Source organism: Serratia sp. CY31944, from assembly GCF_052169175.1.
Lineage (GTDB): Bacteria > Pseudomonadota > Gammaproteobacteria > Enterobacterales > Enterobacteriaceae > Serratia > Serratia sarumanii.
Map to the genome: position 1 here is coordinate 56991 of NZ_JBJNLG010000018.1, position 54467 is coordinate 111457.

Consider the following 54467-nt stretch of genomic DNA (forward strand, 5'->3'; position numbering starts at 1 on the left):
ACGCCGATTTCACGCTGTTTGAACTGCGCCGCGAACCGCAGGTGTTCGCCGACGCCGAAGGGCAAACCGCCGAGGGCGAACAGCTGTTGGTGCCGCTGGCCGCGGTGGTGGCCGGGGAAATCCTATTAACCGAACAAGGGGAGGCAAGCGATGTCTTCGATTTATGAAAAATACGGTTTGAAGCAGGTGATCAACACCTCCGGCCGCATGACCATTCTCGGCGTTTCCACGCCGCGCCAGGATGTGATCGACGCCGTTGACTACGGCCTGAATCACTATTTCGAAATCAAGGATCTGGTCAACAAGACCGGCGCCTACATCGCCGATCTGCTCAACGTGGAGGACGCGGTGATCGTTTCCTGCGCCTCGGCGGGCATCGCCCAGTCGGTGGCGGCGGTGATCGTCAAAGATAACGCCAATCTGCTGGTGAACCTGCACTCGGCGCCGATCGCCGTGCCGCGTGAGATCGTGTTGCCGCGCGGCCACAATGTCAACTTCGGCGCGCCGGTGGACACCATGGTGGCGCTGGGCGGCGGCAAGGTGGTGGAAGCGGGCTACGCCAACGAATGTTCGCCGGAGCAGATTGAAGCCTGCATCACGCCGCAGACGGCGGCGATCCTGTACGTCAAATCGCACCACTGCGTGCAGAAAAGCATTCTGTCCGTCGAACAGGCGGCGGTGGTGGCGCGCAAGCATAACCTGCCGCTGATCGTCGACGCCGCGGCGGAAGAAGATCTGATGTGTTACTACCAGATGGGAGCCGATCTGGTGATCTACAGCGGCGCCAAAGCCATCGAGGGGCCGACCAGCGGCCTGGTTATCGGCAAGAAACAGTACGTCGAGTGGGTGAAGCTGCAGTCCGGCGGCATCGGCCGGGCGATGAAGGTCGGCAAAGAGGGCATCCTCGGCCTGACGCAGGCGATCGAAAGCTATCTGACGCTTGAGAAAACCACCGGGCAACAGATGGTGGCGCGGATGACGCCGTTCCTCGACAGCCTCAACACCCTGACCGGCGTCAGCGCCAGAACCGTCTGGGACAGCGCCGGCCGCGATATCGCCCGCGCCGAGATCGCCTTCGACGAAGCGGTGCTGGGGCGGTCGACCTATGACATCGTCCAGGCGCTGAAAACCGGCGACATCGCCATCTACTTCCGCGGCTACAAGGCCAACGAGGGCAAGATTGAGGTCGACGTGCGCAGCGTCGATGAGCAACAGCTGATGACCGTCTTTACCTGTATCAAAAACCTGTTTACGGAGAAACAAGCATGAAGCTGCAGCCTAACTACTATCGTGACCGCGTCTGCCTGAACGTGCTGGCCGGCTCCAAAGCCAATGCGCAGGACATCTACGCCGCGGCGGAAGGCCATGTGCTGGTGGGCGTGCTCTCCAAGAACTACCCGGACGTCGACAGCGCGGTGACCGACATGCTGCGCTATGCGCGCCTGATCGACAACGCGCTCTCGGTCGGCCTGGGCGCCGGCGATCCGAAGCAGTCGGCGATGGTCAGCCTGATCGCTCAGCAGGTGCAGCCGCAGCACGTCAACCAGGTGTTTACCGGCGTTGGTGCCAGCCGTGCGCTGCTGGGCCAGAACGACAGCGTGGTCAACGGCCTGGTGTCGCCAACCGGCCGCGTCGGTTGGGTGAAGATCTCTACCGGCCCATTGAGCGCCGCGGCGCCGGACGGCATCGTGCCGGTGGAAACCGCCATCGCCCTGCTGAAAGACATGGGCGGCAGCTCCATCAAGTATTTCCCGATGGGCGGCCTGAAGTGCAAGGACGAATATCAGTACGTAGCCAAGGCCTGCGCCGAGCATGACTTTATGCTGGAGCCGACCGGCGGCATCGATCTGGAGAACTACGAGCCGATCGTCGAGATCGCGCTGGCGGCCGGCGTGAAACGCGTGATCCCGCATATCTACAGTTCGATCATCGACGCCGCCAGCGGCGATACGCGCCCGCAGGACGTGAAAACCCTGCTGGCGATGACCAAAAAGCTGGTGGGCTGAACGCGCAATGGGATGAGGTATGCCCTAAATAATTGGAGTTGCTTCCCGGCGGCAAGAGCATGAGTCCCCAGGAGCTTACTTAAGTAAGTGACTGGGGGGAGTGCTTGCAGCCAACACAGAAGCAACTTCAAGTATGACGGGGATAACGCTGGGAGGCGAAGGTTTTCCCGTGGCGCGGCATGCCGCGCCGCCGTTAGCTATAGCCTATAGCTTTCAAGTTGTAGCTAGGCGGCAAGCGCAGGAGCCCCAGGAGCTTACTTAAGTAAGTGACTGGGGTGAAAAATCTGCCGGGAGCAGATTTAAACGCTGCTTGCAGCGGCCCCGAAGGGGTGAGGCCCATGGATGGGCCGAGTAACTGCGTAGCCAACAACGCTGCGGCTTGAAAGATGACGGATATATACTGAGGATAACTATGCGAAACTGGCAGGCTCCAACCCGACGCACCGCGTTGTTCCTGGCGCTGCTGGCCGTGACCGGCTCGGCGCTGCATGCTGAGGATGCAATGAATTCCACGTCATCTCATTTCGCCTATATCGGCACCTACAATCCCAACGGCGAAGGCGTTTACCGGGTGCAGGTCGATCCGGTCAGCGGCGCGCTGAGCCAGGTTACGCTGGTCAGCAAAGTGCCGAATCCGGCGCAGCTGACGCTGGGCGCTGATGGCAAGACGCTGTATGTCGCCAGCGAAGTGGCCGATTTCAACGGCGGCAAGCACGGCGGCATCACCGCTTACCGGGTCAATCCGGCCGACGGCGGCCTGACGCAGCTCAACCAGGTGGATTCGCAGGGAGCGGGGCCGGTGTATCTCTCATCGACGCCGGACGGGCGCCATCTGCTGGTGGCGAACTATGTCAGCGGCAGCGTGGCGGCTTTCCCGATCGAAGCGGACGGCAGCCTGGGCGCCGCCAGCTCGGTGCAGCAACAGCAGGGCCCGGCGGGCGCGGCCAAACCGGCGGCGGCGGTGAACGGCAGCTTCGCCATCAGCGATCACAACGGCCCGCATGCCCATATGATCGCCAGCGATCCGAGCGGCAAGTTCGTGTTCTCCACCGATCTGGGGTTGGATCGCATCTACCAATGGCGCTTTGACGCCGCGAGCGGCCGGCTGACGCCGAACGATCCGCCGTGGATCGCCGCCTCTTCCGCCGGCGCGGGTCCGCGTCACTTTGTGTTCCATCCGGACGGCGAAACCGTGCTGCTGGTGAACGAAGAGGCCTCGACGTTGACCAGCTACCGTTTTGATCGCCAAAAAGGTACTCTGAAACAACTGCATGCGGTTTCCGCGCTGCCCGCCGACTATCAGGGCACCAGCTTCGCTTCGGGGCTGGCGCTCAGCAAGAACGGAGACACGCTGTACGTCGCCAACCGGCTGCATAACAGCATTGCCCAGTTCAGCGTGGGCGCCGGCGGTGAGTTGAAATCGGTGGCGGAAACCTGGACGCGCGGCGATTACCCGCGTTCGCTGGCGCTGAGCCCGGATGGCCGCTATCTGTATGCGTTGAACCAGCGCAGCGATAACGTCACCCGCTTCAGCGTAAACCCGACGGACGGCAAACTCAGCGTTGTGGGCGGTTATCTGCCGATCGGCAGCCCCTCGCAAATGGCGTTTCTGCCGCCGCCGAAGTAACCCGTGGCCCGCCCGGTTCGCCGGGCGGGTCGCCTGATTGACGGACACAGAATGGTGCGATTTCCTTACCCGCGTTTGGCTTACTTGTTCGATGCCTTGCAAACCGAGACTTTGCCGCAGGATGAGCTGGCGAAGCGTTTCGCCGTGTCCACCCGCACGGTGCGGGCGGACATCACCGCGCTGAACGAGATTCTGGACAAATACGGCGCGCGTTTCGTGCATAACCGCGGTGCCGGCTATCGCCTGCAGGTCGATAACGCCGCGCTGTTCAGCGCCCTGCAGCATCAGGAGCGCCGCAAGCATGCCACCCCGCGCAGCGCGCAGGAGCGTGTGCATTATCTGCTGGTGCGTTTTTTGACCTCAGCCTTCTCCCTTAAACTGGAAGATCTGGCCGACGAGTGGTTCGTCAGCCGCGGTACGTTGCAAAACGACATGGCTGAGGTGAGAGAGCGTCTGGCGCACTATCAATTGACGATTGAAACCAAGCCGCGTTACGGCATGAAGCTGTTCGGCACGGAGATGGCGATCCGCGCCTGCCTGACCGATCTGCTGTTCCAACTGCAGCTGGCCGACGCCGAGAACCCGCTGCTCAACAACGAGATCCTGCTGCAGCCGCAGGTAGCGGCGTTCGCCGGATTGCTGCACCCGCTGCTGTCGCAATACGCCATTCGCCTGACCGACGAGGGCGAGCAGTACCTGATCTTCTACTGCGCGGTGGCGCTGCGGCGCATCAACGACGGCTATCCGCTGCCGGACTTCGAGGTGGAAGACGGCGACGATGCGGTGCGCCAGGTATCGACCCGCCTGGCGGCGGAACTGCGTTCGGCCTCCGGCAAAGAGATCTCGATGGCCGAAGAGGCCTATCTGCGGGTCAATATCGCCGCGCGGCGCGTGCAGGACGTGCAGCCGACCGAGATCAACGCCGACGATGAAGAAGCGCTGGTGGACTACATCCTGTCCTACATCAACGCACACTATAACTACAACCTGCAGGGCGACGAGCAGCTGCGGGCCGATCTGCTCACCCATATCAAGACCATGATTACGCGGGTGAAATACCAGATCAATATCCCCAATCCGCTGTTGGCCAACATCAAGCAGCACTATCCGATGGCTTACGACGTGACGCTGGCGGCGGTCTCCAGCTGGGGCAAATACACCCCCTATACCCTGAGCGAGAATGAGATAGGCTACCTGGTGCTGCACATCGGCGTGGGGCTGGAGCGGCATTACAACATCGGTTATGAACGCCACCCGCAGGTGATGCTGGTGTGCGATACCGGCAACTCGACGGTGCGCATGATCCAGGCGCAGATTGCGCGTAAGTATCCGCAGCTGGTGATGACGCGCATCGTCTCGCTGCGCGATTACGAGATGCTTGCGCATATCGACGAAGACTTCGTGATTTCCAACGCCCGCATCGGCGAAAAGAACAAGCCGGTGGTGGTGATGTCGCCGTTCCCAACCGATTACCAGCTGGAGCAGCTGGGCAAGCTGGTGCTGGTGGATCGCACCCGACCGTACATGCTGGAGAAGTTTTTCGACGCCGAGCATTTCATGGTGCTCAACGAGCCGCTGACGCAGGCGGAACTGTTCAGCCGAGTGTGCGGCCAGCTGGAGCGGGAAGGGTACGTCGGCGCGGACTTTTATCCGTCGGTGGTCGAACGCGAGGCGATCGTCTCCACCTTGCTGGGCGAGGGCATCGCGCTGCCGCACTCGCTGGGGCTGCTGGCCAAAAAGACCGTGGTGGTGACGCTGCTGGCGCCGCAGGGCGTCGCCTGGGGAGAAGGCGAGGTCGCGCACGTGATTTTCCTGCTGGCGATCAGCAAGAGCGACTATGAAGAGGCGATGGCGATCTACGAGCTGTTCGTCACCTTCGTGCGTGAACGCTCAATGAGCCGCCTGCTGAGCAGCGACAGCTTCGACAGCTTTAAAGCGGTGGCGCTGGACTGCCTGAGCCGGAGCTGAGGGGCTAATCCGCTTCCGGCAGGAAGAGGGCCGGGGGCAGATTGAAGCGTTTGGCCAGCGCCATAATGTGCGGAATGGTCAGCGATCTTTTGCCACTCAGGATTTGGCTGACCAACGACTTTTTACCGATCTCATGTTCAAAATCACTTTGGCTAAGTTGGTGTTGTTCCATCAATACGCGAAGCGCGGCCACTCCTTGCGGGAGTTGGGCGATACGCTGATTGAATGCGGTAAATTCGGCGCTGTTATCTTCATATTCGGCGATTTTTTTTGCCAGCATGTCAATCAGCGGATGGTGTTCATCGTTTTCCAGCAAATATTCCACCAATTCGAGCGCTTCCCGGTAGTCTTGCTGAGAGCTGCTGCCCTGCAATAAGGGCACGGCGCGCAGCAGCGCATCGGCGGCCTTAATGGCATCTGTAATCATGATGAACTCCTTCGATAGTGCTGCATCAGCTTGTCGTACTCGGCGTGGCTAACGATATGCTTTATGAAGACTTTCTGTGTCTCGAAGCTGGCGAAGAACAAAATCCGCAGGTGGTTGCCGCCGACGTCAATGACCCACCATTTCTCTTTGTATTTCATACGATCGAGCGAAGGAAAAAGCGCTTTTAACTCGTCCGGCGTGCGGAACTCGCCGCGTCGCAACGCTTTATAAATGGCCTCGAGAGCAGCGGCTTCATTAGGGTATTGTTTGGTTGCGTTATTGAACGGCTCCCTGGAAATGATATGCATCGCTCCCTCGATTCCTGCCTGGTGAACATTATAGCGACTGTCTTAGGTGTTCACAAATTGTAAACTTATCATCCCCGCTCACAGTGAGAGGGAAATACCCGGCCGCAGCCCGTTTTTGTCGTTGCATACTATTGCGGTTAGCGCCGTGCGGGTAAATCAATACTTCGCATTTACAGGCAGTTACGGCTGACTTTGGAAGCGGATACGCAAAGTGAAAAGCGGGAGATCGTGTCAGGGAGAGAAGGCAAAGAGAACGAACGCGTCGGTGCGACGCATTCGCGGGAGGGCTTCAGCGGCTAATCTTCATCAAACCCGGAGTTGAACAGCTCGACGACCGCCTCCAGTGCGTTGACTTCGTCGGGGCCGGTCGCTTCGACTTCGATATGCCGGCCCTGGGCGGAGTCCAGCATCAGCAGCGCGATGACGCTGCTGGCCTCGGCTTCGGTGCCGCTTTCGTTGCGCAGCATCACTTCGGCGTCGAAGCTTTGCACCAGCTCGAACAGTTTCATCGCCGGGCGCGCGTGCATGCCCAGCTTGTTTTTGATTTCAACCGTCTGTTTGACCGTCATTGTTTGCGCTTTTCCAGCGTGCGGTGGCGCGACTGCACGTTCTTGCCGCGCGAGCGGAAGTAATCGGCCAGCTGTTCCGCCACGTACACCGAGCGGTGCTTGCCGCCGGTACAGCCGATGGCGACCGTCAGGTAGCTGCGGTTGTTGGTTTCCAGCATCGGCAGCCATTGCTCCAGGTAGCTGCGGGTCTGGTAGATGAAGTTGTGCACTTCGGTATGGCGATCGAGGAACGACGCGACCGGCTTATCCAGACCGGTCATCGGCCGCAGCTTCGGATCCCAGTGCGGGTTCGGCAGGAAGCGCACGTCGAACACGTAGTCGGCGTCGATCGGGATGCCGTGCTTGAAGCCGAAGGATTCGAACACCATGGTCAGCTCGCGCTCACGCTTGCCCAGCAGGCGGGTACGCAGCATTTCGGCCAGCTCGTGCACCGACATTTCCGAGGTGTCGATAATCAGGTCAGCCCGCGAGCGCAGCGGTTCGAGCAGATCGCTCTCTTCGTCGATGGCGCTTTCCAGCGACAGGTTTTTGCTGGAGAGCGGGTGCAGGCGGCGGGTGTCGCTGTAACGGCGGATCAGCGTGTTGCGATCGGCGTCGAGGAACAGCAGCTGCGGCGAGAAGCTGTCCGGCAGCTGAGTCATCGCGTATTCGAACACTTCCGGCGATTCCGGCATGTTGCGCACGTCGATGCTGACCGCCGCGGAGATATTGCGTTCCGCCAGCGTATTGGCGAGCTGCGGCAGCAGCACCACCGGCAAGTTGTCAACGCAGTAAAAACCCATGTCTTCCAGCGCCCGCAAGGCGACGGATTTTCCGGAACCGGAACGGCCGCTGACAATCATCAGCACCATGTGGCAACTCCCCTGGCATCGCGGCGGCGTTCATCGCCACCGGTGGAAACTTTGTTATTCCGGCCGAGGCCGGATCCATCATCGTGAAACAGTAACGTTATCCGGGTTGGAAGTCACGCCGGCCGGGCATCACTCGGTGATGATTTGGTAAAGTTCTTCGTCGCTTTGCGCGGCGCGCAGGCGACGGCATACGGTTTTGTCGGCCAGGCGTTTGGCGACCAGCGACAGGGTATGCAAATGGGTTTTGCACTGATCGGCAGGCACCAGCAGCGCGAACAGCAGGTCGACCGGCTGGTTGTCGATAGCGTCGAAAGCGATGGGTTGGTCGAGACGGATAAACACGCCAACGGCCCGCAGTGTGTCCTCTTCCAGTTTGCCGTGGGGAATGGCGATACCGTTGCCGATACCGGTGCTGCCCATGCGCTCCCGGGTGAGAACCGCGTCAAACACCACCTGCGAAGGCAGATTGAGCTGTTTGGCGGCCAGTTCGCTGATAATTTCCAAAGCCCGCTTCTTGCTGGTGCAGTGTACCGAGCTTTTGGTGCACTCGATGTTTAACACCGAGCTTAATTGCATATATTCGTTGTTCATCTCATCTTCACTTAAAACCGCGCCGCCGGGCGCACCCGGCAAGGCGGTTTTTCGTCGGTTTTAACCCTGATTACCGTTCGGCGCGTCACCCATGCGGGTCACGCGCCGAAGGGCGAGGCGGCGACGGATGCCGCCTCATGGAGTGGGTTAGGGTGTCAGTGTTGCTTCAATTTGTCTTTATGTTTGTTCAATTGACGTGCCAATTTGTCGATCAGCGTATCAATTGCGGCATACATATTCTCGTCTTCCGAGGTGGCGTGCAACTCGCCTCCATTCACGTGCACCGTTGCTTCCGCAATTTGCTGCACTTTTTCCACACTTAATACAACATACACCTGATTGATGCGATCAAAATACTGTTCGAGTTTGGCGAACTTGTTGTTCACGAACTCGCGCAACGGATCGGTGATTTCGATGTGGTGTCCGGTAATGTTGAGCTGCATAGTGTCTTCCTTCTCAATAGAGGTCAAACCAACTGTTTACGCTGGTTCGACGGCGGGATGGACAAAGACTCTCGGTACTTGGCGACGGTGCGCCGCGCCACGATGATCCCCTGATCGGCGAGCAGGGTGGCCAACTTGCTGTCGCTGAGTGGCTTGGCGGGGTTTTCCGCCGCAATCAATTTCTTCACCAACGCGCGGATCGCCGTCGAGGAGGCTTCGCCGCCGCTGTCGGTATTCACGTGGCTGGAGAAGAAATACTTCAATTCAAAAATGCCGCGCGGGCTGTGCAGAAACTTCTGCGTGGTGACGCGCGAGATCGTCGATTCATGCATCTCCACGGCCTGGGCGATATCCGCCAGCACCATGGGTTTCATAAACTCTTCGCCCTGCTCGAAGAACGCCTGCTGTTGGCTGACGATGCAGCGGGTGACCTTCAGCAGCGTCTCGTTGCGGCTCTCCAGGCTTTTAATCAGCCACTTGGCTTCCTGCAGGTTGCTGCGGATAAACTGGCCGTCGGCTTCGCTGCGGGCGCTGTTGCCCAGCGCGGCGTACTGCTGATTGATCTTCAAACGCGGCACGCTGTCGCCGTTGAGCTCGACCGTCCATTTGTTCTGCGTCTTGCGCACCAGCACGTCCGGGATCACGTATTCCGACTCGCCGGTATTGATCGACTGCCCCGGGCGCGGATCGAGCGACTGAATCAGCAGCATCGCTTCTTTCAGTGTATCTTCTTTTAGCCGGGTTGATCGCATCAGGCTGCGAAAGTCGTGGTTGGCCAACAGATCCAGATGCTCGCTGATGATCAGCCGCGCTTCGGCCAGGTAAGGGGTGTCTTTGGCGTATTGGGAGAGCTGCACCAGCAGGCAATCGCGCAGATCGCGCGCGGCGACGCCGATCGGATCGAAACGCTGCACGCGCTTCAATACCGCCTCGACTTCCTCGAGGGTCACGTTCTCGTCGCCCAGGCTTTCCAGAATGTCTTCCAGCGGCACGGTGAGATAGCCGGTGTCGTCCACCGCGTCGACGATGGAGGTGGCGATGGCGGCGTCGGTATCGGAGAACGGCGTCAGATCCACCTGCCACATCAGGTAATCCTGCAGCGTTTGGGTGGTCTCGCCCTGATAGACCGGCAGTTCGTCGTCGCTGTAGTCGGTGCCGGTGCCGGACGGCGTGCCGGCGGTGTAGATCTCATCCCAGGTGGCGTCCAGCGGCAGCTCTTCCGGCATGTCTTTCTGCTCCAGCGCCTCGCGGGTATCGAGCCCCTCGGTCTCCTGGGTTTCTTTGGCGTCGATTTCGTCGTGCAGATCGGTCTGTTCAAGCAGCGGATTGCTCTCCAGCGCCAGCTGGATCTCTTGCTGAAGCTCAAGCGTGGACAACTGCAGCAGGCGGATCGCCTGCTGGAGCTGAGGAGTCATGGCCAGCTGTTGGCTGAGCCTGAGTTGCAAACCTTGCTTCATAGTTTTCTGTCTACTTCCGTTAACGGTGTCGCCCCACAGGGCGCGCCGGCGCTTAGAGGCGGAACTCTTCGCCCAGATAAACGCGTTTAACCTGCTCGTCGGCCAGAATAGCATCCGGCGTGCCGTGGGCAATCAGTTTGCCCTGGCTGACGATGTAGGCGCGTTCACACACGTCCAGCGTCTCGCGCACGTTGTGGTCGGTGATCAGCACGCCCAGGCCGCTGTCACGCAGGTGCTCGATGATTTTCTTGATATCGATAACGGAGATCGGATCCACCCCGGCGAAGGGTTCGTCCAGCAGTATGAATTTCGGGTTGGCCGCCAGCGCGCGGGCGATTTCGACGCGGCGACGCTCACCGCCGGACAGCGCCTGGCCGAGGCTGTCGCGCAGATGGGAGATATGGAACTCTTCCATCAGCTCCTTGGCGCGGTCTTCGCGCTGTTCGCTGGTGAGATCGGGGCGAATCTCCAGCACCGCCATCAGGTTGTCGTACACGCTCAGGCGGCGGAAGATCGACGCTTCCTGCGGCAGGTAACCGATGCCGCGGCGCGCGCGGGCGTGCAGCGGCAGCAGACTGATGTCTTCTTCGTCGATCACGATGCGCCCGGCGTCGCGTGGCACGATGCCGACCACCATGTAGAAGGTGGTGGTTTTACCGGCGCCGTTCGGCCCGAGCAGGCCGACGATCTCGCCGGATTTCACTTTCAGGCTGACGTCTTCGACAACTTTACGGCCCTTGTAGGCTTTCGCCAGGTTTTCTGCGATGAGTGTTGCCATAAGTGATTAGTTACTCTTTTTCTGCTCGTTTTTGTCTTGCAACTGCGACGGTACCAGAACCGTTGTCACGCGTTTGCCTTTGTCGCTAAACGCCTGCATTTGCTGCTGTTGCACCAGATAGGTGATGCGATCGCCTTTCACGTTGCTGTCGAGCTGCTCCAGATAGGCGTTGCCCGTCAGGGTCACCAGCTGGGTCGCCACGTCGTAACGCACTTTCTGCGCGTGGCCTTTGACCGGCTTGCCGCTGTCCTGCATCTGGTAGAAGGTTACCGGGTTGCCGAACGCTTCAATATAGGTCTTATTCTGATCTCCGCCCGGGCGGGTGACCACCACCTTATCGGCGCGAATATCGATGGTGCCTTGCTTGATCACCACGTTGTCGGTGAAGGTGCTGACGTTGCTCTGCATGTCCAACGACTGCTTGAGCGAGTCGATGCTGACCGGCTGGCTGGAGTCGGATTTCAGCGCCAGAGCGGGGGCGCTGGCGGCCAAAACTAAGCTGCCGAGCAACAGGTTACGGAGTTGGTTTTTGGTTCTGAATTTCATAGTTGGTCTTAACCTTATCAATCAGCTCAGCGGTTTTGGTCCGCAGGTTCCCACGCATTTTCATGCCGTTAGAGGTAAAATTGGTCCCGTAAATCGTGACTTCGTCATCGGAGGTGACGTCCTGGGTGACCAGGTTTACCTGAGCGTTGTCCGTCTTAATTTTTTCCAGCTGCGAGGTGGTGGTCAGGCTGTTTACCTCGACGTGACCATACAGATACAGCATCCGGTCTTTCGTCAGTTTGGCGCGATCGGCGCGAACTGACCAGGTGGCCACCGCATTCTCATCGAACAGCGTCATTACCGGCTGGGTGAACCAGCTCAGCTCGCCGGCGGTGTAATACTTCGCGTCTTCCGCCACCAGTTTGTAATTCAGCTTGCCGGCCGGGTTGTACACCACGGTGACCGTGTGCTGGCTCTGGTAGGTCGGATCCTGATCGTTGACCGGGCCAGGGGCCGTGTCGTCGCTGAAATCCGTCATGTTCCAGCCGATCAGCGCCAGAACGATCACCGTCAACAGGATGGTGATCCACAGTTTGGTTTTACTCATATCGACAGCCCTTTGGCGTCCTCCAGCTTATTTTGAGCCAAAAGAATGATGTCGCACAGTTCGCGCACCGCGCCGCGGCCGCCGGCAATGCGGGTGACGTAGTGGGCGCGCGGCGTCAGCAGCGGGTGGGCGTCCGCCACCGCGACCGCCAGGCCGACCTGCGCCATTACCGGCCAGTCGATCAGGTCATCGCCGATATAGGCGACCTGATCCGCCGTTAACGACAGTTTATCCAACAGTTCGCGGAAGGCCAAAAGCTTATCGGACTGCCCCTGATACAGATGGGTGATACCGAGCGTCTGCGCGCGGTCTTCCAGCAGCTTGGCGGAGCGACCGGTGATGATCGCCACCTCGATGTCCGAGGTTTTCAAGCAGCGGATGCCGTAGCCGTCGCGCACGTTGAACGCTTTCAATTCTTCACCGTTGTTGCCCATGAAGATCAGGCCGTCCGACAGCACGCCGTCAACGTCGCAAATCAGCAGGCGGATGTTCCCGGCACGCGCCATAACCTCTTGTTCTACCGGCCCGTAGCAGGTTTCTACCATACCCATTCCGTTCTATTCCTTAATTAAACGACGCCGGCGCGCAGCATGTCATGCATATGTACCACACCCAGCAACTGGTCGCCATCGGCAACCAGCAGCGCGGTGATGTGGCGTTGTTGCATCAGGTTCAATGCATCGACCGCCAGGATGTTGGGGCGCACCCGTACGCCGCCCGGCGTCATGACATCGGCGATCTTCGCCTCGTGCAGGTTGATGCCCATGTCGAATACCCGGCGCAGGTCGCCGTCGGTGAAGATGCCGGCGATTTTCATCAAATCGTCGCAGACAACCGTCAGGCCCAGATTTTTGCGGGTAATTTCCAGCAGCGCGTCGCGCAACGAGGCGTCGGCACTGACGTGGGGCATTTCGTCGCCGCTGTGCATGATATCGCTAACCCGCAGCAGCAGTTTGCGGCCGAGTGCGCCGCCCGGATGCGACAGCGCGAAATCTTCCTGCGTGAAACCGCGCGCCTTCAGCAGCGCGACGGCCAGCGCATCGCCCATCACCAGCGTGGCGGTGGTGCTGGTGGTCGGCGCCAGCCCCAGCGGGCAGGCTTCCTGCGGCACCTTGATGCACAGGTGGATATCCGCCGCCTTGCCCATCGAGCTTTCCGGATTGTTGGTCATACAGATGAGGGTGATCTGCTGGCGTTTCAATACCGGGATCAGCGCCAGGATCTCGCTGGACTCGCCGGAGTTGGAGATGGCGAGCACGATGTCCTGTGGGGTGACCATGCCCAAATCGCCATGGCTGGCCTCCGCCGGGTGAACGAAGAATGAGGGCGTGCCGGTGCTGGCGAAGGTCGCGGCGATCTTGCAGCCGATATGGCCGGATTTGCCCATGCCCATCACCACCACTTTGCCGCCGCAGGCGGCGATCGTTTCGCAGGCGCGGGTGAAGTCTGCGTTGATGTAGCTGTCGAGCTGAGCCAGCCCTTCACGCTCTATCTGAAGCACTTCTTTGCCGGCCTGCTGAAAATCGAAGCCCGGTTGCAACTCAATGTTCGACATACTCATTCCCGTCGGTTTAGCCGAAAGTACTGAAAGGGTTAAAGAACAGCACCGCAAGATACGCAATAAAGCCACATAATAACAGAGCGCCCGCCAGGTGACCGATGCGATGCTTGCGGCCGATGCACAGTACGCTCAGCAGCACGCTGGCCGCCAGCATCACCCAGTAATCGCGCTGGAAGGCGGCGGCGTCTACGCTGCCCGGCGACAGCAGGGCGGGGACGCCCAGCACGATCACCGTGTTGAAAATATTGGAGCCGATGATATTACCAATCGCCATATCATCCTCGCCCTTCAGCGCCCCGGCGATGGAGGTAGCCAATTCGGGCAGGCTGGTGCCGATGGCGATAATGGTCAAGCCGACCACCAGTTCGCTCAGGCCGAAATAGTGCGCAATCACCGTTGCGTTATCGACCACCATTCTGGAAGAGAGCGGCAGAATGATAAACGCCAGCACCAGCCACAGCACCGCCACGGTGTTGCTGCTGTCCTGCGGCAGCTCGGCGATCTGCTCCATGGTCAGGCTGTCGCTGCCTTCGCGCTGCGCCAGCCGGGCGATTTTCAGCATCAGCAGGATGAAGCCGGCGGCGGCGGCCAGCAGCAGCACGCCGTCCAACCTGCTCAGGGTGCCGTTCATCAACACGAAACCGCACAATACTGTGACCGCTAACATCAACGGCAGTTCGCGCCGCAGTATCTCGGAACGCGCGGCCAGCGGGTGAATCAGCGCCGCCACACCCAGGATCAATAAGATGTTGGTGATGTTGGAACCTAATACGTTGCCAACGGCCATATCTATCTGCCCGTTCAGCGCGGCGGTGGTGGACACGATCAGCTCCGGCAGCGAAGTGCCGATGCCGACGATGGTCATGCCGATGATCAACGGCGGGACGCCGAGCGAGCGGGAAATCACGGCAGCACCATAAACTAAGCGGTCTGCACCATACACCAGTAGAAATAAACCAACGATTAATAATGCTATCGCGAGAAACATGCAGGGTCCTTTGTCGGGTATTATCCCGGTTCGTTGGTTAAAGCCGTCAATGCGGCGGTATTGCTTGCCCTCCGTTGCGCGCGTGTGAGCCGCAGCAACGGTTTTTCCCGGCTAATAGTTGAACAGTTTCGTTTTTTTTCGTTATGGCGCCAATTTTGACCGGGTGGCGCGGAAAAGTAAAACCAATGGCACCATTGGTTGCGAAATGGCAGTAAGTTTTTGTAAAGATGAGACGGATTGCGCCCATTGCTTTAACATCACGGGTAGATTCAGCAAAAGATGAGTCGTAAAGGGTCCATTAACATGCTCCAAAAGGCAGATAATTTGGTCGAAGTGCGCGACATGAGCTTCTCGCGCGGCGACCGACGGATATTTGAAGACATCAACCTGACGGTGCCTCGCGGTAAGGTCACGGCGATCATGGGGCCATCGGGCATAGGCAAAACCACGCTGCTGCGCCTGATAGGCGGCCAGCTGGCGCCGGACAGCGGGGAGATTTGGTTCGACGGCGACAACATTCCCGCGTTGTCCCGCCGTCAGTTATACGACGCGCGCAAAAAGATGAGCATGCTGTTCCAGTCGGGCGCGCTGTTCACCGATTTGACCGTGTTCGAAAACGTGGCCTACCCGCTGCGCGAGCACAGCAACCTGCCTGAACCCCTGCTGCGCAGCACGGTGCTGATGAAGCTGGAAGCGGTGGGGCTGCGCGGCGCGGCCCAGCTGATGCCCAATGAGCTTTCCGGCGGCATGGCGCGCCGGGCGGCGTTGGCGCGCGCGATCGCGCTGGACCCTGAGATGATCATGTTCGACGAACCTTTCGTCGGCCAGGATCCGATCACCATGGGGGTGCTGGTCAAGCTGATCGATGAGCTGAACCATGCGCTGGGCATTACCTGCATCGTGGTGTCGCACGACGTGCCGGAGGTGCTGAGCATCGCCGACTACGCCTATATTGTGGCCGATCACCGGGTGATCGCCGAAGGCACCACGCAGCAATTGCAGAACAATCCTGATGCGCGCGTGCGCCAGTTTCTGGATGGTATAGCGGATGGGCCGGTGCCGTTCCGCTATCCGGCCGGGGATTATCAGACCGAACTGCTAGGCTTAGGGAGTAAATAAGCTCATGTTATTAAGAGCGTTAGCGTCGTTGGGGCGCAGTGGCATCAACACCAGCGCCAGCTTCGGCCGCGCCGGGTTGATGCTGTTCAACGCGTTGATTGGCCGGCCGGAACCCGGCAAGCAGTGGCCGCTGTTGTTGAAACAGCTCTACAGCGTCGGCGTGCAGTCGCTGTTGATCATCATGGTCTCCGGGCTGTTCATCGGCATGGTGCTGGGCCTGCAGGGCTATATCGTGCTCACCACCTACAGCGCCGAGGCCAGCCTCGGCATGATGGTGGCGCTGTCGCTGCTGCGCGAGCTGGGGCCGGTGGTGACGGCGCTGCTGTTCGCCGGCCGCGCCGGTTCCGCGCTGACGGCGGAAATCGGCCTGATGAAGGCGACGGAGCAGATCTCCAGCCTGGAGATGATGGCGGTCGATCCGCTGCGGCGCATCGTGGCGCCGCGCTTCTGGGCGGGGCTGATCAGCATGCCGCTGTTGACCATCATTTTCGTGGCGATCGGCATCTGGGGCGGCTCGGTGGTCGGCGTGGACTGGAAGGGCATCGACAGCGGCTTCTTCTGGTCGGCGATGCAGGGCGCCGTAGAGTGGAAAAAAGATCTGCTCAACTGCCTGATCAAAAGCGTGGTATTCGCCATTACCGTAACCTGGATTGCCATTTTCAACGGGTACGACGCCGTGCCTACCTCTGAAGGGATTAGCCGGGCGACGACGCGTACCGTGGTGCATTCGTCACTGGCGGTGTTGGGATTGGATTTCGTGCTGACAGCACTGATGTTTGGGAATTGATTCGATGCAAACGAAGAAGAGTGAAATCTGGGTTGGGGCATTTATGCTGATCGCGCTGTGCGCCATCGTGTTTATCTGCCTGCAGGTGGCGAACCTTAAATCGATCGGCAGCGAGCCGACCTACCGCATTTACGCGACGTTCGACAACATCGGCGGCCTGAAACCGCGTTCGCCGGTGAAGATTGGCGGCGTGGTGATCGGCCGCGTGGCGGACATCGAACTCGATTCGAAAACCTACACGCCGCGCGTGGCGCTGGATATCCAGAAAAAGTACGACCAAATCCCGGATACCAGCTCGCTGGCGATCCGCACCTCCGGCCTGCTGGGCGAGCAATATCTGGCGCTTAACGTGGGCTTCGAAGATCCTGATATGGGCACCGCCATCCTGAAAGACGGCGGCACCATTCAGGACACCAAATCAGCCATGGTTTTGGAAGACCTGATCGGCCAGTTCCTGTATAAAAGCGGCGGTCAGGACAGCGCCAAACCGGGAGACGCGGCCGCTGAGCCGGCTGCCGGTGCCGCACCGCAACCCGCTGTTCCAAATCATTAAGAGAGGATACCTGCATGTTTAAACGTTTACTGATGGTGGCTCTGCTGGTGGTTGCACCGCTGGCGAGCGCAGCCGACCAAACCAATCCTTACAGCATGATGCAAGAAGCGGCGCAGAAGACCTTCAGCCGTTTGAAGAATGAACAGCCGAAGATCAAGCAGGACCCGAACTACCTGCGCTCCATCGTGCATCAGGAACTGATGCCGTTCGTGCAGGTGAAATACGCCGGCGCGCTGGTGCTGGGCCGTTACTATAAAGAGGCGACGCCTGCACAGCGCGACGCTTACTTCACCGCCTTCCAGGCTTACCTGGAGCAGGCTTACGGCCAGGCGCTGGCGATGTACCACGGCCAGACTTATCAGATCGCGCCTGAACAGCCGCTGGGCAATGCCGACATCGTGGCCATTCGCGTCACCATCATCGACAACGGCGGTCGCCCGCCGGTGCGTCTGGATTTCCAATGGCGCAAGAACAGCAAAACCGGCTACTGGCAGGCCTATGACATGATCGCCGAAGGCGTCAGCATGATCACCACCAAGCAGAACGAGTGGGCGTCTACGCTGCGTACTCAGGGCATCGACGGCCTGACCAAACAGCTGCAGGCCGCCGCCGCGCAGCCTATCACGCTGGACAAGAAAAACTGATGTCGGCAGCGCTCAGCTTCGAATCAGAGCAGCAGACGCTGATCCTGCGCGGTGAACTGGACCGGGAAACGCTGCAGCCGCTGTGGCGGCAGCGCGACGCGCTGATGGCGGATAAAACCGCGATCGACGTGGCGCAACTGCAGCGCGTAGACTCCGCCGGGCTGGCGCTGTTGCTGCATCTGCAGGAAGAGCAGCGCGAGCGCGGCGTTGCGCTGAAAATTTTCGGCGCCACCGAGCGCCTGAAAACGCTGATTGCGCTCTACAACCTGCAGGCGATAATGCCTGTCGATACCGCCGGTTAGCGGCGTTTTACGCCGCCCTTGCGTGGTAAAACGATACAAAGCCCCTGTTATGCAGGGGCTTTTTCTTTAGTTTAAGAAAACATCGTATTCCACTAAGATACTAGGCTGTTTATGATCCTTTAGCGGCAGAACTGGATACTATGGAAACCAACGAGATTAAAGACGTGCTGATGCAGGCATTGGCACTGGATGAAGTACATGTGACGGGCGACGGCAGCCATTTTCAGGCGATCGTGGTCGGCGAATTGTTCGCCGGTATGAGCCGCGTCAAAAAACAGCAGACGGTTTACGCACCGCTGATGGAATACATTGCGGACAACCGCATTCATGCCTTGTCTATCAAGGCGTACACCCCTGAAGAGTGGCAGCGAGACCGCAAACTCAACGGATTTTAAGGCTGTTTGCCCTGCCGGGCGGGCAGCTTCAGATTAGATAACAGAGAGTAGTCAGATGGATAAATTTCGTGTGCAGGGTCGGACCCGCCTGAGCGGTGAAGTGTCTATTTCCGGGGCCAAAAACGCCGCCCTGCCGATCCTGTTCGCCGCCCTGTTGGCGGAAGAGCCGGTCGAGCTGCAGAATGTCCCCAAGCTGAAGGACATCGACACCACCATTAAACTACTCAACCAGTTGGGTACCAAGATTGAGCGCAACGGTTCGGTCTTCGTGGACGCCAGCGGCGTGAACGAGTTCTGCGCCCCTTACGATCTGGTGAAAACCATGCGCGCTTCCATCTGGGCGCTGGGGCCGCTGGTGGCGCGTTTCGGCCGCGGTCAGGTTTCCCTGCCGGGCGGCTGTGCGATCGGCGCGCGTCCGGTCGATCTGCACATCACCGGCCTCGAGCAGCTGGGTGCCGAGATCAAGCTGGAAGAAGGTTACGTCAAGGCGTCCGTCGAGGGCCGCCTGAAGGGCGCGCACATCGTCATGGACAAGGTGAGCGTGGGCGCGACCGTGACCATCATGAGCGCCGCGACCCTGGCGACCGGCACCACCGTTATCGAGAACGCCGCGCGTGAGCCGGAAATTGTCGATACCGCCAACTTCCTCAACACGCTGGGCGCGAAGATCAGCGGCGCCGGCAGCGACAAAATCACCATCGAGGGCGTCGAGCGTCTGGGCGGCGGCGTGTACCGCGTGCTGCCTGACCGCATCGAGACCGGCACCTTCCTGATCGCCGCCGCGGTTTCCGGTGGCAAAGTGATGTGCCGCAACACCCGTCCGGACACGCTGGATGCGGTGCTGGCCAAGCTGCGCGAAGCCGGTGCCGATATCGAAGTGGGCGAGGACTGGATCAGCCTGGACATGCACGGCAAACGCCCGAAAGCAGTCACCGTGCGCACCGCGCCGCACCCGGGCTTCCCGACCGACATGCAGGCCCAGTTCAGCCTGCTGAACCTGGTGGCGGAAGGCACCGGCGTCATCACCGAGACCATCTTCGAAAACCGCTTCATGCACGTGCCGGAACTGATCCGCATGGGCGCGCACGCGGAAATCGAGAGCAACACCGTGATCTGCCACGGCGTTGAGCAGCTGTCCGGCGCTCAGGTGATGGCGACCGATCTGCGCGCTTCCGCCAGCCTGGTGATCGCCGGCTGCATCGCCGACGGCGTGACCGTCGTCGATCGCATCTATCACATCGATCGCGGCTATGAGCGTATTGAAGACAAGCTGCGCGCGCTGGGTGCTAACATCGAGCGCGTGAAAGGCGAGTAAGTCATTAGCGCCGGCGCGGCTGCGTCGGCAGGATGAAAATCAAAGGGCCGGCTATCAATGCCGGCCCTTTTTTAATTGTTGTCTTCCGGGAATTCGCCCACCGTCATTTTCAACGTAATGCGCTTGCCGTCGCGCAGCACGATAACCGGTATCTCGGTGCCCGGCCGGATCTCCGCCACCTGATCCATGGTCTCCAGCACGGACACCGCCGGTTTGTTATCCACGTTGATGATGATGTCGTTGATCTGGAAACCGGCGCTGCTCGCCGGGCCGTTCGGCGTGATTTCGGTCACGATGATGCCCTGCAGGCGATCGATGCCGGAATTGGAGGAACGCAGCGGAATGATCTCCTTACCCTGAATGCCGAAATAGCCGCGGATCACGCGGCCGTCGCGGATCAACTTGTCCATGATTTTGGTGGCCAGTTCGATCGGAATGGCGAAGCCGAGGCCCTCCGGCGTTTCGCCGTCGGTGATTTTGTCATAGGTCAGGGTATTGATGCCGATCAGCTCGCCCAGCGAGTTGACCAGCGCGCCGCCGGAGTTGCCGCGGTTGATTGAGGCATCGGTCTGCAGGAATGTCTGCCGGCCGGTGGTGCTCATACTGATGCGCCCGGTGGCGCTGAGGATGCCCTGAGTCACGGTCTGCCCCAGGTTGTACGGGTTGCCGATTGCCAGCACCACGTCGCCGACGTGGGCAACGCGATTTTTGTTGGTCGGGATCACCGGCAGGTTGCCGGGATCGATCTTCAGCACCGCCAAATCGGTCAGGCCGTCGGAGCCGACCAGCAGCGCTTCGTAGCGGCGGCCATCCTGCAACACCACGGTGATCTGCTGAGCGTCTTTGATCACGTGGCGGTTGGTGATGATATAGCCGCGTTCGTTCATGATCACGCCGGAACCGAGCGACAGCACGTTGGCGGCGCCGTTCAGGTTGCGGTTGTAGATGTTCACCACGGCGGGCGCGGCGCGGCGCACCGCTTTGTTGTAGCTCACCGGCGTTTCGTCGCTGGTATTCTCGGTTTTCTCTGCAAACAGGCCGTTGGAAGAGCGCAGCACGGGCAGAGCGGCCAACAGCAGGCCGGCAACGATGAGACCGATAACGACAGAACGCAAGAGCTTAGCAAACATGGAGTTTTCGTGGTGTGGTGAACGATGTTCGGAGGATAGCATGAGTTAACCGGGCGCAGTATGTCACCGAGCCCGGTTTTTGCACAAATTAACGCAGCAGCAGATAAATGGTTTCGTTACCGCGCACGATATTGAGCGCCATCACCGGCGGTTTGGCTTCCAGCACCTTGCGCAGCGCGGTGATGCTGTCCACGCGCTGGCGGTTGACGCCGATGATCACGTCGCCTTTTTGCAGGCCGATTTGCGCCGCCGTCGAGCCTTTATCCACGTTCTCCACCTTCACGCCCTTGTCGCCGCTCGGGAGCGCGCCGTTGCTGAGGGAAACCCCCTGCAGCGCCGGAGACAGCGTTTCGGCATTGGTCGAGGCGCTCTCGCTGTTGTCCAGCGTGACCGAGACTTCCTGCGGTTTGCCGTCGCGCAGCAGGCCCACCTTGAGGGTTTTGCCCGGCGCGGTGGTGCCGACCTTGGCGCGCAGTTCGGCGAAGCTGTTCACCGGCTTGCCGTCGACGGAAACCAGAATATCCCCGGCTTTGATGCCGGCCTTGGCGGCGGCGGATTTCGGCAGCACTTCGCTGACGAAGGCGCCGCGCTGCGCGTCGGTGTTGAAGGCTTTGGCCATGTCCGGGGTCATTTCACTGCCCTTGATGCCGAGCAGGCCGCGTTTCACTTCGCCGAATTCGATCAGCTGCTGGCTCAGGTTCTGCGCCATATTGCTCGGAATGGCGAAGCCGATGCCGACGTTGCCGCCGCTCGGCGCCAGAATGGCGGTATTGATGCCGATCAGCTCGCCGTTCAGGTTGACCAATGCGCCGCCGGAGTTGCCGCGGTTGATCGAGGCGTCGGTCTGAATGAAGTTTTCCAGCCCTTCCAGATTCAGGCCGGTGCGGCCCAATGCCGAGATGATGCCGGAGGTGGCGGTTTGGCCCAGGCCAAACGGGTTGCCGACCGCCACGGCGAAGTCGCCGACGCGCAGCTGATCGGAATCGGCCATCTTGATGGCGGTTAGGTTTTTGGTGTCGCTGAGCTGCAGCAGGGCGATGTCGGATTGCTCATCGCGGCCGACCAGTTTGGCGTCCAGTTCGCGGCCGTCGTTCAACTGCACGTGGATTTTATCGGCGTTGTTGATGACGTGGTTGTTGGTCAGCACGTAGCCTTTGGCAGCGTCGATGATGACGCCGGAGCCCAGCCCTTCAAACGGGCGAGAGCTCTGCTGCTGACCGGGGAAATTGGGGCCGAAGAAGCGTCTGAACTCTTCCGGCAGCTGTTGACGCTGCACCTGGGTGCCGGCGACATGCACGCTCACGACGGCGGGCAAGACTTTTTCCAGCATCGGTGCCAGGCTCGGCAGCGGCTGCCCCTGAACGGCGACGGGCAGGGCCGCGTTGGCCACCGGTGCGGCGCTGAGCGCCAGGCCGAGGCTCATTGCCAATGCACTAAGAATTAACGACTTTTTCTTCATTGATGATAACTCTCTCAATACCTGCCGATGAAAATTTGATGATAAGGCAATCACCTTGTCATAGTGAAGGGTAAGACCGTGAATTTGCGTGCAAAGTTCAGTAAAGGTAATGCGAAGGAAGGTCAATAAGGCACAAACGGGGTTAAACCCGCGGGTGGCCCCGCGGGTGAAGAAGGGGTATCAGTCGCGGCGCGCGCTTTGGCCGCGCAGCAGGCCGGAGGCCCCTTCAGAATAGTCGCGCGGCATTTCCACCGGCGCCTGATCGTTGTCCGCTTCCGCTTCGGTCAGGCGATAGCGGAACGGGTTCTCCTGCATCGGCAGATCCGGCAGCAGGTTGTTGGAGCTTTTCGCCATATGCTGATACAGCTGACGATAATCGCGCGCCATGTTGTCCAGCAGCTCGGCGCTGCGGGCAAAGTGACCGACCAGCTCCTGACGGTACTCTTCCAGCTCGGTTTTGCTCTTGTCCAGCTCGTTCTGCAGGACTTGTTGTTGACGTAATTTACGGTTGCCAAAACGCATCGCCACCGCACCAATCACGATACCGACGACCAAACCAATCAGCGCATACTCCCAGGTCATGATGACTCCTATTTTGACTTCGTTGTTCCGCAGGGATTTTTCACTTAATAATATCCACTATAACCGTTAACCTTGTCAGAGTGGAATCCTGATGCGCTTCCACCCAGTGTTTACAGGGTTTTCAGCGGCGCCCGCAGCGGGCATTTGTGGCGATAACGGTGCGAATCGGCATCAACTTGCCGCCAACGTTGGCTAAATAATTTCTAAGCGTTCTTAGGGAACATCGAACAGATGCAGGCACTATCACCGTTATCTCGCTACCAGCAGGCGCTGGAGGCGGGGGAATATCAGGCCGATGAGGTTCAACGCCGGGCCGTCACTCAACTGGATCGCATTTATCAGGCCTTGCTGCAAAAACCGGCGGCGAGCGCGCCGGCCGGCGGGCTGCGCGGCAAGCTCAGCCGTTTGCTGGGCAAAGGCGGCGAAACGGCGCCGCAGCGCCCGGTGCAGGGGCTGTATATGTGGGGCGGCGTCGGGCGCGGCAAAACCTGGTTGATGGACATGTTCTTCCACAGCCTGCCGGGCGATCGCAAAATGCGTCTGCACTTCCACCGCTTCATGCTGCGGGTGCATGAAGAGCTGACCGAGCTGCAAGGGCGGGAAAACCCACTGGACATTGTCGCCGACGGCTTCAAGGCCGAAACCGACGTATTGTGCTTCGACGAATTCTTCGTGTCTGACATCACCGACGCCATGCTGCTGGCCACGCTGCTGCAGGCGCTGTTCGCCCGAGGCATCACGCTGGTGGCCACGTCGAACATCCCGCCGGACGATCTGTATCGCAACGGCCTGCAGCGGGCGCGTTTCCTACCGGCTATCGATTTGATCAACGAGTTCTGCGACGTGATGAACGTTGACGCCGGCATCGACTATCGTCTGCGCACCCTGACCCAGGCTCACCTCTATCTGACACCGCTGAACGACCAGACGCGCGCGACCCTGGATCGGATGTTCGTCAAACTGGTGGGCAAGGCGGGGGAGGAGGCGCCGGTGCTGCAGATCAACCATCGGCCACTGCAGGCCATTCGTTCGGTGGACGGCGTGCTGGCGGTGGATTTCCACACGCTGTGCGAAGAGGCGCGCAGCCAGCTGGATTACATTGCGCTGTCGCGGCTGTATCACAGCGTGATCTTGTATAATGTGCAGGTGATGGGGCCGCTGAAAGAGAATACCGCGCGCCGTTTCCTGGCGCTGGTGGACGAATTCTACGAGCGGCACGTCAAGCTGGTGATCGGCGCCGAGGCGTCGATGTTCGAGATCTACCAGGGGGAGAGGCTGAAGTTCGAGTACCAGCGCTGCCTGTCGCGCCTGCAGGAAATGCAGAGCGAAGAGTACCTCAAGCTGCCGCATTTGCCTTGAATCCGGCGGGCTTGCCCACTCCCTATCGCCGGTTGCCTGCCGCCGGCGATAAATTTATTTTCCATTCAAAAACCGTTCGATCTTTGTGAGCGACTTCTCTATAATCTTGCGACCCCACGTTACAACAAAGTTTTTTTCCCAAAAACTTTATAGTGCCGGCAATGGCTATTCGAAGGGGTAGGTTTGCTGGACTTGTATGGTCGTGTGAGCCTCAACTGTTTTCGAGCGTTTGGGTGTTCACCAACGTGTAACTAATTATTGGGTAAGCTTTCTAATGAAAACTTTTACAGCTAAACCAGAAACCGTAAAACGCGACTGGTACGTTGTTGATGCAGATGGTAAAACTTTAGGCCGTCTCGCTACTGAACTGGCTCGTCGCCTGCGCGGCAAGCATAAAGCGGAATACACCCCGCACGTGGATACCGGTGATTACATCATCGTTCTGAACGCTGACAAAGTTGCTGTAACCGGCAACAAGCGTACAGACAAAGTGTACTACCACCACACCGGCCACATCGGTGGTATCAAGCAAGCGACCTTTGAAGAGATGATTGCCCGCCGTCCTGAGCGCGTGATTGAAATCGCGGTTAAAGGCATGCTGCCAAAGGGCCCGCTGGGTCGTGCTATGTTCCGTAAACTGAAAGTTTACGCGGGCACCGAGCACAATCACGCGGCACAGCAACCGCAAGTTCTGGACATTTAATCGGGATTAATGGCAATGGCTGAAAATCAATACTACGGCACTGGTCGCCGCAAAAGCTCCGCCGCTCGCGTCTTCATCAAGCCGGGCAACGGTAACATCGTTATCAACCAGCGCAGCCTGGAACAGTACTTCGGTCGCGAAACTGCCCGCATGGTAGTTCGTCAGCCGCTGGAACTGGTCGACATGGTTGGCAAACTGGATCTGTACATCACCGTTAAAGGTGGTGGTATCTCCGGTCAAGCTGGCGCTATCCGTCACGGTATCACCCGTGCACTGATGGAATACGATGAGACTCTGCGTTCTGAACTGCGTAAAGCTGGCTTCGTCACCCGTGACGCTCGTCAGGTTGAACGTAAGAAAGTCGGTCTGCGTAAAGCACGTCGTCGTCCGCAGTTCTCCAAGCGTTAATTTTCGCTGCTTCAGCAGTGCGATTTACGCAAAAAACCCGGTGCTTCACCGGGTTTTTTTATGCCTGAAATCCGCCATCCCCGACTAAAATCTGTGGCATATCAGACAATTCAACATGAATTCGCCGCACCGCCCCCACAAAACAAGCAAAATCTGGTAAACTATCACCCACTTTTGCGCCTGTTCGCCGTGCAGTTGACCCCCTGGGCCGGTTTTTCATGGGCTCGGGTCGCGCTGCGTGCTGCCGGCCTGCGGCAAGATTATTCAGGATAGCAGCCTGTCAGTTGGCTATTCGCAGTATTTTCTAGATAACTTGGAGGTTTTCATGGCTGTCGCTGCCAACAAACGTTCGGTAATGACGCTGTTCTCTGGCCCGACCGACATTTTTAGCCATCAAGTACGCATCGTACTGGCGGAGAAAGGTGTCAGCGTCGAGATCGAGCAGGTCGAAATGGATAACCTGCCGCAAGATCTGATTGACCTCAACCCTTACCAGACGGTGCCTACGCTGGTCGATCGCGAACTGACCCTGTATGAATCCCGCATCATCATGGAATACCTGGATGAGCGTTTCCCGCACCCGCCGCTGATGCCGGTTTACCCGGTTGCCCGTGGCGAGAGCCGTCTGATGATGCTGCGCATCGAGAAGAACTGGTACTCGCTGATGGACAAGATCGAGAAGAGCAGCGGCCAGGAAGCGGAATCCGCCCGTCGCCAACTGCGTGAAGAGCTGCTGGCGATCGCGCCGATCTTCGGTCAGACGCCGTATTTCATGAGCGAAGAGTTCAGCCTGGTGGATTGCTACCTGGCGCCGCTGTTGTGGCGTCTGCCGCAGCTGGGCATCGAATTGAGCGGTGCCGGCTCCAAAGAGCTGAAAGGCTACATGACCCGCGTCTTCGAACGCGACGCCTTCCTGGCTTCCCTGACCGAAGCCGAGCGTGAAATGCGCCTGCAGACCCGGGGCTAAGCGCGATGGACATGTCTCAGATGACGCCGCGTCGCCCGTATCTGCTACGGGCGTTCTACGACTGGCTGCTGGATAACCAGCTGACGCCGCACCTGGTGGTCGACGTGACTCGCCCGGACGTGCAGGTGCCGATGGAGTTCGCGCGTGACGGCCAGATCGTGCTGAATATCGCGCCGCGGGCGGTAGGCAACCTGGCGTTGGGCAACGAAGACGTGCAGTTCAACGCGCGCTTCGGCGGCGTGCCGCGTCAGGTTTCGGTGCCGATGGCCGCCGTGTTGGCGATCTATGCGCGTGAAAACGGCGCCGGCACGATGTTCGAACCGGAAGCCGCCTACGACGAGAGCGAAGGCGTGTTCGAAGGCCTGGACAATGAGACGATCCCTTCGGAAACGCTGATGTCGGTGATCGACGGCGATCGCCCGGACACCGCGGAAGACAACGGCCCGGACGACGAACCGCCGCAGCCGCCGCGCGGTGGCCGCCCGGCGCTGCGCGTGGTGAAATAAGCCCGCGCGAACAAACGAAAAAGCACCTCATGGGGTGCTTTTTTTTTTGCCCGGCAGAAATGAATCAGCCTTTCAAGGCGGCAATGCAGGCATCGCGCGGCGCGCTGAGATCGCCTACGCGCACGGTGGACAAGGCGCGGGTTGCGCGCTGGCGGAAACTGGTGACGGCGGTGTCGCCTTGCACTTCCGGCGGCGCGGTGCAAATATCATTGAGCGGCAGATTGTTGCCTTTGTTGAGCGCCTGCAACACCGCCGCCGGATTGTAGATCAGGGCGGCGGAGAGGGCCGATTTGATGCCAGCGGTAAAGCCGGCATTGCCGCCGCCGGCCAGCTTGGGCGCCAGGGCAATCCAATTGTCGTCCCCCAGCCGGATGCTGTTTTCCACGGCGTTGAACTGCCCGGCCTTGCCTAACTGAGCCACGACCGGCCGCGCGCCGCGCGCTTCGATATTGTAACCAACCTCCTGCGAATCCAGCGCCATGGCTGAAGCGCTGAAACTGACGGCCAGCAGCGCGCCGGCCAACAGGGAAATGGAGCATTTCATGTTCGCTATCCTTATCTCGGTGTCAGGCGCAGCCGCGCCCCGCAATGGTGCCAACTCAATACTATAGCGCGTTGAGACGGTGAGGAGAGGGGGAGGGGTGACAAAGCGTGGCAGGCTAAAAACGGAGGCCCGGCAATATGCCGGGCCTCCGATGGTACGGAAGGTTTACACTTCCAGGTAGTTCATGATGCCATCTGCCGCTTTGCGGCCTTCGGCAATCGCTGTCACCACCAGGTCGGAGCCGCGCACCGCGTCGCCGCCGGCGAAAATTTTCGGGTTGCTGGTCTGGAACGCGTTGTCGCTGCCCTCCGGCGCCAGGATGCGGCCCTGTTTATCGAGCTGCACGTCGTGCGCCGCCAGCCAGTCCATGCGGTGCGGGCGGAAGCCGAACGCCATCACCACCGCGTCCGCGTCGATCACGTGTTCGGAACCCGGTACCTGCTCCGCCGCCTGACGGCCGTTGGCATCCGGCGCACCCAGCTGGGTGCGCACCATTTTCACCCCGGCCACGCGGCCGGCGCTGTTCAGTTCGATGCTCAGCGGCTGCAGGTTGAACTGGAAGTCCACCCCTTCTTCCCGGGCGTTCTTCACTTCGCGCTTGGAGCCAGGCATGTTGGCTTCGTCGCGGCGGTAGGCGCAGATGACCTGCGTCGCGCCCTGGCGCACCGAGGTGCGCACGCAGTCCATGGCGGTATCGCCGCCGCCCAGCACCACCACCCGCTTGCCTTCCATGCTGACGTAAGGCTCGTGCTGATCGGCTTCATACCCCATCAGCTGCTTGGTGTTGGCGATCAGGAACGGCAGCGCGTCGTACACGCCCTGCGCTTCCTCGTTCTCCAGGCCGCCGCGCATCGACTGATAGGTGCCGACGCCGAGGAATACCGCATCGTACTCGCTCAGCAAGGTCTCCATGCTGACGTCTTTGCCCACTTCAGTGTTCAGCTGGAACTCGATGCCCATCTCGCTGAAAATGCCGCGGCGTTTGACCATCACTTCCTTTTCCAGCTTGAAGGCCGGGATGCCGAAGGTCAGCAGGCCGCCGATCTCAGGATGACGGTCATACACCACCGCTTTGACGCCGTTGCGGGTCAACACGTCGGCGCAGGCCAGCCCGGCGGGGCCGGCGCCGACGATCGCCACGCGCTTGCCGGTCGGCTGCACGTGTGACATGTCCGGCTTCCAGCCCATTTCGATGGCCTTATCGCTGATGTAGCGCTCGATATTGCCGATGGTGACCGCGCCGAATTCGTCGTTCAGGGTGCAGGAGCCTTCGCACAGGCGATCCTGCGGGCACACGCGGCCGCACACCTCCGGCAGGCTGTTGGTCTGATGCGCCAGGTCCGCCGCTTCCATGATGCGGCCTTCGTTGGCCAGCTTCAGCCAGTTCGGGATGTAGTTGTGCACCGGGCACTTCCACTCGCAATACGGGTTGCCGCAGGACAGACAGCGGTCCGCCTGGGCCTTGGCCTGGGTTTCCGAAAACGGTTCGTAGATCTCGACGAACTCGATTTTGCGGATCTTCAGCGGTTTCTTTGGCGGATCAACACGCTGCAGGTCGATAAATTGGTAAACGTTCTGGCTCATTAATGACCTACCTCTTACTGCGCCTGCACCCGCAGCTCGGCTGCGGAACGGCTACGGTGACCCAACAGCGCTTTGACATCGCTGGACTTCGGTTTGACCAGGGCGAACTTCGGCGCCCACTCCGGCCAGTTGGCCAGGATCTCTTCCGCGCGGGAAGATCCGGTCGCCTGCACGTGTTCGGTGATCAGGCCGCGCAGGTGCTCCTCATGGATCGCCAGCTGATCGACATCCAGCACTTCCACCAGCTCCGGGTTCACGCGCTTGCGGAACTCGCCGTCTTCGTCCAGCACGTAGGCGAAGCCGCCGGTCATGCCCGCACCGAAGTTGATGCCGGTTTTACCCAGCACGCAGACGATGCCGCCGGTCATGTATTCGCAGCCGTTGTCGCCGATGCCTTCCACCACGGTGATGGCGCCGGAGTTGCGCACCGCGAAGCGTTCGCCCGCGCGGCCGGCGGCGAACAGCTTGCCGCCGGTGGCGCCGTACAGGCAGGTGTTGCCGACGATGCTGGCTTCATGGCTGCGGAAGGCGGAGCCGATCGGCGGACGCACCGCGATGCTGCCGCCGGCCATGCCTTTGCCGACATAGTCGTTGGCGTCGCCGGTCAGGGTCAGCTCGACGCCGCCGGCGTTCCAGACGCCGAAGCTCTGCCCGGCGGTGCCGGAGAAGTGCGCCTTGATCGGATCGGCCGCCATGCCCTGATCGCCGTGCACGTCGGCGATTGCGCCGGACAGCATGGCGCCCACGGAGCGGTCGGTGTTGCGAATGTCGAAGTAGAAGGTTTTACCCTGCTTCGCTTCGATATGCGGCTGCGCCTGCGCCAGCAGCTCTTTGTTCAGCAAGCCCTTGTCGAACGCCGGGTTGCTGCTTTCGGTGCAGTACACCGCTTTGCCCGGATGCGGCGTGGCGGTTTTCAGCAGCGGCGCCAGATCCAGCTTGTTCTGCTTGGCGGAAATGCCGTCCAGCTCGGTCAGGAACTCGGTGCGGCCGATCAGATCCACCAGCTGGCTCACGCCCAGCTGCGCCATGATCTCGCGGGTTTCACGCGCGATAAACTGGAAGTAATTCGTCACGCGTTCCGGCAGGCCGTGGTAGTGATCGCGGCGCAGCTTGTCGTCCTGAGTCGCAACGCCGGTCGCGCAGTTGTTGAGGTGGCAGATGCGCAGGTATTTACAGCCCAGCGCCACCATCGGCCCGGTGCCGAAGCCGAAGCTTTCCGCGCCCAGGATCGCCGCCTTGACGATGTCGACGCCGGTTTTCAGGCCGCCGTCCACCTGCAGGCGGATCTTGTGGCGCAGGCCGTTGGCCACCAGCGCCTGCTGGGTTTCCACCAGGCCCAGTTCCCACGGACAGCCGGCGTATTTCACCGAGGACAGCGGGCTGGCGCCGGTGCCGCCGTCGTAACCGGCGATGGTGATCAGATCGGCATAGGCTTTCGCCACGCCGGTGGCGATGGTGCCGACGCCCGGCTCGGAAACCAGTTTCACCGAGATCACCGCTTTCGGGTTGACCTGCTTCAGGTCGAAGATCAGCTGCGCCAGATCTTCGATCGAGTAGATGTCGTGGTGCGGCGGCGGGGAGATCAGCGTTACGCCCGGCACCGAGTAACGCAGTCTGGCGATGTACGGAGTCACCTTGTCGCCCGGCAGCTGGCCGCCTTCGCCCGGTTTGGCGCCCTGCGCCACCTTAATCTGGATCACGTCGGCGTTCACCAGGTAGGCCGGCGTCACGCCGAAGCGGCCGGAGGCCACCTGTTTGATGCGCGACACCTTGTTGGTGCGGTAGCGCGCCGGATCTTCGCCGCCTTCGCCGGAGTTGGAGAAGCCGCCGAGGCCGTTCATGGCGATCGCCAGCGACTCGTGCGCTTCCGGGCTCAGTGCGCCGATCGACATCGCCGCGGTGTCGAAGCGTTTGAACAGCGACTCCGCCGGTTCAACCTGATCGACCGGGATCGGTTCGCCTTTCGGCGTGATGGCCAGCAGATCGCGCAGCATGGCGACCGGCCGCTCGTTCACCAGCTTGGCGTAGGCCTGATAGTCGCTGTATTCCCCGCTGTGCACCGCTTTTTGCAGCGAGTTCACCACGTCCGGGTTGTAGGCGTGGTATTCGCCGCCGTGCACGAACTTCAGCAGGCCGCCTTGCTCCAGCGGTTTGCGTTTCAGCCAGGCGCGCTTGGAAAGGTTCTGCAGATCCTGCTGGAAGTCGCTGAAGCTGGCGCCGCCGATGCGGCTGACCACGCCCTGGAAGCACAGATCCGCCAGATCGCGATGCAGGCCGACCGCTTCGAACAGCTTGGAGCAGCGGTAAGAGGCGATGGTCGAGATGCCCATTTTGGACATGATCTTGTACAGGCCTTTATTGATGCCGTTGCGGTAGTTCAGCATCACGTCGCGGTATTTCTTGTCGATCGCCTGGCTGTCCACCAGCTTGGCCAGGGTTTCATAGGCCAGGTACGGGTAGATGGCGGTCGCGCCGAAGCCGAGCAGCACGGCGAAGTGGTGCGGATCGCGGGCGCTGGCGGTTTCAACGATCAGGTTGGCGTCGCAGCGCAGGCTTTTCTCTACCAGGCGGGTTTGCACGGCGCCAACGGCCATCGGGGCCGGGACCGGCAGGCGGCCGGGCGCGATGGCGCGGTCGGACAGCACCAACAGCACCGCGCCTTCGCGCACCTTGCGTTCCGCTTCGTCGCACAGGGCGCGAATGGTCTGCTCCAGATCCTGTTGCTGCGGATCGAAGGTCAGATCGAGCGTCTCGGCGCGATAGTATTCGCCTTCCAGCGTGGTGAGCTGTTTGAAATCGGAGTACAGCAGGATCGGCGATTTGAAGCTCAGGCGGTGCGCCTGGCCTTCGGCTTCGCAGAACACGTTCATTTCACGGCCGATGCTGGTGGCCAGCGACATGACGTGCGCTTCGCGCAGCGGATCGATCGGCGGGTTGGTGACCTGCGCGAACTGCTGGCGGAAATAGTCGTAAACGATGCGCGGCCGGCTGGAGAGCACGGCGAACGGGGTATCGTCGCCCATCGAACCGGTGGCTTCCTGGCCGATCTCGCCCAGCACGCGGATCACCTGATCCAGCTCTTCGCTGCTGTAGCCGAACTGTTTCTGGTAGGTTTCGAGCTGTGCGTCGTCGAGTTCGCGGCTGCCGACCTGATCGTCCGGCAGATCTTCGAACGGCACCAGACGTTTGACGTTTTTCTCCATCCACTCTTTGTACGGGTGGCGGCTTTTCAGATCGTTGTCGGTTTCCGCCGAGTGCAGGATGCGGCCGCTGCGGGTGTCGATCACCATCAGCTCGCCGGGGCCGACGCGGCCTTTTTCCACCACTTCATCCGGCTGGTAATCCCAGATGCCGACTTCGGAGGCGCAGGTGATCAGCTTGTCTTTGGTGATGACATAGCGCGCCGGGCGCAGGCCGTTGCGATCGAGGTTACAGGCGGCGTAGCGGCCGTCGGACATCACGATGCCGGCCGGGCCGTCCCACGGCTCCATGTGCATCGAGTTGAAGTCGAAGAAGGCGCGCAGATCGCCGTCCATGTCCGGGTTGTTCTGCCAGGCCGGCGGCACCAGCAGGCGCATGGCGCGGATGAGATCCATCCCGCCCGCCAGCAGCAGCTCCAGCATGTTGTCCAGCGAGCTGGAGTCGGAGCCGGTTTCGTTGACGAACGGCGCGGCGGCCTGCAGATCCGGGATCAGCGGCGTTTGGAATTTGTAGGTACGGGCACGCGCCCATTGGCGGTTGCCGGTGATGGTGTTGATTTCGCCGTTGTGCGCCAGGTAGCGGAACGGCTGCGCCAGCGGCCAGCGCGGCACGGTGTTGGTGGAGAAGCGCTGGTGGAACAGGCAAATGGCCGATTCCAGGCGCAGGTCCGCCAGATCGAGATAGAAGCGCGGCAGATCCGCAGGCATGCACAGGCCTTTATAGATCGTCACCAGATTGGAGAAGCTGCAGACGTAGAAGCTGTTGTCCAGCACGCGTTTCTCGATGCGGCGGCGCGCCACGAACAGGCGGCGCTCCATATCGCGCGGGCGCCAGCCGGCCGGGGCGTTAACGAAGATTTGCTCGATGCGCGGCAGGGAGGAGAGGGCGATTTCACCCAGCACGTCCGGGTTGGTCGGCACTTCGCGCCAGCCGACGATCGACAGCGTTTCGTTTTGCAGCTCTTCTTCCACGATGCGGCGACTGAGGCGCGCTTCCTCTTCATTCTGGCTGAGGAACATCATGCCGACGGCGTAGTTCTTGGCCAAACGCCAGCCGCGCTCTTCCGCCACCATGCGGAAGAAGCGATCGGGTTTTTGCAGCAACAGGCCGCAGCCGTCGCCGGTCTTGCCGTCGGCCAGGATCGCGCCGCGGTGCTGCATGCGGGCCAGCGCGTGAATGGCGGTGCGCACCACCTTGTGGCTAGGTTCGCCTTCTATGTGGGCGATCAGGCCGAAACCACAGTTGTCCCTCTCTTGGGATTTATCGTACAACATATCGTGAACCTCCCCAGGCTCTGCGTGACTCTCACAACCTACTGCGAGGGGGCTTCCCAATTTCAGGCAGAAGTCCAATCAGCAAGTTAACCCCGCCAATCTGCTTTTCCGCCCTCCATCAATGGCCTCTCGTGACGGTCTCACAAGTGGTATAGGACTTGTTTTAAGAGGGAGTCTTCAATTACTGCATAAATATGACGAGACGTTTGCCCGTCCAGAAAGCTTCCAGCGGACTTCCAACTTAGCGAGAAAGAATTCGCAGGTCAAATGTGGGCTTAAGATAGATTCTTATCGAATTTATGGTATTTATTTATTTGAAAAATAAGGTGTTTAATGCATTTTTGCACTATCGTGGGGCAACGCCGATCCCCGCAGAAGTGTGAGCTGTCTCACTATAGTGCAACCCCTTAATCTCTGCACCATGCTAGTGCGGGGGTTAATGGCAGAGTTTTATTCTATAAGATATTGCTTAGTTGATGTTTATGACTATTTTTCACCGTGTTGTCATATTGCCGTTAACGGTTGCGTGACGATTAGAATAATTCATCAGAATTATAGTGAATTGATTTGCGTTTATGATGAATAGTTATGCCTGGTGGCGCCTTGCGGGGAAAGCGTTGATCTCTGTCATCGCGGGAAAAGCCGTTTCTTATTAGCATCGCGGCTTTGAACACAGAGAATCACCAAGATTATGCAGTTGCCGCAATTAGTCAATATGTTTGGCGCGGATCTCCAGCGCCGCCATGGCGAAAAGATCCATAAACTCACGCTGCACGGCGGATTCAGCTGCCCTAACCGCGACGGCACGTTGGGGCGCGGCGGCTGTACGTTCTGCAACGTCGCTTCGTTCGCCGATGAGGCGATGCAGCGGCAGAGTATCGCCGAACAGCTGGCGCAACAGGCCGCGCGGGTCGACCGGGCGCGGCGCTATCTGGCCTATTTTCAGGCCTATACCAGCACCTATGCGGAGGTCGAACTGCTGGCGTCGATGTATCGGCAGGCGTTGGCGCAGAGCGACATGGTCGGCCTGTGCGTCGGCACCCGGCCGGACTGCGTGCCGCCCGCCGCATTGGATCTGCTGACGGGGTATCGCGAAGAGGGTTATGAAGTGTGGCTGGAACTGGGGCTGCAGACGGCGCACGATAAAACGCTCAAACGCATCAACCGCGGCCATGATTTCCGCTGCTATCAGCAGACCGCGCAACGGGCTCGGCAGCACGGGCTGAAGGTGTGCTGCCATCTGATCGTCGGGCTGCCGGGAGAAACCCAGCGCGATCATCTGCTCACGCTGCAGCGGGTGGTGGAGAGCGGCGTGGATGGCATCAAGCTGCATCCGCTGCACGTTGTTACCGGCAGCACCCTGGCCCGCGCGTGGCGCGCCGGGCGATTGCCCGAACTGGCGCTGGAAGATTACGCCGTCAGCGCCGGGGAGATGATCCGCCACACGCCGGGCGAGGTGGTGTATCACCGCCTGTCCGCCAGCGCCCGTCGGCCTACGCTGCTGGCGCCGCTGTGGTGCGAAAACCGCTGGCGTGGCATGCAGGCGGTGGGCGCTTATCTGCAGCAATACGGCGGGCAGGGCAGCGCGCTGGATGCCGCCCTGCATTATTCACCGACGTTATAACTGCAGGTTGGCGCGCACCTCCACGCGGGCGCGCTGCAGATCGGCCTGCAGCTGCGGATTCGCCAGCAGTCGTGCGGCGAGCGCCGTCGCCGCCAACTTGCCGCCTTCCAGATCGCTCGGGTAGTGAACGCCGGCAATCACCCGGCTTTGCGCATTGCTTGCCGCCCGCTCAAACAGCGCGCTGCGTTTTTCCGGCACCATCTGCGCCAACAGGAGCGCCGTCAGGTAGCTGTCCATCGCGTGTCCGCTAGGGTAGGAATCGCCTTCCGGCGGCGGCAGCAGCGGTTTCACGCGGCTGTCGGCCTCATAGGGGCGCGGGCGGCCATAGAAGGCCTTGGCGGGCATCAGGCTTTGTTCAAAGTCCTGATAGACCCGGCGGAACAGGGCGGCGGTGAGCGGATGGCGTTCGACGGTAAAGGTCGGGCCGAAGATCTCGCGGGCGAAGGGGAAGGCGGCGTCTTCCAGGTGGTCGTCCCGCTTGGCTTTGGCGATTTGTTCCGCCGTGCGGTTAGCCTGAATGGCCAGAACCGCCTGCAGATCCGCCCGATTCTGCGGCGTATCCGTTGAAGGCGGCGGCGGCAACAGCGTGGCGATTTGCCGTTGCTCTGCATTCAGGTAGCCGGCCACGGCAGTGGCGGCCTTCAGGGGCATAATAACGGTCAAAGACAGGACGAACAGGGTAGTGCGATAGATGGTTAACATGGTCAATCCTCACGTCAGGGAAATGAGGAAGCCTGCCGGGCTGGCCACAACGCTGCTGCCGGTGAAAGTAAACCGCGGGATAACATCCTTTCCCTTACTTCAAGCCTCAGGGCTTCGCTATCCGTGTCTGCTAAAGCATGCGTCATGCACGGTGCATCATTAATATATTAACGGAAAGGCCTTCTCAAGCGGCTGAGGTGTGGGGTTCGTCACAGAAAAAGTCTTTTAGTTACAAGTGATTAATCCCTAAGTATGAGCGGATTGATCAACGTGCTTTTCCACGGTGTCGACGGCAATGAACCGCCCGATGCACGCCAGACGCCGCTATTTTCCGTTAGCAGGACTTGACTCTCAGACACGGCGGAAAAATTTACGGTATGATTCAAAAGATTGTGTCTGATGGGAGCCGCTATGAAGCAAATCCGGGTGTTGGCCCAGTACTACGTTGATTTAATGGTGAAACTGGGGTTGGTGCGCTTCTCGCTGCTGCTGGCCTCGGCGCTGGTGGTGCTGGCGATGGTGGTGCAGATGGCGGTGACCATGCTGCTGCGCGGCGAAGTGGAAAGCATCGACGTGGTGCGTTCAATCTTCTTTGGCCTGTTGATCACCCCGTGGGCGGTCTACTTCCTCTCGGTGGTGGTGGAGCAGCTGGAGGAGTCGCGCCAACGGCTGGCGCGGCTGGTGGACAAGCTGGAAGAGATGCGCCACCGCGATCTGGAGCTCAATCAGCAGCTCAAAGACAATATCAGTCAGCTGAATCAGGAGATCGCCGATCGCATCAAGGCGGAAGAAGAGCGCCTGCAGGTGATGGAGAAGCTGACGGAAGAGATGGAACAGCGCGAGCTGGCGCAGATTGAGCTGGGCCAGCAGTCGGCGCTGCTGCGTTCCTTCCTCGACGCCTCGCCGGACCTGGTCTACTACCGCAACGAAGACAAAGAGTTCTCCGGCTGCAACCGCGCGATGGAGCTGCTGACCGGCAAGAGCGAGAAGCAGCTGATCGGCCTGACGCCGTTCGACGTCTACGGCCAGGAGATCGCCGAAAAGGTCATTGAGACCGACGAGAAGGTGTTCCGCCACAACGTCTCGCTGACCTACGAACAATGGCTGGTGTATCCCGACGGCCGCAAGGCCTGTTTCGAACTGCGCAAGGTGCCGTTTTACGACCGGGTGGGCAAACGCCACGGGCTGATGGGCTTCGGCCGCGATATTACCGAGCGTAAGCGCTACCAGGACGCGCTGGAGAACGCCAGCCGGGAGAAGACCACCTTTATCTCCACCATCAGCCACGAGCTGCGTACGCCGCTTAACGGCATCGTCGGCCTGAGCCGCATCCTGCTCGATACCGAGCTGAACGACGAGCAGCTGAAATACCTGAAGACCATTCACGTCAGCGCCATCACCCTCGGCAATATCTTCAACGACATTATCGAAATGGACAAGCTCGAGCGGCGCAAGGTGCAGCTCGACAACCAGCCGGTGGACTTCACCGGTTTCCTGGCGGATCTGGAGAATCTCTCCGGCCTGCTGGCGCAGCCGAAAGGGCTGCAGTTCATCATGGAGCCGCAAACGCCGCTGCCGCAGCAGATCGTGACCGACGGTACGCGCCTGCGGCAGATTTTGTGGAACCTGATCGGCAACGCGGTGAAATTCACCCAGCAGGGGCAAATCGTGGTGCGCGTGCGGCGCGAGGCGCAGGAGAAGCTGGTGTTCGAGGTGGAAGACTCGGGCATGGGCATCCCGCAGGACGAGCAGGACAAGATCTTCGCCATGTATTACCAAGTGAAAGATCAGCGCGGCGGCCGCCCGGCCACCGGCACCGGCATCGGGCTGGCGGTCTCCAAGCGGCTGGCGCAGAGCATGGGCGGCGACATCACCGTGCGCAGCGAACAGGGGCACGGTTCTTGCTTCACTCTGACCATCCAGGCGCCGGCGGTGCAGGAAGCCGTCAGCGCGGCGCCGGAGGAAGAGGAGCTGCCGTTGCCGGCGCTGCACATCCTGCTGGTGGAGGATATCGAACTGAACGTGATCGTGGCGCGCTCGGTGCTGGAGAAGCTGGGCAACAGCGTCGAGGTGGCGATGAACGGCCACGATGCGCTGGTGATGTTCGATCCGGACGAGTTCGATCTGGTGCTGCTGGACATTCAACTGCCGGACATGACCGGGCTGGACATCGCCCGGGCGCTGCGTGAGCGCTACGCCGGTCAGGCGCTGCCGCCGCTGGTGGCCCTGACCGCCAACGTGCTGAAAGACAAAAAAGAGTACCTCGAGGCGGGCATGGACGATGTGCTGAGCAAGCCGCTGTCGGTGCCGGCATTGACCCAGGTCATCAAACACTATTGGGATCATCAACCTTCTCACACTTCAAAGAAAACGGAGCACAAGGCGATGCAGATTAATGAGTCGTTACTCGATACCGCGATGCTGGAGCAGTACATGGATTTGGTTGGCCCACAGCTGATCCACCAAAGCCTGGAGATGTTCGAACAGATGATGCCGGGCTATCTGGCGGTGCTGGACTCCAACATGACGGCGCGCGATCAAAAAGGCATCACCGAGGAAGGGCACAAGATCAAGGGCGCCGCCGGTTCGGTCGGTCTGCGCCATCTGCAGCAGCTGGCGCAGCAGATTCAAACGCCGACGCTGCCGGCCTGGTGGGATAACGTGCAGGACTGGGTGGATGAGTTGAAGCAAGAGTGGCGCAACGACGTGCAGGTACTGCGGGCTTGGGTAGAGAACGCTGAAAAAAAATGACCCCGACCTAAGCCGGGGTGCGCGAATATTGCGCCAACACCAGGGAAATTGTGAACCTGCGTATTGGTTTCAGTGTTCTGGTCGAGCAGGTTGTAGCGAATTCCTAAACATCATACAGCCAACAACATAGCAAATGTAAGCGCTCTTGTTAGAAGATTCATTAAAATGTGTGATGTAGATTAGTGTTTGTCAACTCCGAGCACGAACCAGTTGACAGCAGCGACAGGAGTAAGAGTGATGAAAAAGGTGGGTGTAGTCCTCAGCGGCAGCGGCGTTTATGACGGTACGGAGATCCATGAAGCGGTGCTGACGCTGCTGGCGTTGGATCGTGCCGGCGCGCAGGCGGTGTGCTTTGCGCCTGATAAACCACAACGCCATGTTATTAATCACTTATCGGGCGATGAGATGGCGGAGACGCGCAATGTCCTGATTGAGTCGGCGCGCATTGCCCGCGGCGCGGTGCAGCCGCTGGCGCTGGCGGAGGCCGCGCAGTTGGATGCGCTGATCGTGCCCGGCGGCTTTGGCGCCGCCAAGAACCTCAGCAATTTCGCCGAAGCCGGCGCGGAATGTTGGGTCGATGAAGATTTGGCGCGCCTGACGCGCGAGATGCATAAGGCCAACAAACCAATTGGCCTGATGTGCATCGCGCCGGCGCTGTTGCCGAAACTGCTGGATCAACAAGCGCGGCTGACCATTGGCAACGATCCGGACCTGGGAGAAGTGATTGACGCCATGGGCGGCGAACCGGTGATTTGCCCGGTGGACGACATCGTGGTGGACAGCGATCACAAGATCGTGACCACGCCGGCCTATATGCTGGCGCCGTCGATCGCGCAGGCGGCCCTCGGCATCGATAAGCTGGTGGCGCGGGTGCTGGAACTGGCTGAATGAGAAAATCGCTCGGCGGATGGCGGCGGCTGCGTCCGTGGTATTGGCTGAAGCGCGGCGTCATCGCGATCCTCGGTCTGTGGGCGTTGGGCATTGTGCTCTTCGCCTTCCTGCCGGTGCCGTTTTCCGCCGTGATGGCGGAGCGGCAAGTCAGCGCCTGGCTGAACGGCGACTTCGGCTACGTCGCCCATTCGGACTGGGTGTCGATGGACGACATCTCGCCGCAAATGGCGCTGGCGGTGATGGCGGCGGAGGATCAGAAGTTTCCAGACCATTGGGGCTTCGACGTGGCGGCCATTGAAAAGGCGCTCAGCCACAACGAGAAGCGCCCGACGCGTATCCGCGGCGCGTCCACGCTGTCGCAGCAAACCGCCAAGAACCTGTTTCTGTGGGATGGCCGCAGCTGGCTGCGCAAAGGGCTGGAGGCCGGATTGACGTCGGGCATCGAGCTGGTGTGGACCAAACGGCGCATTCTGACGGTGTATCTGAACATCGTCGAGTTCGGCGACGGGGTATTCGGCGTGGAGGAGGCTTCACAGCGCTTTTTCCATAAGCCGGCTAAACGACTGAGCGCGGCCGAAGCGGCGCTGCTGGCGGCGGTATTGCCGAATCCGCATCGTTTCAGGGCCGATGCGCCGTCCGGCTATGTGGTGCAGCGTCAACAGTGGATCATGCGCCAGATGCGGCAGCTGGGCGGGGAAGCGTTTTTACGCGAGAACTCGCTGGATTAAACGGGCGGGAACGGCAGGGCGCCGTTCCCGCCAAGCGGATTATTTCACATAGGTAAAGGCGGTGGTGACGTGCTTCACGCCGCTGACCTGGCTGGCGATCTGCGCCGCCGACTGCCCTTCCTGCTGCGTGACCAGGCCCAGCAAGAACACTTCGCCGTTTTCGGTAGTGACCTTCACGTTGGACGATTTCACCGTATCGCTGGTCAACAGCTGCGAACGCACCTTGGTGGTGATCCAGGTGTCGGAGGACGCGGTGCTCAGGCTGACCGGCGTGCCCTGACGGATTTCGTTATACACTTCGCTCGTGCCTTCCACGCCCATGGCGATCTGCTTGGCGCGCGCGGTGAGATCGGCGTTAGGCGACTGGCCGGTCAACAGCACCTTGCCCTGATAGGCGGTGGCGACCACCCGGGCATCTTTCTTCAACTGCTGGTCTTTGCTCAGGGCGTTTTCGACCCTGGCTTCCAGCGTGCCGTCATCCACCTGGGTCCCGACGCTGCGCGGGTCGGTGGCGGTTTTGGTGGCGACGGCCGCACTGCCGACGACGACGCCGGCGATACAGCCTTGCAACAGCAGGGCGCTGGACAGCACTGCAAATGTGGCTTTTAGCTTCATCTCAGTTCCTTAATCGTCCTGGTGGGGGAATAACGTGTTGTCTATCAGGTCGCACAGGCAGTTTACGGTCAGCATATGCATTTCCTGAATGCGTGAGCTGCGGTGCGACGGGATGCGGATCTCGACGTCCTGCTGGCCGAGCAGCCCGGCCAGCTCGCCGCCGTCGTAGCCGGTGAGCGCGACGATGGTCATATCGCGCGTGACGGCCGCCTCGACCGCTTTCACAATATCACGGCTGTTGCCGCGGGTGGAAATCGCCAGCAGCACGTCGCCGGTGTGCCCGAGCGCGCGCACCTGCTTGGCGTACACTTCGTCGTGCAGCCGATCGTTGCTGATTGCCGTCAGCACCACGTTGTCGGCGTTGAGGGCGATGGCCGGCAGGCTGGGGCGCTCGGTTTCAAAACGGTTGATCATGCTGGCGGCGAAGTGCTGCGCGTTGGCCGCCGAGGTGCCGTTGCCGCAGCACAGGATTTTATTGCCGTTGAGTAAGGATTGAACCAGCGTCATCGCAGCGCGGGAAATGGCGTCCGGCAATGCTTCCGCCGCCGCGATTTGGGTTTGGATGCTTTCGGTAAAACAGACTTTAATTCTATCCAGCACGTTGTATTAATCCACTAAGTCAAAGGGCCGGTCTGCGCCGCAAAACCCCGATTAATCCGCATTGAAGGCGTTGGGTATCCATTCTAACTGGCTACCGGTAATGGCCAAAACATCAAAACGGCAAGATGATGTGTCAAAACTGGCTCCGCGCCCCGCCAGCCAGACAGCGGCGGCGTGCAGCAACCGCCGTTGTTTGCGAAAGGTGACGCTGGCGGCCGCGCCGCCGAAGGCGTCGTTGCGGCGGTAGCGCACTTCGACGAATACCCAGGTAGCGCCGTCGCGCATGATGAGGTCGAGCTCACCGCCGCGCACCGCGACGTTGGCGGCGCAGAAGGTGAGCCCGGCGTGTTCCAGGTGACGGCGGGCCAGTAACTCATAGCCCGCCCCTGAGGCGCGTGGGTTCAAGAGACCGGAACGACCGTGCCCTGACGGTATTGCAGCCAAGGCAGCTTACGGTTGATCACGCAGTTCGGCGACGCGCTCAGCATACCGGTGGTGCCGGAAACCTGGAAGCCCGGCAGCTGGCGCATTTCAGCAAAGTGGTTGGCCAATGTCCAGGCATCCATCCCCATCGCATACAGGCGCACCAACGAGTAGTCGTTGCGGAAGCGCGCGCTGGCCTGCTGCAACAGCTGAGGGTTTGAACCGGCCAGCAGCGGGATATCGCTAAACTGCAGGCCTTCCATTTCCAGACGGAAGTCCGGGCCGGCGCCGGCCTGGTAGCTGCGCGAGCTGGCGTACATCGCCGGCTTGCCGCGCGAACTGGTGGCCATGTCGATCATCGGTTTGATCAGCGTCAGCTGAGACTGCGTGGCGACGATATACACCGCGTCGACGCCGCCGGTTGCGGCGGGCACGTCGCTCGGCGGCGCCGGAATGGTCAGCCCGGCGATGGTCACGCTCTGCGGCGCCGGGGCGCTCGACATCGGCGTGCCGGTCATGCGGATGCCGCCGCTGTTCACCATCTGGCGCAGCTCGCCGGCGGAGCCGATGTCCTGACGCAGCACGGTTTGCCCGCCTTGCTTCTGCCATTCCTGGTTAAAGGCCTTGGCGACGCGATCGCCGAAGGCGCCGCGCGGCACCAGCAGCAGCGGTTGACGCTTCTGCTGTTCCCAGATGTGGCGAGCGGCGTCGCGCGCTTCATCTTCCGGCGACAGGGCGAAGTAACAGATGTTCAGGTTGTCCTTCGGCGTTTCCGGCTGGTTGAGCGCCAGCACGTTCAGCGTAGTGGTGCTGGCGGACAACTGATCGACGTTCTCTTTCAGCAGCGGCCCGACCACCAGGGTGGCGCCATCCTGCTGCGCTTGGCTCAGCAAGGCGGCCAGCGGCTGGCTGGTAGTGTCGTACACTTTGACCTGCGCGTTGGCGGCCTGCGGCGGCGTTATCGGCGCGCTGGACGGCGCAGCGGGCTGCGCGGCGGTCACGGCAGGCTGGCTCTCTTGCGCCGAAGGGCTGACCGCGCCGTTGGCGTTGATGTCACCCGTGGCGGCCTGATCGGCCGGCGCCGTTTGGGCCGGTATGCTGGCCGGTGGCGCGGTTTGAGGCTGCGGCGCCGGCATGGAACCGCCGTTTTTCGCCGCTTCGAAGCCTTGCTGGATGGCGTCGGCGAACACTTTCGCCTGGCCGTTCAACGGCAGCAGCAGGGCGATTTTCGAGGTGGAGGCCTGGGTGAAGTTCAGCACCTGGTTCAGGCGAGCCGGCAGCGTTTTGGCCGCCGGGTTCTTCGGATAACGGTTCTGCCAGTCTTTGATGCCGGCCTTCAGCAGATCGGGATCCTGCTTGTTGTCCTGATAGACGCGCAGCAGATCCAGCCAGCCTTGCAGCACGTTCTCGTCGGCGTTGATCACCAGGCTGTTCATCTCCTGCGGCGTCAGCTGCAGCAGCGCCTGCCAGGTCTGATCCAGGTTGTCCTGATGCGGTTTGCCGGTCAGCAACGGCTCCTGAGCGATATAGGCGCGGATCAACGGCAGCGACGCTTTGCCCTGATTGGCGGCGATCTGCGCCTGGTAGTAGCGCACCTTCTGATTCGGCGACAGCGAACCGCTGTCCAGATGGCCCAGCGTGCTGCGGGCGCTGACGTAGCTCTTGTTGGCGATCTGCAGTTCGGCGGTCAGCAACTGGCGTTCAGTCTGCTGCGCGCCGCTGAGGTTTTTCGGCAGCTGATTCAACTGGTCGCCGGCCTGCGGCAGTTTTCCTTCACGCAGCAAGGCGCGAATAGCAAGTAATTGCCAGTCAGCCTTGTTATCATCGCTGCTTTGCTGCAACTGCTGCAGGTAGTAATCGGAGCTGGCGCTCGCTTCGTCCTGTATATTGGCGGGCGGCGTTTGCGGGGCCCGACTTGGACAGCCTGCCAGGAAAAGGGCGGCCGCGATGACTGCGGTAAGTCGGACAGGCTTGGAACGCCCTGCTTTGGTACGAACGAATGTTGAGGAAAGCATACTGTATCCAGTGATGTTTTTTTCAAGATGCTCAATATTAAATCGGCAACCCGGATGAAACAATGAATCAACACCAACAATCAGTCATTTCTGCATCAACGCTGTATGTGGTGCCCACCCCAATCGGCAATCTGGGCGATATCACCCACCGTGCGTTAGAGGTACTGAAAAGCGTTGATCTGATCGCGGCGGAAGACACGCGCCATACCGGATTGCTGCTGCAACACTTCGCGATCAACGCGCGTCTGTTCGCGCTGCATGACCACAACGAACAGCAAAAGGCCGATCAGCTGCTGGCGAAACTGCAGGAGGGCCAGAGCATCGCGCTGGTGTCCGACGCCGGCACGCCGCTGATCAACGATCCCGGTTATCACCTGGTGCGCCGCTGCCGCGAGGCCGGCATTCGCGTGGTGCCGCTGCCGGGCGCCTGCGCCGCCACCACCGCGCTGTGCGCCGCGGGCGTCGCTTCCGACCGTTTCTGCTACGAGGGCTTCCTGCCGGCGAAAACCAAGGGGCGCAAGGATACGCTGATGGCGCTGGCGGAGGAACCGCGCACGCTGATTTTCTACGAGTCCACTCACCGCCTGCTGGAAAGCCTGCAGGACATGGTCACCGTCTGGGGGCCGCAGCGCTATGTGGTGCTGGCGCGCGAGCTGACCAAAACCTGGGAATCTATCCACGGCGCGCCGGTGGGCGAGCTGCTGGCGTGGGTGCAGGAAGATGAAGTGCGCCGCCGCGGCGAGATGGTGCTGATCGTCGAAGGCCACAAGGCGCAGGAGGATGCGCTGCCGCTTGAGGCGCTGCGCACGCTGGCGCTGCTGCAAAAAGAGCTGCCGCTGAAAAAGGCGGCGGCGCTGGCGGCGGAAATCCACGGCGTGAAGAAAAATGCGCTGTATAAGCACGCGCTGGAGCAACAACAGCCGTAAAGCGGTTGACCTGCCGCCGCCGCGACGCTACTATCCGCGCCGGAGTTGACCAGACAGTCGCCGCTTCATTGCCGTCCTCTTCGGGGAGACAGATGGAGGGGAGGAAAGTCCGGGCTCCATAGGGCAGGGTGCCAGGTAACGCCTGGGAGGCGCAAGCCTACGACTAGTGCAACAGAGAGCAAACCGCCGATGGCCCGCGCAAGCGGGATCAGGTAAGGGTGAAAGGGTGCGGTAAGAGCGCACCGCGCGGCTGGCAACAGTTCGTGGCACGGTAAACTCCACCCGGAGCAAGGCCAAATAGGGGTTCACATGGTACGGCCCGTACTGAACCCGGGTAGGCTGCTTGAGCCAGTGAGCGATTGCTGGCCTAGAGGAATGACTGTCCACGACAGAACCCGGCTTACCGGTCAACTCCCTCGACAAAAGAAAACCCCGCGCAACGCCAGTTGCGCGGGGTTTTTCGTTTTCCGGCCGGCTTACACCGGCAGGTCAATCAGCAGTGCGCGCAGCGGCGTCTCGGCGCGGATCGTCAGGCGATTCTCCTCGCGCACGAAGGCGCCGTCGCCGCAGGTCAGGCGTTGTTCTTCGTGGCGCTCGCCGGTGGCGGCGATGGTACCGTGTATCGACTGCAGATAAGCGCGCGGCCCGTTAATCGTCAGCGTTTGTTCTTCGCCCGGCTGTAGATCGAGATGGTGGATCCAAACCTGCTGGCGCAGCTGCAGGCTACCCTGCGCGCCGTCCGGCGAGGCCAGCAGCAGGTTGCCCGCCGCCGGCAGCGTCAGGCGCTGCACCCGCTCGTTGTTGCGTTCCGGGCAGGCGTCCAGCCACAGCTGCAGGCGAGTCAGCGGCGTATCGTTGCTGACGTTCTGTTCGCTGTAGCTCAGGCTCGGCTGGGTGGCCAGCAGCAGCGCTTCACCGGCTTTGGCGCGCGCGGTGTTGCCGTCGCTGTCGCGATATTCCGCCTCGCCCTGCAGGATCAGGTTCAGGATATCCACGCTGGGATAGGTGCGCGGCTGGAACGACGCGCCCGGCGCCAGCACCTCCTGATTCAGCACCCGCAGCGACGCGTAGCCCATCAGTTTGGGATCGAAGTAGTGACCAAAGGAAAAGGTGTAGCGAGCCTGCAGCCAACCAAAGTCAGCTTGCCCGCATTGTTGTGCTGTTCTGCATGTGATCATGGCAATCGGCTCTCTAAATTCATTATCCAAATGGTAAGCATCTGGACGTCGGATTGTTAGCCAGTTAATCTGGTCGGCATATTCAAATTTCCTGACAGAGGGATGTGATGGCCAGAGATCGGGCGCTCACGCTTGAGGCGCTGAGAGTGATGGACGCGATCGACCGGCGCGGCAGCTTCGCCGCGGCCGCCGACGAATTGGGCCGGGTGCCGTCGGCGCTCAGCTACACCATGCAAAAATTGGAAGAAGAATTGGACGTGGTGCTGTTCGACCGTTCGGGCCACCGCACCAAGTTCACCAACGTGGGGCGCATGTTGCTGGAGCGCGGGCGGGTGCTGCTGGAAGCGGCCGACAAGCTGACCACCGACGCCGAAGCGCTGGCGCGCGGTTGGGAAACCCACCTGACCATCGTCAGCGAAGCGCTGTCGCCGCCGAGCTTGCTGTTTCCGCTGGTGGACAAGCTGGCGCTGAAGGCCAACACCCAGGTGTCGATTTTCACCGAGGTGCTGGCGGGCGCCTGGGAACGGCTGGAGCAGGGGCGCGCCGACATCGTGATCGCGCCGGACATGCACTTCCGCGCGTCGTCGGAGATCAACACCCGCAAACTGTACAAGGTGATGAGCGTTTATGTCGCCGCGCCGGATCACCCGATCCACCAGGAGCCGGAGCCGTTGTCCGAGGTGACCCGCGTGAAGTACCGCGGCATCGCGGTGGCGGATACCGCCCGCGAGCGCCCGGTGTTGACCGTACAGCTGCTGGATAAACAACAGCGCCTGACGGTGAGCACCATCGAAGACAAACGCCTGGCGCTGCTGGCCGGGCTGGGGGTGGCGACCATGCCCTACCCGATGGTGGAGAAAGATATCGAGGCCGGGCGGCTGCGCGTGGTGGGGCCGGAATACAGCCGCGAAGCCGATATCATCATGGCCTGGCGGCGCGACAGCATGGGGGAGGCGAAGGCCTGGTTCCTGCGTGAAATTCCGCGCCTGTTCGCACAGCGCTAACGCCGGTTGGATGACATCCCCTTGCCGGGCGGCAAGGGGATTTTTTTGCCTTAGCTGAAGCGCTGGTCGCGGCCGTGCGGCTCGTCCAGATCCTGCGCCGGCCCGATGGAAATGATGCCGTGCGGGTTGATGGTGGCGTGGCTGCGGTAGTAGTGGTTGCGAATGTGCGGCAGGCTGACCGTCTCGGCGATGCCCGGCATCTGGTAGATGTCGCGCAGGAAACCGTACAGGTTCAGGTAGTCGCTGATGCGGTGTTTGTCGCACTTGAAGTGGGTGACGTACACCGGATCGAAGCGCACCAGCGTGGTCCACAGACGCAGATCGGCTTCGGTCAGCCGATCGCCGGTCAGGTAGCGGTGCTGCCCCAGGATCTGCTCCAGGCGTTCGAGCGCGCTGAAGACCCCGCTGACCGCGTCGTCATACGCTTCCTGGCTGGTGGCGAAACCGGCCTTGTACACGCCGTTGTTCACTTGATCGTAAATCCAACCGTTCAGCTCATCGATTTTGCCGCGCAGATCGGCCGGGTAGTAATCGCCCGCGCGGGCGCCCACGCCGTCAAACGCGCTGTTGAACATGCGGATGATATCGGCGGATTCGTTGCTGACGATGGTTTGCCGCTGTTTATCCCACAGCACCGGCACGGTCACGCGCCCGCTGTAGTGCGGATCGGCCCGCAGGTAGATCTGGTACAGGAAGTCGGCGTGATACAGCGGATCGCCGGTGGTTTCAGGAAAATCCTGGCCGAAGGTCCAGCCATTTTCCAGCATCAGCGGGTGCACCACCGAGACCGGAATGATCTGCTCCAGCCCTTTCAGTTTGCGCATCAGCAGCGTGCGGTGCGCCCAGGGGCAGGCGAGAGAAACGTACAGGTGATAACGGCCCGCTTCGGCCTGGAAGCCGCCCGCGCCGTGTTCGCCCGGCTGACCGTCGGCGGTCACCCAATTGCGAAACTGAGCGGTTGAACGTTTGAAACGGCCGCCGGTAGATTTGGTGTCATACCAGATGTCTTGCCAAACGCCATCGACGAGTTGTCCCATGGGAATCTCCTTGGTGTCCGAGTGAAAAGCGACAGGGCCCGGCATGCCGGGCCCTGAATGACAGTTTAGATTACCATTTCTTGTTCAGAAGACGGTCGATGCTAAAACCGCCAGGGCCTGCGACCGCCAACACGATGAAGCCGCCGGCGATGGTCAGGTTTTTCATGAACATCAGCTGGTTTACGCCTTCCGCAAAGTCAGTGTGGAACAGCAGCGCGGTCAGAATGGTGAAACCGGCAGTGAACAGCGCTACAGTGCGGGTCAGGAAACCGAACAGGATCGCCAGACCGCCGCCAAATTCCAGCAGGATGGTCAGGGGCAGCAAGAAGCCAGGCACGCCCATCGATTGCATGTACTGTTGGGTACCGGCATAAGCGTCACCCATTTTGCCGTAGCCTGCCACGATAAACAGGATTGGCATCAGAATACGAGCAACCAACAAACCTGTATCTTCTAATTTTTTCATCATCTACTCCAAAGTGTTTTTGTGCGCCTGTTCGGCGGTAGTCATATCAACGGGCGGCGTAGCGGGTCTCTTACCCTGTCCGCTCCGTCTCAAATTGATGGAGTGAATGTTAAGCGGGAAGTGCTCAGGTTGTTAGCAAGTAAAACTGTCGTAATTTTTCAAAAAATCTGAATCTTTAGCGTGCTAATAAACTGACGCTTGTCAGCAGGTTGCCCGGCCCTCGGGATAAGCAGCGCTGTTTTAGGGAGAAAACGAGGGCGGAGCAACAGGATGTTTGAAGGAAAAGCGCGGGGCTTACTTGGCGGAGAAGGTCTTTTTAAACAGGCGGATAGCGCTCCAGGCGCCGAAAGCGCGGCGCGACCAGCGGATCATCTTGCTGGGGTGGCGGATGCCGTACAGCGCCATGACGCTGGAACCGAGCACCAGATAGCGGCGCAGGCCAAACACCGTCTGCCAGCCGCGGTCGATGCGTTCGGTCTTTTCCAGCCATAAAGACTTGTGTTCGGCCAGATCCAGACGCTGTTGCTGGATCTGGCGAATCAGCCTCTCTTTTTTCCATTCCAGATAGCGGCGGCGGCTCATGGCTCGCGCTCCAGTTCGGCACGATCGAGTTCCAGCTGCTTGCGCGTGGCGCCGAGCAGCGTGGTGCGACGGGCCTTGACCAGCGTCCAAATGGTGCCGACCACGGCCAGGAACAGCAGCACGCCGGTCGTGGCACCCAGCGCCATCAGCCGATAGACCGGATCGATGGCCCAGAAGATCAGGATCAGCAGGCTCATCAAACCGAAGGCGGTGAACAGAAGCGTCATACCGGCCATGATCAGCAGCTGAATGAGGTTGGCTTTCTCCTCTTCCAGCTCGACCACCGCCAGCCGGACACGGGTTTCCACCATGCCGACCAGGATCGTGATGATGCGCTGACCGATATCCAGGATCCCTTTAGCGGGGCCCTGCGCGCGCACTTGCGGTTGTTCAGCCATGATTAACGACGCGCGAGCAGCACGCCTAACACCACGCCGACCGCCGCGCCGATGCCGATGCCGGTCCACGGGTTGTCGCGCACATAGTCGTCGGCCTGGCCGGCGATCTGCTTGGTTTGCGAAGCCAGCTTGTCACCGGCGTCGCTCAGGCGAGCGCGGGTCTCTTTCAGCGCGCCTTCCGCCTTCGAGCGCAGCTTCTCCAGCTCGGCTTTCGGCTTGTCGGTAGAGGAGTTCAGCACTTCCTCCAGCGTATCGGCTAAGGACTTCAGTTCAGCGCGTAAGTTTTCTGCATTTGAATCATGTGCCATGTGATTATTCCTTAACGTTTATTTCGACAGACTTTTAACATAGCGGATTTTTTCGCCGGAGCAAAGGGGTGATGACCAGCAGATAACACCAGGCATCAATCCCATATGCTTAATAAATCCCGTGTGATGGGGCTCTCATCGATAAATCCGCTGGTACAAAAAAATTATTCCGCCTGAGCGCGTTTCAGCTCAGCCTGCGCTTCCGCCAGCTTCTGCTGCTTCTTGGCGACCTTGTCCAGCTTGCCGGTTTGCTGCGCTTCTTTCAGCTCCTGCCGGCGCTCGTCGACCTTGCGCTGTTTCTCTGCGATATTTTCCTGGCGTTCGGCCTGCAGGCCGGCTTCGGTGCAGTGAGTCTGCACTTCGCGCAGCGCTTTTTTCAGCCCGTCCACGCGGTGGGTGTTGCCGTGCTGGGTGGCATAGTCGATTTGCTGCTGGATGTCTTGCGCTTTGGCGGCGCAGCCGCCCTCAGCGGCCGAAGCGAGGGCCGGCAGCGTGCAGAGTGGCAACAGCAGTAACAGTGAATGGCGTAATTTCATCTTTCAGTTCCTTTTCATGGGATGCCTGAACAGGCACCCGCTTTCCTGACTGCCGAAGGCGGCAGCGCGAGAGGAGGGCGTTCATCGCCGGCTGAAGTTACCCTTCAGCATAGTCATGAAACCGGCGCGCCCCCAAAGAATCAGCCGTGACTCGGTGCTGACTGATTAATTCTTGAGCTAATCGGTGCGAATGAAAATGAAAATAATGCAATGAAAGGAAACCCCTTCATATGAAGGGGAATTATCCCAGATTGAGTGGGGAACGCGCAAATTCGCGTACCCAATGCGACGGCACGGGGGATTCGCTCAACGCGATGTGGTAACCGGGCGGCAGGATGGTTTGCAGCGCTTCGCGCGCCAGCAACTGCTGCTCCGGCGAATCCAGACGGATGACCAGGCCATCGCCTTCCGGCGTGATGCTTTTGATGCGGATGCCGCGCTCATCCAGGCGCTGGTAGACGTAAAAACCGTCGGGCAGCGACAGCCCTTGCTGGCTGGCGCGAATGCGCAGCTCGCTCTCGGTGCGCACCATGCAGGGCACCAACAGCGTCGCCAACGCCAGCAGGGCGAGCGCGATCATCAGGACGTATTGCCAGCGCGGGCGCTTTGCTGTCACGCCCCTTTCCCCGGGTTCTGGCCGCTGGCGCGTTTCTTGCGCCACAGCACGATCAACGAGCCGATCAACCCGACCACCAACAATACCAGCGGCAACATCATCAGGCAGAACATCAGCTGATCTTCATACTTGCGGAACACCGGGGTTTTGCCCAGCGCGAAGCCCAGCGTCGTCAGGATCAAGACCCACAGCAGGCCGCTCATCCAGTTGAAGAACTGGAAGCGCGCGTTGCTCAGGCCGGACAGGCCGGCGATGGTCGGCAGCAGGGTGCGCACGAAGGCCAGGAAGCGGCCGACCAGCAGGGCGGAAAGCCCGTGGCGGTGGAACAGGTTGTGAGCGCGTTGATGGTAGTGGGCCGGCAGGTGCGAAAGCCAGCCTTGCACCGTTCGCGTATTGCCGAGCCATCGGCCCTGTATGTAGCTGACCCAGCATCCCAGGCTGGCAGCGACGGTCAGGATGACGATGGTCAGCGGGAAGCCCATGGTGCCTTTGGCGATCAGCACGCCGACCAGGATCAGCAGGCTGTCACCCGGCAGGAAAGCGGCCGGCAGCAGGCCGTTTTCCAAAAACAGAATCATGAACAGCAGGATGTAGAGGGTCCACACCAACGAAGGGTTCGCCAGCGTCTCAAAATCCTGCTGCCACAGGGCATGTATCAGTTCTTTAATGATGTCCATCCGGTGTTCCTAAAACGTCATTGTTTATTTTTATCTCAGCGGCGGAACGGGCGTGGGCTGAAAGCGCGCGGCGATCCTGAATGCTGATAACGATGAAACGGCGTTGCTTTAAGGTTTTTAGCGGTGCGACACCGGTCATAGGTGATAAGTCAGCGTGCCACGGTACTGCATGTTACTTTCTTTCCAGCCGGCCTGCCGACTCTGTTGCCTGGAGGCGTCCAGCATCCAGTCGACCTGGGCAAGCCGGTTGGGAGCCGGAGTGTCCTGGCGGGGGAAGCGAATTCGGTAGCCCGGCTCTGCGGCCAAGGTATAGACCGGCGCCGGCAGGGAGGATGCGAGCAGCGAACCGGGGAAAGAGTGCGCTCTGGGCAGCAGCAGCGGCAACTTGCCGGGGGCTTTGCGGCGCGCTTCGGCCGGTGCCCGATACACATGATCATAGGGGGAAAGCGCCGGCTCCGCCAGCAGCGGCAGGCTGCTCAGCGCGCTGGGGGTTGGCTTGGGTGACGCCACGCATAGCTGTTGGCCGGAGACCGAACCGGTCCAGCAAAAAACAGCAATCAGCATGGCAAACAACCAGCGCATTTATTCGCGTCCCGCCCCCGCAGCAATGGGTAAAAAAGTGGGCTAACTCTACCAAAATAGCACGATTGGCAACAGGGAAATCTACGTTGCCGACGGTGAAATAGTACACGGCAAACGGCGGTTCCGGCATCGATTCAGCGGATTTTACATTACCTGACATAAGCCGACGGTTTTTGACCGCCGTGGCTATTTCGGTTCGTGGCTCACGCCATCCAGATGCACCACCGGATTCTCGGCGAACAGATAGCGGTCGGCATTGTATTCGAAATCGTCGCTGGTGGCGTTGAACAGCATCTGCTTGGTGTTTTCCAGGTGTTGCCACATCGCCAGTTTGGCGGCGTAAGGATCTTTGCGCATCAGCGCCTTGAGGATCTGATCGTGATCGTCGCACCAGCTGGCGATCGAACGTTCATCGATATGTTCGTGCAGTTTCTTCCAGTAAGGGTTGTTGACCCGCTGCACCCACATTTTTTCCACGATGGTGGCCATGGCGGTGTTCTGGGTGGCCAGCGCCACCTGCACGTGGAACTTCAGATCCCACTGCGAGTCGCGAAAGCGATCCTCTTTGCGGGCGTGCTCCTGGATCTCCATCAGCTGCACGATATCTTGCTTGGTCACCTGGGTGGCGGCGAATTCGGCGATGTTGCTTTCGATCAGCTGGCGCGCCTGCAGCAGCTCAAACGGGCCGGCGGTGGCGAACTCGATGCTGTCGCCCGGCACCACCAGGTGTTTTTGCTGGTTGGACACCACGTGGATCCCGGATCCCTTGCGCACGTCCACATAGCCTTCCACTTCCAGCATGATGATCGCTTCGCGCACCACGGTGCGGCTGACATTCATCTCTTCGGCGATATATCGCTCGGCCGGCAGCTTGTCGCCCACCGGGTAGCGGCCGCTTTCGATGCGTTGTTTAAGCTCGGCGGCCAGTTGCTGATACAGGCGTCTGGTTTCAGTGAATTCCATAGTGAATGCTCTATACGGTGCGGTGGGAAGGGGCGCGTGGCCATCGGATTTGTTATACCACTTATTCGGCACCGCTGCCAGAGGAGCAAAAGGCCCGGCGCGGGGGCCGGGCGACGGGATCAGCTGCGCGCCGGAGACGGCTGCAGCGCGGCCGGTTGCGCTTCGGCGGCCGGGCGGTTTTGCAGCACTGTCCAGATGACGATGGCGCCGAGAATATCGAAGACCGACAGCGCGGCGAACAGCGGGCTGAAGCCGAGAGTGTCCGCCAGGGCGCCGACCACCAGCGCGAACAGCGTGCTGGCGGTCCAGGCCGCCATGCCGGTCAGGCCGTTGGCGGTCGCCACCTCATTGCGGCCGAACACGTCGGAAGAGAGAGTGATCAGCGCGCCGGACAGCGCCTGATGGGCGAAGCCGCCGACGCATAGCAGCGCGATAGCCGCGTAAGGGCTGGTGAACAGGCCAATCATACCGGGGCCGATCATCAACACCGCCCCCATCGTCACCACCAGCTTGCGCGAGACGATCAGATTGACCTTGAAATACTTCTGGAACAGCGGCGGCAGGTAGCCGCCGACGATGCAGCCGAGATCGGCGAACAGCATCGGCATCCAGGCGAACATGGCGATCTCTTTCAGGTTAAAACCGTAGGCCTTGAACATGAACAGCGGGATCCAGGCGTTGAAGGTGCCCCAGGCCGGCTCCGCCAGAAAACGCGGCAGGGCGATGCCCCAGAACTGACGGTTGCGCAGGATCTGCCAGGCGGACATCTTTTTGGCGTTAGAGGTCTGGTGCTGCGCTTCCTGGCCTTCGAGGATGTAACGGCGTTCTTCCTGGCTCAGTTTCTTCTGATCTTTCGGGTGCTTGTAGAACAGCAGCCAGCAGATGGCCCAGATCAGGCTCAGCACGCCGGTGATGATGAACGCCATCTCCCAGCTGTGCGCCACGATGGCCCACACCACCAGCGGCGGGGCGATCATGCCGCCGATCGACGAACCCACGTTGAAATAGCCGACGGCGATCGAACGCTCTTTGGCCGGAAACCACTCGCTGCTGGCCTTCAGCCCGGCGGGGATCATCGCCGCCTCGGCCATGCCGACCGCGCCGCGCGCCAGCGCCAGGCCGCCCCAGCTGTTGGCCAGCGCGGTGCCCATGCAGAACAGCGCCCACAGAATGGCGAACATGGCGTAGCCGACCTTGGTGCCCAGCACGTCCAGCACATAGCCCGCCACCGGCTGCATCACGGTGTAGCAGGCGGAGTAGGCGGCGACGATGTAGGAATACTGTTGGGTGGTGATGTGCAGCGTATCTTCCAGCGTCGGCGCCGCCACGGCGATGGCGTTGCGGGT

General features: G+C 60.5%; 59 protein-coding genes and 1 other RNA gene (2 of these 60 cut by a window edge). 24 read left to right on the top strand and 36 right to left on the bottom strand.

What is annotated here, in order from left to right:
- From ACJ8IN_RS18145 to ACJ8IN_RS18165, 5 genes are all read left to right on the top strand, one after another.
- Positions 1-167, top strand: the 3' end of a protein-coding gene (locus ACJ8IN_RS18145) for an amidohydrolase/deacetylase family metallohydrolase (protein ID WP_047570416.1). It extends 973 nt beyond the left edge of the window; 167 of the gene's 1140 nt are visible here — the last part of the coding sequence; its start codon lies beyond the left edge, outside the window; its stop codon occupies positions 165-167.
- The gene (locus ACJ8IN_RS18150; protein WP_033636145.1) at positions 151-1269 is read left to right on the top strand and encodes a DgaE family pyridoxal phosphate-dependent ammonia lyase; all 1119 of its coding nucleotides are present in this window, start codon (positions 151-153) and stop codon (positions 1267-1269) included. Before ACJ8IN_RS18145 ends, ACJ8IN_RS18150 begins: the two co-directional genes overlap by 17 nt.
- Entirely contained in the window at positions 1266-2006 is a 741-nt protein-coding gene (gene dagF / locus ACJ8IN_RS18155) for a 2-dehydro-3-deoxy-phosphogluconate aldolase (RefSeq protein ID WP_004937022.1), read from the top strand. Before ACJ8IN_RS18150 ends, dagF begins: the two co-directional genes overlap by 4 nt.
- A gap of 412 nt (positions 2007-2418) precedes the next feature.
- Positions 2419-3633 (top strand): lactonase family protein, encoded by a 1215-nt coding sequence (locus ACJ8IN_RS18160; RefSeq protein ID WP_060425073.1) that lies wholly within the window; start codon positions 2419-2421, stop codon positions 3631-3633.
- Positions 3634-3684: 51 nt separating this feature from the next.
- Positions 3685-5601 (top strand): BglG family transcription antiterminator, encoded by a 1917-nt coding sequence (locus ACJ8IN_RS18165; RefSeq protein WP_033648995.1) that lies wholly within the window; start codon positions 3685-3687, stop codon positions 5599-5601.
- A gap of 4 nt (positions 5602-5605) precedes the next feature.
- On the opposite strand, the gene ACJ8IN_RS18170 is transcribed toward ACJ8IN_RS18165, so the two are convergent.
- The 13 genes from ACJ8IN_RS18170 to ACJ8IN_RS18230 form a co-directional block, all read right to left on the bottom strand.
- A complete protein-coding gene (locus tag ACJ8IN_RS18170; RefSeq protein WP_033636138.1) occupies positions 5606-6028 on the bottom strand; it encodes a helix-turn-helix domain-containing protein in 423 nt (140 codons plus the stop codon).
- The gene (locus ACJ8IN_RS18175; RefSeq protein WP_033636137.1) at positions 6025-6336 is read right to left on the bottom strand and encodes a type II toxin-antitoxin system HigB family toxin; all 312 of its coding nucleotides are present in this window, start codon (positions 6334-6336) and stop codon (positions 6025-6027) included. The genes ACJ8IN_RS18170 and ACJ8IN_RS18175 overlap by 4 nt, the downstream gene beginning before the upstream one ends.
- Before the next feature lie 296 nt (positions 6337-6632).
- Positions 6633-6905, bottom strand: a complete 273-nt coding sequence (gene npr, locus ACJ8IN_RS18180; RefSeq protein WP_033648996.1) for a PTS phosphocarrier protein NPr — start codon at positions 6903-6905, stop codon at positions 6633-6635.
- Positions 6902-7756: an RNase adapter RapZ gene (rapZ, locus tag ACJ8IN_RS18185; RefSeq protein WP_015379177.1), complete on the bottom strand. Its 855-nt coding sequence runs from the start codon at positions 7754-7756 to the stop codon at positions 6902-6904. Before rapZ ends, npr begins: the two co-directional genes overlap by 4 nt.
- Positions 7757-7885: 129 nt before the next feature.
- Positions 7886-8347 (bottom strand): PTS IIA-like nitrogen regulatory protein PtsN, encoded by a 462-nt coding sequence (ptsN, locus tag ACJ8IN_RS18190; protein ID WP_016930212.1) that lies wholly within the window; start codon positions 8345-8347, stop codon positions 7886-7888.
- A 155-nt stretch (positions 8348-8502) separates the two neighbouring features.
- Positions 8503-8790, bottom strand: coding sequence for a ribosome hibernation promoting factor (gene hpf / locus ACJ8IN_RS18195; RefSeq protein ID WP_004937038.1), 288 nt, complete (start codon positions 8788-8790; stop codon positions 8503-8505).
- 23 nt (positions 8791-8813) lie between these two features.
- Positions 8814-10247, bottom strand: coding sequence for an RNA polymerase factor sigma-54 (rpoN, locus tag ACJ8IN_RS18200; RefSeq protein WP_043141961.1), 1434 nt, complete (start codon positions 10245-10247; stop codon positions 8814-8816).
- 52 nt (positions 10248-10299) lie between these two features.
- Positions 10300-11025 carry an LPS export ABC transporter ATP-binding protein gene (gene lptB, locus ACJ8IN_RS18205; protein ID WP_004937040.1) on the bottom strand — a complete coding sequence of 242 codons (726 nt, stop codon included), beginning with the start codon at positions 11023-11025 and terminating at the stop codon, positions 10300-10302.
- Between the two features lie 6 nt (positions 11026-11031).
- On the bottom strand, positions 11032-11571 hold the full coding sequence (gene lptA, locus ACJ8IN_RS18210; RefSeq protein ID WP_004937045.1) for a lipopolysaccharide ABC transporter substrate-binding protein LptA: 540 nt from the start codon (positions 11569-11571) through the stop codon (positions 11032-11034).
- On the bottom strand, positions 11540-12118 hold the full coding sequence (gene lptC, locus ACJ8IN_RS18215) for an LPS export ABC transporter periplasmic protein LptC (RefSeq protein WP_033654803.1): 579 nt from the start codon (positions 12116-12118) through the stop codon (positions 11540-11542). The genes lptA and lptC overlap by 32 nt, the downstream gene beginning before the upstream one ends.
- Positions 12115-12669, bottom strand: coding sequence for a 3-deoxy-manno-octulosonate-8-phosphatase KdsC (gene kdsC, locus ACJ8IN_RS18220; RefSeq protein WP_021505108.1), 555 nt, complete (start codon positions 12667-12669; stop codon positions 12115-12117). The genes lptC and kdsC overlap by 4 nt, the downstream gene beginning before the upstream one ends.
- 17 nt (positions 12670-12686) lie before the next feature.
- Positions 12687-13673 (bottom strand): arabinose-5-phosphate isomerase KdsD, encoded by a 987-nt coding sequence (gene kdsD / locus ACJ8IN_RS18225; protein ID WP_033648998.1) that lies wholly within the window; start codon positions 13671-13673, stop codon positions 12687-12689.
- A gap of 16 nt (positions 13674-13689) precedes the next feature.
- Positions 13690-14667 (bottom strand): calcium/sodium antiporter, encoded by a 978-nt coding sequence (locus tag ACJ8IN_RS18230; RefSeq protein WP_060425074.1) that lies wholly within the window; start codon positions 14665-14667, stop codon positions 13690-13692.
- A gap of 303 nt (positions 14668-14970) precedes the next feature.
- On the opposite strand from ACJ8IN_RS18230, the gene mlaF reads away from it, so the two are divergent.
- The 7 genes from mlaF to murA all read left to right on the top strand — a co-directional run bounded on the left by mlaF (position 14971) and on the right by murA (position 19782).
- Positions 14971-15786: a phospholipid ABC transporter ATP-binding protein MlaF gene (mlaF, locus tag ACJ8IN_RS18235; protein WP_028127533.1), complete on the top strand. Its 816-nt coding sequence runs from the start codon at positions 14971-14973 to the stop codon at positions 15784-15786.
- Between the two features lie 4 nt (positions 15787-15790).
- Positions 15791-16573 carry a lipid asymmetry maintenance ABC transporter permease subunit MlaE gene (gene mlaE / locus ACJ8IN_RS18240; protein WP_004937059.1) on the top strand — a complete coding sequence of 261 codons (783 nt, stop codon included), beginning with the start codon at positions 15791-15793 and terminating at the stop codon, positions 16571-16573.
- 4 nt (positions 16574-16577) lie between these two features.
- Complete coding sequence (gene mlaD, locus ACJ8IN_RS18245) at positions 16578-17126, top strand: outer membrane lipid asymmetry maintenance protein MlaD (protein ID WP_033636129.1); 549 nt, start codon at positions 16578-16580, stop codon at positions 17124-17126.
- A 14-nt stretch (positions 17127-17140) separates the two neighbouring features.
- On the top strand, positions 17141-17770 hold the full coding sequence (mlaC, locus tag ACJ8IN_RS18250) for a phospholipid-binding protein MlaC (protein WP_308326063.1): 630 nt from the start codon (positions 17141-17143) through the stop codon (positions 17768-17770).
- Positions 17770-18072: a lipid asymmetry maintenance protein MlaB gene (gene mlaB / locus ACJ8IN_RS18255; protein ID WP_016930202.1), complete on the top strand. Its 303-nt coding sequence runs from the start codon at positions 17770-17772 to the stop codon at positions 18070-18072. The genes mlaC and mlaB overlap by 1 nt, the downstream gene beginning before the upstream one ends.
- A gap of 140 nt (positions 18073-18212) precedes the next feature.
- Complete coding sequence (ibaG, locus tag ACJ8IN_RS18260; RefSeq protein WP_004937066.1) at positions 18213-18467, top strand: BolA family iron metabolism protein IbaG; 255 nt, start codon at positions 18213-18215, stop codon at positions 18465-18467.
- A gap of 55 nt (positions 18468-18522) precedes the next feature.
- Positions 18523-19782 (top strand): UDP-N-acetylglucosamine 1-carboxyvinyltransferase, encoded by a 1260-nt coding sequence (murA, locus tag ACJ8IN_RS18265; RefSeq protein WP_004937068.1) that lies wholly within the window; start codon positions 18523-18525, stop codon positions 19780-19782.
- Positions 19783-19853: 71 nt separating this feature from the next.
- Here the strand turns inward: murA and degS are convergent, their stop codons facing one another.
- From degS to zapG, 3 genes are all read right to left on the bottom strand, one after another.
- Complete coding sequence (degS, locus tag ACJ8IN_RS18270; RefSeq protein ID WP_033636127.1) at positions 19854-20912, bottom strand: outer membrane-stress sensor serine endopeptidase DegS; 1059 nt, start codon at positions 20910-20912, stop codon at positions 19854-19856.
- Between the two features lie 88 nt (positions 20913-21000).
- Positions 21001-22371: a serine endoprotease DegQ gene (gene degQ, locus ACJ8IN_RS18275; RefSeq protein ID WP_308326062.1), complete on the bottom strand. Its 1371-nt coding sequence runs from the start codon at positions 22369-22371 to the stop codon at positions 21001-21003.
- A gap of 180 nt (positions 22372-22551) precedes the next feature.
- A complete protein-coding gene (gene zapG / locus ACJ8IN_RS18280) occupies positions 22552-22953 on the bottom strand; it encodes a Z-ring associated protein ZapG (protein ID WP_004937074.1) in 402 nt (133 codons plus the stop codon).
- Between the two features lie 231 nt (positions 22954-23184).
- On the opposite strand from zapG, the gene zapE reads away from it, so the two are divergent.
- From zapE to sspB, 5 genes are all read left to right on the top strand, one after another.
- Positions 23185-24312 (top strand): cell division protein ZapE, encoded by a 1128-nt coding sequence (gene zapE, locus ACJ8IN_RS18285; RefSeq protein ID WP_060424581.1) that lies wholly within the window; start codon positions 23185-23187, stop codon positions 24310-24312.
- A gap of 274 nt (positions 24313-24586) precedes the next feature.
- Positions 24587-25015 (top strand): 50S ribosomal protein L13, encoded by a 429-nt coding sequence (gene rplM, locus ACJ8IN_RS18290; RefSeq protein WP_004937079.1) that lies wholly within the window; start codon positions 24587-24589, stop codon positions 25013-25015.
- 15 nt (positions 25016-25030) lie between these two features.
- Positions 25031-25423: a 30S ribosomal protein S9 gene (rpsI, locus tag ACJ8IN_RS18295; protein WP_004937080.1), complete on the top strand. Its 393-nt coding sequence runs from the start codon at positions 25031-25033 to the stop codon at positions 25421-25423.
- A 325-nt stretch (positions 25424-25748) separates the two neighbouring features.
- A complete protein-coding gene (gene sspA / locus ACJ8IN_RS18300) occupies positions 25749-26390 on the top strand; it encodes a stringent starvation protein SspA (protein WP_025304366.1) in 642 nt (213 codons plus the stop codon).
- A 5-nt stretch (positions 26391-26395) separates the two neighbouring features.
- A complete protein-coding gene (gene sspB, locus ACJ8IN_RS18305; protein ID WP_004937084.1) occupies positions 26396-26896 on the top strand; it encodes a ClpXP protease specificity-enhancing factor in 501 nt (166 codons plus the stop codon).
- Positions 26897-26960: 64 nt separating this feature from the next.
- Here the strand turns inward: sspB and ACJ8IN_RS18310 are convergent, their stop codons facing one another.
- From ACJ8IN_RS18310 to gltB, 3 genes are all read right to left on the bottom strand, one after another.
- A complete protein-coding gene (locus ACJ8IN_RS18310; RefSeq protein ID WP_060424579.1) occupies positions 26961-27440 on the bottom strand; it encodes a hypothetical protein in 480 nt (159 codons plus the stop codon).
- 165 nt (positions 27441-27605) lie between these two features.
- Positions 27606-29024: a glutamate synthase small subunit gene (locus tag ACJ8IN_RS18315; RefSeq protein WP_033649001.1), complete on the bottom strand. Its 1419-nt coding sequence runs from the start codon at positions 29022-29024 to the stop codon at positions 27606-27608.
- Positions 29025-29038: 14 nt separating this feature from the next.
- Positions 29039-33499, bottom strand: coding sequence for a glutamate synthase large subunit (gene gltB, locus ACJ8IN_RS18320; protein ID WP_047570429.1), 4461 nt, complete (start codon positions 33497-33499; stop codon positions 29039-29041).
- Positions 33500-34190: 691 nt separating this feature from the next.
- Between gltB and ACJ8IN_RS18325 the strand changes: the two genes are divergently transcribed.
- Positions 34191-35123, top strand: coding sequence for a TIGR01212 family radical SAM protein (locus ACJ8IN_RS18325; RefSeq protein ID WP_060424578.1), 933 nt, complete (start codon positions 34191-34193; stop codon positions 35121-35123).
- Here ACJ8IN_RS18325 and ACJ8IN_RS18330 read toward each other — a convergent pair.
- Positions 35118-35825: an acid phosphatase gene (locus ACJ8IN_RS18330; RefSeq protein ID WP_060424577.1), complete on the bottom strand. Its 708-nt coding sequence runs from the start codon at positions 35823-35825 to the stop codon at positions 35118-35120. The two genes, ACJ8IN_RS18325 and ACJ8IN_RS18330, sit on opposite strands and share 6 nt — an antisense overlap.
- Before the next feature lie 411 nt (positions 35826-36236).
- Here ACJ8IN_RS18330 and arcB point away from each other — a divergent pair, with 411 nt between their 5' ends.
- The 3 genes from arcB to mtgA all read left to right on the top strand — a co-directional run bounded on the left by arcB (position 36237) and on the right by mtgA (position 40195).
- Positions 36237-38576: an aerobic respiration two-component sensor histidine kinase ArcB gene (gene arcB, locus ACJ8IN_RS18335; protein ID WP_060429152.1), complete on the top strand. Its 2340-nt coding sequence runs from the start codon at positions 36237-36239 to the stop codon at positions 38574-38576.
- Positions 38577-38813: 237 nt separating this feature from the next.
- Positions 38814-39467: an isoprenoid biosynthesis glyoxalase ElbB gene (elbB, locus tag ACJ8IN_RS18340; RefSeq protein ID WP_047570433.1), complete on the top strand. Its 654-nt coding sequence runs from the start codon at positions 38814-38816 to the stop codon at positions 39465-39467.
- Positions 39464-40195: a monofunctional biosynthetic peptidoglycan transglycosylase gene (mtgA, locus tag ACJ8IN_RS18345; protein WP_047570434.1), complete on the top strand. Its 732-nt coding sequence runs from the start codon at positions 39464-39466 to the stop codon at positions 40193-40195. The genes elbB and mtgA overlap by 4 nt, the downstream gene beginning before the upstream one ends.
- 39 nt (positions 40196-40234) lie before the next feature.
- Here mtgA and dolP read toward each other — a convergent pair whose 3' ends face one another.
- Genes dolP through ACJ8IN_RS18365 form a run of 4 tightly spaced genes read right to left on the bottom strand, consistent with a single transcriptional unit; the run spans position 40235 to position 43848 of the window.
- Complete coding sequence (gene dolP / locus ACJ8IN_RS18350; protein WP_033636114.1) at positions 40235-40810, bottom strand: division/outer membrane stress-associated lipid-binding lipoprotein; 576 nt, start codon at positions 40808-40810, stop codon at positions 40235-40237.
- 9 nt (positions 40811-40819) lie between these two features.
- Positions 40820-41410, bottom strand: a complete 591-nt coding sequence (gene diaA, locus ACJ8IN_RS18355; RefSeq protein WP_004937103.1) for a DnaA initiator-associating protein DiaA — start codon at positions 41408-41410, stop codon at positions 40820-40822.
- 51 nt (positions 41411-41461) lie between these two features.
- A complete protein-coding gene (locus ACJ8IN_RS18360) occupies positions 41462-41815 on the bottom strand; it encodes a YraN family protein (RefSeq protein WP_086556960.1) in 354 nt (117 codons plus the stop codon).
- Complete coding sequence (locus tag ACJ8IN_RS18365; RefSeq protein WP_308326061.1) at positions 41812-43848, bottom strand: penicillin-binding protein activator; 2037 nt, start codon at positions 43846-43848, stop codon at positions 41812-41814. Before ACJ8IN_RS18365 ends, ACJ8IN_RS18360 begins: the two co-directional genes overlap by 4 nt.
- 62 nt (positions 43849-43910) lie before the next feature.
- Here ACJ8IN_RS18365 and rsmI point away from each other — a divergent pair, with 62 nt between their 5' ends.
- Together rsmI and rnpB are read left to right on the top strand one after the other, a co-directional pair.
- Positions 43911-44774: a 16S rRNA (cytidine(1402)-2'-O)-methyltransferase gene (rsmI, locus tag ACJ8IN_RS18370; RefSeq protein ID WP_004937108.1), complete on the top strand. Its 864-nt coding sequence runs from the start codon at positions 43911-43913 to the stop codon at positions 44772-44774.
- A gap of 41 nt (positions 44775-44815) precedes the next feature.
- Positions 44816-45193: RNase P RNA component class A (gene rnpB, locus ACJ8IN_RS18375), an RNA gene on the top strand.
- A 57-nt stretch (positions 45194-45250) separates the two neighbouring features.
- On the opposite strand, the gene ACJ8IN_RS18380 is transcribed toward rnpB, so the two are convergent.
- Positions 45251-45952, bottom strand: coding sequence for a pirin family protein (locus ACJ8IN_RS18380; RefSeq protein WP_041036808.1), 702 nt, complete (start codon positions 45950-45952; stop codon positions 45251-45253).
- 107 nt (positions 45953-46059) lie between these two features.
- Here ACJ8IN_RS18380 and ACJ8IN_RS18385 point away from each other — a divergent pair, with 107 nt between their 5' ends.
- Positions 46060-46956 (top strand): LysR family transcriptional regulator, encoded by an 897-nt coding sequence (locus tag ACJ8IN_RS18385; protein WP_004937113.1) that lies wholly within the window; start codon positions 46060-46062, stop codon positions 46954-46956.
- A 50-nt stretch (positions 46957-47006) separates the two neighbouring features.
- Here the strand turns inward: ACJ8IN_RS18385 and ACJ8IN_RS18390 are convergent, their stop codons facing one another.
- The 11 genes from ACJ8IN_RS18390 to ACJ8IN_RS18440 all read right to left on the bottom strand — a co-directional run.
- A complete protein-coding gene (locus ACJ8IN_RS18390; RefSeq protein ID WP_060424574.1) occupies positions 47007-47993 on the bottom strand; it encodes a glutathione S-transferase family protein in 987 nt (328 codons plus the stop codon).
- Positions 47994-48063: 70 nt separating this feature from the next.
- Positions 48064-48459, bottom strand: coding sequence for a DoxX family protein (locus ACJ8IN_RS18395; protein WP_004937119.1), 396 nt, complete (start codon positions 48457-48459; stop codon positions 48064-48066).
- 294 nt (positions 48460-48753) lie between these two features.
- Entirely contained in the window at positions 48754-49041 is a 288-nt protein-coding gene (locus tag ACJ8IN_RS18400) for a YqjK-like family protein (RefSeq protein ID WP_004937121.1), read from the bottom strand.
- The gene (locus tag ACJ8IN_RS18405) at positions 49038-49439 is read right to left on the bottom strand and encodes a phage holin family protein (protein WP_047570438.1); all 402 of its coding nucleotides are present in this window, start codon (positions 49437-49439) and stop codon (positions 49038-49040) included. The genes ACJ8IN_RS18400 and ACJ8IN_RS18405 overlap by 4 nt, the downstream gene beginning before the upstream one ends.
- 2 nt (positions 49440-49441) lie before the next feature.
- The gene (locus tag ACJ8IN_RS18410; RefSeq protein WP_004937125.1) at positions 49442-49747 is read right to left on the bottom strand and encodes a DUF883 family protein; all 306 of its coding nucleotides are present in this window, start codon (positions 49745-49747) and stop codon (positions 49442-49444) included.
- A 164-nt stretch (positions 49748-49911) separates the two neighbouring features.
- Positions 49912-50283 (bottom strand): DUF1090 domain-containing protein, encoded by a 372-nt coding sequence (locus ACJ8IN_RS18415; protein ID WP_047570439.1) that lies wholly within the window; start codon positions 50281-50283, stop codon positions 49912-49914.
- A gap of 241 nt (positions 50284-50524) precedes the next feature.
- Positions 50525-50899, bottom strand: coding sequence for an EnvZ/OmpR regulon moderator MzrA (gene mzrA, locus ACJ8IN_RS18420; RefSeq protein WP_004937130.1), 375 nt, complete (start codon positions 50897-50899; stop codon positions 50525-50527).
- A complete protein-coding gene (locus ACJ8IN_RS18425) occupies positions 50896-51576 on the bottom strand; it encodes a DedA family protein (RefSeq protein ID WP_033636104.1) in 681 nt (226 codons plus the stop codon). The genes mzrA and ACJ8IN_RS18425 overlap by 4 nt, the downstream gene beginning before the upstream one ends.
- 135 nt (positions 51577-51711) lie before the next feature.
- Entirely contained in the window at positions 51712-52158 is a 447-nt protein-coding gene (locus ACJ8IN_RS18430; protein ID WP_033636103.1) for a hypothetical protein, read from the bottom strand.
- A gap of 186 nt (positions 52159-52344) precedes the next feature.
- Complete coding sequence (gene exuR / locus ACJ8IN_RS18435) at positions 52345-53121, bottom strand: transcriptional regulator ExuR (RefSeq protein WP_033636102.1); 777 nt, start codon at positions 53119-53121, stop codon at positions 52345-52347.
- Positions 53122-53240: 119 nt separating this feature from the next.
- On the bottom strand, positions 53241-54467 hold the 3' portion of the coding sequence (locus tag ACJ8IN_RS18440) for an MFS transporter (RefSeq protein WP_047570442.1). 72 nt of this gene lie beyond the right edge of the window; the window shows 1227 of its 1299 coding nt (coding positions 73-1299); the start codon falls outside the window, past its right edge — the gene reads right to left on this strand; its stop codon occupies positions 53241-53243.

Bases quoted from the DNA above. Each gene is read 5' to 3' on its own strand.
- ACJ8IN_RS18150 (WP_033636145.1), top strand. From the start codon at position 151: ATGTCTTCGATTTATGAAAAATACGGTTTGAAGCAGGTGATCAACACC.
- dagF (WP_004937022.1), top strand. From the start codon at position 1,266: ATGAAGCTGCAGCCTAACTACTATCGTGACCGCGTCTGCCTGAACGTG.
- ACJ8IN_RS18160 (WP_060425073.1), top strand. From the start codon at position 2,419: ATGCGAAACTGGCAGGCTCCAACCCGACGCACCGCGTTGTTCCTGGCG.
- ACJ8IN_RS18165 (WP_033648995.1), top strand. From the start codon at position 3,685: ATGGTGCGATTTCCTTACCCGCGTTTGGCTTACTTGTTCGATGCCTTG.
- ACJ8IN_RS18170 (WP_033636138.1), bottom strand. From the start codon at position 6,028: ATGATTACAGATGCCATTAAGGCCGCCGATGCGCTGCTGCGCGCCGTG.
- ACJ8IN_RS18175 (WP_033636137.1), bottom strand. From the start codon at position 6,336: ATGCATATCATTTCCAGGGAGCCGTTCAATAACGCAACCAAACAATAC.
- npr (WP_033648996.1), bottom strand. From the start codon at position 6,905: ATGACGGTCAAACAGACGGTTGAAATCAAAAACAAGCTGGGCATGCAC.
- rapZ (WP_015379177.1), bottom strand. From the start codon at position 7,756: ATGGTGCTGATGATTGTCAGCGGCCGTTCCGGTTCCGGAAAATCCGTC.
- ptsN (WP_016930212.1), bottom strand. From the start codon at position 8,347: ATGAACAACGAATATATGCAATTAAGCTCGGTGTTAAACATCGAGTGC.
- hpf (WP_004937038.1), bottom strand. From the start codon at position 8,790: ATGCAGCTCAACATTACCGGACACCACATCGAAATCACCGATCCGTTG.
- rpoN (WP_043141961.1), bottom strand. From the start codon at position 10,247: ATGAAGCAAGGTTTGCAACTCAGGCTCAGCCAACAGCTGGCCATGACT.
- lptB (WP_004937040.1), bottom strand. From the start codon at position 11,025: ATGGCAACACTCATCGCAGAAAACCTGGCGAAAGCCTACAAGGGCCGT.
- lptA (WP_004937045.1), bottom strand. From the start codon at position 11,571: ATGAAATTCAGAACCAAAAACCAACTCCGTAACCTGTTGCTCGGCAGC.
- lptC (WP_033654803.1), bottom strand. From the start codon at position 12,118: ATGAGTAAAACCAAACTGTGGATCACCATCCTGTTGACGGTGATCGTT.
- kdsC (WP_021505108.1), bottom strand. From the start codon at position 12,669: ATGGGTATGGTAGAAACCTGCTACGGGCCGGTAGAACAAGAGGTTATG.
- kdsD (WP_033648998.1), bottom strand. From the start codon at position 13,673: ATGTCGAACATTGAGTTGCAACCGGGCTTCGATTTTCAGCAGGCCGGC.
- ACJ8IN_RS18230 (WP_060425074.1), bottom strand. From the start codon at position 14,667: ATGTTTCTCGCGATAGCATTATTAATCGTTGGTTTATTTCTACTGGTG.
- mlaF (WP_028127533.1), top strand. From the start codon at position 14,971: ATGCTCCAAAAGGCAGATAATTTGGTCGAAGTGCGCGACATGAGCTTC.
- mlaE (WP_004937059.1), top strand. From the start codon at position 15,791: ATGTTATTAAGAGCGTTAGCGTCGTTGGGGCGCAGTGGCATCAACACC.
- mlaD (WP_033636129.1), top strand. From the start codon at position 16,578: ATGCAAACGAAGAAGAGTGAAATCTGGGTTGGGGCATTTATGCTGATC.
- mlaC (WP_308326063.1), top strand. From the start codon at position 17,141: ATGTTTAAACGTTTACTGATGGTGGCTCTGCTGGTGGTTGCACCGCTG.
- mlaB (WP_016930202.1), top strand. From the start codon at position 17,770: ATGTCGGCAGCGCTCAGCTTCGAATCAGAGCAGCAGACGCTGATCCTG.
- ibaG (WP_004937066.1), top strand. From the start codon at position 18,213: ATGGAAACCAACGAGATTAAAGACGTGCTGATGCAGGCATTGGCACTG.
- murA (WP_004937068.1), top strand. From the start codon at position 18,523: ATGGATAAATTTCGTGTGCAGGGTCGGACCCGCCTGAGCGGTGAAGTG.
- degS (WP_033636127.1), bottom strand. From the start codon at position 20,912: ATGTTTGCTAAGCTCTTGCGTTCTGTCGTTATCGGTCTCATCGTTGCC.
- degQ (WP_308326062.1), bottom strand. From the start codon at position 22,371: ATGAAGAAAAAGTCGTTAATTCTTAGTGCATTGGCAATGAGCCTCGGC.
- zapG (WP_004937074.1), bottom strand. From the start codon at position 22,953: ATGACCTGGGAGTATGCGCTGATTGGTTTGGTCGTCGGTATCGTGATT.
- zapE (WP_060424581.1), top strand. From the start codon at position 23,185: ATGCAGGCACTATCACCGTTATCTCGCTACCAGCAGGCGCTGGAGGCG.
- rplM (WP_004937079.1), top strand. From the start codon at position 24,587: ATGAAAACTTTTACAGCTAAACCAGAAACCGTAAAACGCGACTGGTAC.
- rpsI (WP_004937080.1), top strand. From the start codon at position 25,031: ATGGCTGAAAATCAATACTACGGCACTGGTCGCCGCAAAAGCTCCGCC.
- sspA (WP_025304366.1), top strand. From the start codon at position 25,749: ATGGCTGTCGCTGCCAACAAACGTTCGGTAATGACGCTGTTCTCTGGC.
- sspB (WP_004937084.1), top strand. From the start codon at position 26,396: ATGGACATGTCTCAGATGACGCCGCGTCGCCCGTATCTGCTACGGGCG.
- ACJ8IN_RS18310 (WP_060424579.1), bottom strand. From the start codon at position 27,440: ATGAAATGCTCCATTTCCCTGTTGGCCGGCGCGCTGCTGGCCGTCAGT.
- ACJ8IN_RS18315 (WP_033649001.1), bottom strand. From the start codon at position 29,024: ATGAGCCAGAACGTTTACCAATTTATCGACCTGCAGCGTGTTGATCCG.
- gltB (WP_047570429.1), bottom strand. From the start codon at position 33,499: ATGTTGTACGATAAATCCCAAGAGAGGGACAACTGTGGTTTCGGCCTG.
- ACJ8IN_RS18325 (WP_060424578.1), top strand. From the start codon at position 34,191: ATGCAGTTGCCGCAATTAGTCAATATGTTTGGCGCGGATCTCCAGCGC.
- ACJ8IN_RS18330 (WP_060424577.1), bottom strand. From the start codon at position 35,825: ATGTTAACCATCTATCGCACTACCCTGTTCGTCCTGTCTTTGACCGTT.
- arcB (WP_060429152.1), top strand. From the start codon at position 36,237: ATGAAGCAAATCCGGGTGTTGGCCCAGTACTACGTTGATTTAATGGTG.
- elbB (WP_047570433.1), top strand. From the start codon at position 38,814: ATGAAAAAGGTGGGTGTAGTCCTCAGCGGCAGCGGCGTTTATGACGGT.
- mtgA (WP_047570434.1), top strand. From the start codon at position 39,464: ATGAGAAAATCGCTCGGCGGATGGCGGCGGCTGCGTCCGTGGTATTGG.
- dolP (WP_033636114.1), bottom strand. From the start codon at position 40,810: ATGAAGCTAAAAGCCACATTTGCAGTGCTGTCCAGCGCCCTGCTGTTG.
- ACJ8IN_RS18365 (WP_308326061.1), bottom strand. From the start codon at position 43,848: ATGCTTTCCTCAACATTCGTTCGTACCAAAGCAGGGCGTTCCAAGCCT.
- rsmI (WP_004937108.1), top strand. From the start codon at position 43,911: ATGAATCAACACCAACAATCAGTCATTTCTGCATCAACGCTGTATGTG.
- ACJ8IN_RS18380 (WP_041036808.1), bottom strand. From the start codon at position 45,952: ATGATCACATGCAGAACAGCACAACAATGCGGGCAAGCTGACTTTGGT.
- ACJ8IN_RS18385 (WP_004937113.1), top strand. From the start codon at position 46,060: ATGGCCAGAGATCGGGCGCTCACGCTTGAGGCGCTGAGAGTGATGGAC.
- ACJ8IN_RS18390 (WP_060424574.1), bottom strand. From the start codon at position 47,993: ATGGGACAACTCGTCGATGGCGTTTGGCAAGACATCTGGTATGACACC.
- ACJ8IN_RS18395 (WP_004937119.1), bottom strand. From the start codon at position 48,459: ATGAAAAAATTAGAAGATACAGGTTTGTTGGTTGCTCGTATTCTGATG.
- ACJ8IN_RS18400 (WP_004937121.1), bottom strand. From the start codon at position 49,041: ATGAGCCGCCGCCGCTATCTGGAATGGAAAAAAGAGAGGCTGATTCGC.
- ACJ8IN_RS18405 (WP_047570438.1), bottom strand. From the start codon at position 49,439: ATGGCTGAACAACCGCAAGTGCGCGCGCAGGGCCCCGCTAAAGGGATC.
- ACJ8IN_RS18410 (WP_004937125.1), bottom strand. From the start codon at position 49,747: ATGGCACATGATTCAAATGCAGAAAACTTACGCGCTGAACTGAAGTCC.
- ACJ8IN_RS18415 (WP_047570439.1), bottom strand. From the start codon at position 50,283: ATGAAATTACGCCATTCACTGTTACTGCTGTTGCCACTCTGCACGCTG.
- ACJ8IN_RS18425 (WP_033636104.1), bottom strand. From the start codon at position 51,576: ATGGACATCATTAAAGAACTGATACATGCCCTGTGGCAGCAGGATTTT.
- ACJ8IN_RS18430 (WP_033636103.1), bottom strand. From the start codon at position 52,158: ATGCGCTGGTTGTTTGCCATGCTGATTGCTGTTTTTTGCTGGACCGGT.
- exuR (WP_033636102.1), bottom strand. From the start codon at position 53,121: ATGGAATTCACTGAAACCAGACGCCTGTATCAGCAACTGGCCGCCGAG.